The organism is Rhodococcus sp. MT28, assembly GCF_058792695.1.
In genome coordinates this window covers 12,961-70,631 of the sequence record NZ_JBXAFD010000014.1, presented here as the reverse complement: position 1 = coordinate 70,631, position 57,671 = coordinate 12,961, and the positions used below count along the sequence as shown (strand labels likewise).

Genomic DNA, 57,671 nt, shown 5'->3' with positions numbered 1-57,671 from the left:
GGCGCGGCCGACGAGGACCTTGTCCTCTTCCTGAAGCTCGTCCATACCGAGGATGGCGATGATGTCCTGCAGTTCCTTGTACTTCTGCAGGATGCGCTTGACCTCGTTGGCAACGCGGAAGTGCTCGGCACCGACGATGCCGGGCTCCAGGATGCGGGAGGTCGAGCTCAGCGGATCCACAGCGGGGTAGATACCCATCTGCGAAATCGGGCGCGAAAGCTCGGTGGTGGCATCGAGGTGCGCGAACGTCGTAGCCGGCGCGGGGTCGGTGTAGTCGTCGGCGGGCACGTAAATAGCCTGCAGCGAGGTGATCGAGCGACCGCGAGTCGAGGTGATGCGCTCCTGGAGCTCACCCATCTCGTCCGCCAGCGTGGGCTGGTAGCCCACTGCCGAAGGCATACGGCCGAGGAGGGTGGAAACCTCGGAGCCTGCCTGCGTGAAGCGGAAGATGTTGTCGATGAACAGCAGAACGTCCTGGCCCTGGACGTCGCGGAAGTACTCCGCCATCGTCAGTGCGGACAGGGCGACGCGCATACGCGTTCCGGGCGGCTCGTCCATCTGGCCGAAGACAAGGGCGGTGTCCTGGAGGACGCCCATCTCTTCCATTTCCAGGTGGAGGTCGGTGCCCTCACGGGTACGCTCACCGACGCCTGCGAACACCGAGGTGCCCGAGAACTCGCGAGCGATACGCGTGATCATTTCCTGGATCAGAACGGTCTTGCCGACGCCGGCGCCACCGAACAGGCCGATCTTTCCACCCTTGACGTACGGGGTGAGAAGGTCGATGACCTTGATGCCGGTCTCGAGGATCTCGGTCTTACCTTCGAGCTGATCGAAGGCTGGTGGCTTGCGGTGGATGCCCCACTGCTCGCCGTCGCGGCCGAGGCCGGGGGTGTCGAGGCAATCGCCCAGGGCGTTGAACACGTGGCCCTTGACGACGTCACCGACGGGAACCGAGATCGGCTTGCCCGAGTCGGTCACTGCAGTGCCGCGGACGAGGCCGTCGGTGGGCTGCATGGAGACGGTGCGGACCAGGTTGTCACCGAGGTGCTGTGCAACCTCGAGCGTCAGCGTCTTGGCGACCGAGGGAAGCGTGATCTCGGCGTTCAGGGCGTTGAACAGTTCAGGAACAGCGCCACGCGGGAATTCAACGTCCACGACGGGACCGATGACCCGCACGACGCGGCCGGCTACGGCCGAAGCCGAACCTGCCCCGTTGTTTTCGGTTACTGCTGCGGTCATGTGCTAGTCACTTCCTGCGCTCGAGGCGAGCGCGTTGGCGCCGCCGACGATCTCGCTGATTTCCTGGGTGATCTGGGCCTGGCGAGCCTGGTTGGCCTGACGGCTCAACGTGTTCACCAGTTCGTTTGCGTTGTCCGTCGCGGCCTTCATGGCAGTACGACGGGCTGCCGACTCCGATGCCGCAGCATCGAGAAGCGACGAGAAGATACGAGTGCTGACGTACTTCGGGAGAAGAGCGCCGAGAAGCTTCTCGGGCTCGGGCTCGAAGCTGAAGTCCGCGACGGGGCCATTGTCATGGTCGTCGTCGTGGCCGTTGGTCAGCATGTCGTCACCGAGTTCGATGCGCTCTTCCGACACGAAGACCTCGAGAGGAGCCATACGGCGAACCTCGGGAGTCTGCGTCAGCATCGACACGAAGCGGGTGTAGACGATATGGAGTTCGTCGACGCCCTCGATCGTGCCTTCACCGTTCGGAGCGGCAACCTGGTTACCCGAACCAGCCATGAACAGCTCCACCAGGTGGCGGCTGGCCTTCGCGGCATCCGAGTAACCCGGATCCTGCGAGAAGCCCGTCCACGCAGCACCGATGTCGCGGCCGCGGAACGTGTAGTAGCCGAGCCCCTTGGAACCGAGCACGTACACGACCGGCTCCTTGCCCTCGCTGCGGAGGAGAGCCATGAGCTCTTCTGCCTGCTTGAGGACGTTGGAGTTGTAGCCACCACACATGCCGCGGTCACTGGTGACAACGAGGACCGCTGCCCGCTTGGGCTCCGGACGCTCGTTGAGCAACGGGTGATCGAGCGAAGCAGACGCACTCGCCAATTCGGTGAGTACCTTCGTGATCTCCTCGGCATATGGCTTGGACGCGGCGACGCGAATCTGAGCCTTGGTGATACGCGAAGTCGCGATCAGTTCCTGTGCCTTGGTGATCTTCTTGGTCGAGTTGACCGACTTGATACGAGACCGCAATTCGAGAATGCTCGCCATCGATCAATCACTCTCCCTTCGGAATTCGCAGTGTCATGGGCGCGTACGTCACTTGCTGACGGTCTTGCGCTTGACGTTGATCTGCTCGTTCGCGACCTCGTCGGCGCCCAAAGCGTCAGCCTCGGCTTCGTTCACGACCCGGCTTCCGTCGGATGCGATGAAGCCTTCCTTGAACTTGTTCGTCGCGGCGATCAGCTCAGCAGCGTTGTCGGCATCGAGTGCCTTACCGCCGTTGATGCTGGAGTAGACGCCAGCAGCCGAGTGCTTGAGGTCTTCGAGCAGTTCCTTCTCGAAGCGACGGACGTCGCCGATCGGAACGCTGTCGAAGATGCCTTCGCCGGCCAGGTAGATCGAGACGATCTGGTCCTCGACGGGGATCGGGCTGTACTGATCCTGCTTGAGCAGCTCGACCAGACGGGCGCCGCGCTCGAGCTGAGCCTTGGAGGCAGCGTCGAGGTCGGAAGCGAAGGCGGAGAACGCTTCGAGCTCACGGAACTGAGCCAGTTCCAGACGCAGCGAACCGGAAACCTTCTTCATGCCCTTGGTCTGTGCAGCGCCACCGACGCGGGAGACCGAGATACCGACGTTGATCGCGGGGCGAACGCCCTTGTTGAACAGGTCGGACTCGAGGAACACCTGACCGTCGGTGATGGAGATGACGTTGGTCGGGATGTAAGCCGAGACGTCGTTCGCCTTGGTCTCGATGATCGGCAGAGCCGTCAGCGAGCCACCGCCGAGTGCGTCGGACAGCTTCGCCGAACGCTCCAGCAGACGGGAGTGCAAGTAGAAGACGTCACCGGGGTAAGCCTCGCGTCCCGGCGGGCGACGCAGCAGCAGCGAGATGGCGCGGTACGCCTCTGCCTGCTTGGTCAGGTCGTCGAACACGACCAGAACGTGCTTGCCCTGGTACATCCAGTGCTGGCCGATGGCCGAGCCGGTGTACGGTGCGAGCCACTTGAAGCCTGCGGAATCAGATGCCGGAGCAGCAACGATGGTGGTGTATTCCATCGCGCCCTTCTCCTCGAGGGCAGCCTTGACGCCCGCGATGGTGGAACCCTTCTGACCGATGGCAACGTAGATGCAGCGCACCTGCTTGTTGACATCGCCGGAATCCCAGTTGGCCTTCTGGTTCAGGATGGCGTCGATGCAGACCGCGGTCTTGCCGGTCTTGCGGTCGCCGATGATGAGCTGGCGCTGGCCGCGGCCGATCGGGGTCATGGCGTCGATAGCCTTGATACCGGTCTGGAGCGGCTCTTCGACCGGCTGGCGCTCGAGCACCGAAGCGGCCTGGAGCTCGAGTGCACGGTTCTCGGTGCTCTCGATCTCGCCGAGGCCGTCGATGGGCGCACCCAGCGGGTCGATGACGCGGCCGAGGAAAGCATCGCCGACGGGAACCGACAGAACGTCGCCCGTGCGCTTTACTTCCTGGCCTTCTTGAATGTTCTGGTAATCGCCAAGGATGACGGCACCGATTTCGGTGGCATCCAGGTTGAGCGCGACGCCGACGATTCCACCGGGGAACTCCAACAGCTCGTTGGACATAGCCGAAGGCAGGCCAGAGACGTGCGCAATGCCGTCACTGGTGTCGGTCACTGTGCCGACCTCCTCACGGGAGGCCTCCGGGGAGTAGCTCGCGGTGTAGTTGTCGATCGCGCTACGGATCTCGTCGGAGGAGATCGTCAGCTCCGCCATGTTTTTCCTGCTCTCGGTGTCTGGTCTTCGAAAAGATCTGGAGTATGTGTTCGGCTGAAGGACTACTTGAGGTTCTTCCGCAGTGCTGCGAGTCGACCCGCTGCGCTGCCGTCGATAACCTCGTCGCCCACCCGGACGACCAAGCCGCTGAGGAGTTCTGGATCGACCTCGACGTGCACTGCTACCGGCTTCCCGTAGGTGCGGGTAAGAGTGCTCGCCAAGCGATCCGACTGCTCCGAGCTCAACGCCGAGGCGCTGCGAACGTGAGCAACGGTGGTATCGCGCTGCGCTGCGGCAAGATTCGACAGCTGATCGAAAGTGTCTGCGGGTGCAGACTTCAACCGGCCGACAGCCTGTCCGGCGAGTGCCTCGGTGACCGCGGTGACCTTGCCGTAGAGCAAGCGGGAGAGGAACTCACGCTTGCGGGCTGCGGGAACCGACAGATCCGAGAGCGTCTGCTCCAGGCTGGGATCCCCTGCCACGATGCGACCGAGACGGAAGAGCTCGTCCTCAACGGTGTCCAACTGGCTCTGATCGGCTGCGGCGCGGAGCAGAGCTTCGCGTCCGAGCAGTTCGAGCGAGTTGACCAAGTCGCGGGCCGCAGACCAGTCCTGGCCTGCAGCTGCCTTCACGGTGGCGAGCGCCTCGGCGCCGACCTTTCCGGAGAACAACTGCTCTGCCAAAGCCTGGCGACCAGCGGCCGGTGCCGAAGCGTCAGCCAGCGCGCTGCGAAGAGCGCGCTGGCCGTCGAGTACCTCGACCACCGAGAAGAGCTCGGACCCAGCCTGAGCAGAAGCAGCAGTTGCGGCTCCTGCAGAGACGGCGCCCAGGGCACTGCTCAGCGCAGAACGAGTCTGCGCCAAGGCTTCACGGCTCGCTGCGTACATGTTGCTCACTTCCTGGCTGAATCAGCGCTGACGGTGTCGAGCTCGTTGAGGAAACGATCAACCGTTCCGGCGCGCTTCACGTCGTCGGCGAGGGACTCCCCGATGACCTTCTCGGCCAGGTCTACAGCGGTCTTGCCGAGATCCGAGCGGAGCTCAGCGACGATCTGCTGACGCTGGGCGACGAGCTGGCTGTGGCCTGCGGCCACGATGCGGTCGCTCTCGTCCTGCGCCTGAACCTTCATGTCAGCGATGATCTGCTGACCCTGGGTACGCGCTTCCTCACGGATCTGCGCTGCCTCGGTACGAGCTTCGGCGAGCTGCGCGCGGTACTGCTCGAGCGCGGCCGCTGCCTCTGCCTGTGCGTCTTCGGCCTTCTTGATGCCGCCCTCGATCTGCTCGGTGCGTTCGGCCAAGACCTTCTGGAACTTCGGAAGAACGAGCTTCCAGAAGACAAAACCGACTACGACGAGCGCAACCGCGGACCACACGATGTCGTATGTCTCGGGCAAGAGAGGATTGTGTGTCTCCTCTGTTGCCGCGAGCACTGCGAAGGTGGCTCCCATGTCTGTCTTAGAAAATGAAACCGGCGACAAGGCCGATCAATGCGAGGGCCTCGGTGAATGCAATACCGAGGAACATGGTGGTACGAACCTGGCCGGCCATCTCGGGCTGGCGGACCATGCCTTCGATTGCCTTGCCCACAACGATGCCCACGCCGATGCCGGGGCCGATTGCTGCGAGGCCGTAGCCGATGGCTCCGTAGCCGCGCGACTTGGTCTCGACAACTTCCTGAGCGAGGTAAGCGATGCTCATGGTGTTCCATTCCCTTTCTGTTGACCTCTGCCGGATTCGGCAAGAGGCTCAGTTCTTGGTGTAGCTGGTGAGGAGGTAAAAGGTCAGTGCTCGTCGGCGTGGAGCGCCAGTTCGATGTACACCGCGGTCAGCAACGCGAACACGTAAGCCTGCAGGAAGATGACCAGCAGCTCGAAGAACGTGAATGCGATACCGGCGATGATCGACGGAACGCCGAAGATCGCCTGGAATCCGCCGGACACGAAGAAGAAGTAGTTCGTCGCGCTGAAGAACAGCACCAGCAGGATGTGGCCGGCCAACATGTTGGCCATGAGACGAACCATCAGCGTGAACGGGCGCAGGATGAAGGTCGAGATGAACTCGATGGGCACCAACAAGAAGTGCAGGGGCAGCGGAACGCCGGGAACGACGATGCTGCTCTTGACGTACTTGAAGAAGCCGTACTTCTTGATTCCGACGTAGTTGAACACGATGTAGGCGAGCGCCGCGAGTACCAGGGGCATACCGATTCGTGCGTTCGGCGAGATGTTCAGGAAAGGAATGATGCTGGCCAGGTTGCTGGCGACCACGATGAAGAAGATTGTCGTGATGACCGGCAGGAAGCGCTTGCCCTGTTCCTTGCCCAGGATCTCCTCGGCGATGTTGATACGAACGAAGTCGAGCGCAAGCTCAGCGGCGTTCTGCATCCCACGGGGAACCAATCGAGGGCTGCGCATCGCGATCACGAAGAAGGCTGCGACCAGCACCGACATCAGCAGACGAATCAGCATCAGACGGTCGAGCTCGAAGGGGCCCGCGTGAATCAACACGGAGGGCGGGAAAAAATCGTCTAGTGACGGCGCATGGAATTCATCCGCGGCCAGGGTGGTGACGCTCAGCGTTCTCTCCCGTAGTCGGTCCGCAGCCATCATTGACTGCGGTTCGATCGGACATTGACGATCTACAAGTCGACAAGTTCGACTCGCGCATTCGTCAGCAGCTGGAGAACCCTAGAGGGGCCTGGCGTCTGTCGGTGTCGGCGACTCTCGTCGACTCAGTGGTCAGAATTTCGACCACCTGCGAGCACATGGCATCGTCGGCTGAGTGTTACTCGGCCCACCATTGCTCTCGCTTGAACCGAACCTTATCAAGTCATCTACGACATTGTGTAGATGGGGTACCTGGAAGTCCGATTAGTTACCTCTTGTAGTACTACTCGTCGTCGTCGACGTTGCTGCTGGGAGTGGGATCGACGTACGGAATTTTGGTTCCGAGAACGCCGTATGTCTCCGCGCCGAGCACCACGACCAGCGACATGATGATGACCAGGACGAGAGCGGTCTTGTTGTAGAAATCCATGTCCGAGAGGACAAAGAGAACAACCATCGCGAGAATCATCTTCAGCAGCCACGTGCCGAGAAGAACGGCACCGGCCGTGAGCGCAGGCAACTTCGCTGTGAGCAGCACGCCCAGCGCCGTGAACAGGATGAACCCGCCGCCGACGGCTGCGCCGATCAAAGCGCCGTAGACGCCTTCCTTACCGGCGAAGAGCCCGCCCAGGAGCGCGCCGACCACGGCCAGCGCGATCAGCCCCATCACACCCCACTTCACGGCCGACTTCATGGCGGCGGTCGAATCAGGGATGGGTTGCGAGGCAGGTACAGGCTGCGGCGTGTTCGTCACGATGCCCAAGGGTAATGGATCGGAAAACTTGGCTAGCGACGCTGCTGCTTGCGATCGATCAGCGAAGGCACCGCAGTGAAGAACAACGCAAGAACCAAACCGGCCGCGACGAGTACAACAACCAGCTGACGATTGAGCAGCGAGGATCCGACGGCACCGAACGCCAGGACGCTGACCCACAGGTAGATGACCAGCACAACTCGTCGGTGCGTGTGTCCGATCTGCAAGAGGCGATGATGCAGGTGCATCTTGTCCGGACTGAACGGACTGACGCCCGCTTTCGTCCGGCGGATCACGGCCAGGAGCATGTCCAGCATCGGGATGAACATCACAGCCCCGACCAGCAACAACGGCGCGAGGAGGCCGACGAGGTCGCGGGTTCCGTAGGCAGTGAGCGGAATACGACCGGATGCACTGGTGGAGATCGCGGCCAGCATGAGACCGATCAACATCGACCCGGAATCGCCCATGAAAATGCGCGCCGGATTGAAGTTGTGTGGAAGAAAACCGAGACAAGCGCCTGCCAAAGCCGCCGCGATCATCGCCGGCGGGTAGACACTCGCGTCGCCGCCCTGATCGTGGAGAAGACCGATCGAGAAGATGAGGATGGCGAGCGCCGCGATCAGACCCAACCCGGCGGCCAATCCGTCGAGACCGTCGACAAAATTCATGGCGTTGATGGTCGCGACGGCAACAGCAACGGTGAACAGTCCGGATTGAATCTGATCGAGGATGATGGTGGACCCACCGTCACCGCCGAACGGGTTGTAGATGATGAACCAGCTGACGCCCATCACCACGAGAACGCCGGCAGCAGTCACCTGACCGACAAATTTAGTGAGGGCGTCGAGGCCCCACCTGTCGTCGATCACACCCACGAGGACGATGACGGCGCCAGCTACGAGCGCAGCGTGTACGTCAGGACTGCCGAAGCCGAAACCTCTTGTGAGCGCGGGTAATTGCTGCGCGAACAGCAGACCGACAGCCATGCCGACATACATTCCGACGCCACCGAGGCGCGGAATCGGCTCGACGTGAACGTCCCGATCACGAGGAATCGCGACAGCGCCGAACCTCAGCGCCAACAACCGGACTGCGCCAGTCGCCAGGTAGGTCACCACCGCCGCCGTACACAGCACGAGCAAAAGTTCACGGATGGGAACACCCGCTCCCCCGCCACCCTGTGCCAGATACGTGGTCGCCTCGTAGGAAGTGATCACTGCTCGAGATCACCCGTCTGGCGGGCATAGGCAGGCTTTGCCCGGACCAGTTCGCGAACGCCGTCGGCAACTGCTGCCAACTCGGCCTCTCCTGACGTGGTGGCGGGGTCCGCGACAACTGCGCGCGCGATCAACTCCCCCACCACGCTCATGTCGGAGCGGTTGAAACCCTGGGTCGTGACGGCCGCGGATCCGACGCGGATTCCGGACGTGACGGCGGGCGACTGCGGATCGAACGGAATCGCGTTCTTGTTGAGCGTGATCGAAGCCAGTCCGCACCTACGCTCGGCGTCGACTCCGGTGACACCGCTTGCGCGCAGGTCGAGAAGCGCCAGATGTGTGTCGGTTCCACCGGACACGGTGCGCAGGCCGCGAGCTTCCAACGACTGCGCGAGTGCCGATGCGTTGGCAACCACTTCCTGTGCATACCAACGATATTCCGGCGTCGACGCTTCCTTGAAGGCAACCGCCTTCGCAGCGATCGCATGCATCATCGGGCCGCCTTGAATGAAGGGGAACACCGCGCGATCTACAGCCGAGGCATGCTCGCTGCGGCACAGGATCATTCCGCCGCGCGGGCCTCTGAGGACTTTGTGCGTCGTCGCGGAGACGACGTCGGCGTACGGAACGCACGAAGGTATCGCCCGGCCTGCCACCAGTCCGATGAAGTGGGCGGCGTCGACCCACAGGATCGCACCGACCTCGTCTGCGATCGAGCGGAAGGCTGCGAAGTCGATGGTGCGGGAGTACGCGGTCGCGCCGGCGACGATGATTTTCGGCTTGTGCGCCAGAGCCAGGGTGCGAACCTCGTCGTAGTCGATCAATTCGGTGGCCGAATCGACGTGATAGGGAACGGTGGTGAACCACTGCCCAGAAAAGCTGACGCGAGACCCGTGAGTCAGATGCCCACCGTGCGGCAGACTCATCGCCAATACGGTGTCGCCGGGCTTGGCGAATGCGGCGTACACCGCGAGATTCGCAGTGGCCCCCGAATGCGGTTGGACGTTGACGTGCTCGGCGCCGAACAGCGCCTTTGCCCGATCGATCGCCAGATTCTCGGCTACGTCGACGTACTCGCACCCGCCGTAGTAACGCCGACCCGGATAGCCCTCGGCGTACTTGTTGCTCAGGGTCGAACCCAAGGCAGCCAGTACGGCAGGGCTGGTGAAGTTCTCGCTCGCGATGAGTTGAAGTCCGTCGCGCTGACGCTCGAGTTCGGCCAGCGCAACAGCCGCGATCTCGGGGTCTGCCGTGGCAAGCTCACCGAAATCCGGTCCCCAATACGTGGATTCCCCCGCGCGCTCGCCGCCGGCGCCGACCATCGTTACGAAACTCCCTCTACGAGACTTTCCGGACTGGTGCCCAATACCTCGGCGATGGATTCTGCCGAGACGGCACCCACTCGCAAGATACGCGGTGAATTGCCGGTCAGGTCGACGATCGTGGAAGCAACGGCGTGTTCGGCCTTGCCCCCGTCGAGATACACGCTGGCAGATCCGCCGAGCTGATCTCGGGCTTCCTCGACGGTAGTTGCCGGCGGACGCCCCGAAATGTTGGCGCTCGAGACGGCAAGCGGTCCGACATCGCGCAACAGTTCGAGGGCAACTGGATGCAAGGGCATGCGGAGCATGACGGTTCCGCGGGTATCACCGAGGTCCCAGGCAAGTGAAGGCGCCTGCTCGACGACCAGGCTCAGTCCGCCGGGCCAGAATGCGCGGATCAGATCCCGTGCCTGCGGGCGCACGCTGTAGACGAGCCCGTCGATGGTGTTCCACGATCCGACCAGAACCGGGACGGGCATGTCTCGCCCGCGTCCCTTGGCGCGCAAAAGACTCGTGACAGCTTCGCTGTCGAACGCGTCGGCGGCGAGTCCGTAAAGGGTGTCGGTAGGGAGAACTACGAGTCGGCCGGCCTTGAGCGCGTTCTTCGCGGCGGCCAAGCCTGCGGTTCGGGAATCTGTCTGACTGCAGTCGTACACGGTGCTCACTCAGCCATCCTTTCACTCTGCGCTTCGGGCGTTCGATTCCGCTGTGCTTCGACGTCGGTGGCGACACGTCTGGCGACGACGAATCGCGGACGACCGGCAAGATCTGGATGCTGCGCGACCTCGCCGAATACCCGGCGCGCCGAGAACAGCGCAGCGACGCCGTCCCCGTTGGTGTCGTCGTGCTCGATGCCTGCCGCGCCGCCGATTCGAAGCCACCGTGCGATGTTGCTGATCATGGGTTTGATGACGGACAGACCGTCGACGCCACCGAACAACGCGGTGTGCGGGTCGTAATCCATGACCTCAGGCTGCAATTGCGCGCCTTCCGGGATGTACGGCGGATTGGACACGACCAGATCGACGCCGCCCTCGAGCCCTGGCAACAGGTTCCGATCGGTGACATCACCCTGATGCAGATGGATCGGTGTATCACCGGCGGCCTCGCGGTCGGCAGCATTACGACGCGCCCACGCCAGGGCGGCGGGCTCCTTCTCCACGGCGTGAACGACGGCGTCCGGACGGGCCTCGGCGATGGACAGCGCGAGTACACCCGATCCCGTACACAGGTCCAGAACTACCGGCGGCTTGCTTCCGCAACCTTCGAGGAACGAGAGTGCCCAACCCATGAGCAGTTCGGTTTCCGGCCGCGGAATGAAGACACCCGGCCCGACAGCGACGTCGATGTTGCCCATCGACGCGACTCCGATGATGTGCTGCAACGGAATCCGCTTCACCCGTTGGGCAACCAACTCGTCGAACGCCGCGATGACCTCGGGATCGACCAACGGAATCAGTCCGAGACGCGTGCGTTCGACCCCGAGCAGGTGGGATGCCAACAACTCGGCGTCGGTGCGTGGGCTGGGCACACCTGCGGCGTCGAGCTGTTTTGCAGCTTCGATCAGCGCCAAACGAAGTGGAAGTCGACTCACGGGTACAGCCTGCCACGCTCGACCGACACGCGGTTCACCGAGTTCCCGGCGGGATGGAGGTCAGTCATGGTCTGCATCTACTCGGCCGCGAGACGCGCCTCTCGGTCCGCCTTGCCCAATGCATCGAGAAGTGCGTCGAGCTCACCGTCGAGCACCGCGTCGAGGTTGTGCGACTTGAATCCGATGCGGTGATCGGTGATGCGGTTCTCGGGGAAGTTGTAGGTGCGGATGCGCTCCGAACGGTCCACCGTCCGAACCTGACTCTGGCGACCTGCCGACGCTTCAGCGTCCGCGGCTTCCTCGGCGACTACCTGCAAACGGGCTGCAAGGACCTGCATGGCGCGCGCCTTGTTCTGGAGCTGCGAACGCTCGTTCTGGCAGGTGACGACGATGCCGGTCGGAAGGTGCGTGATTCGGACAGCAGAGTCGGTCGTGTTGACGCCCTGACCGCCCTTGCCGGACGAACGGTAGACGTCGATACGCAGGTCACTTTCGTCGATCTGGACCTGCTCGACCTCTTCGGGCTCCGGGTAGACCAGAACGCCGGCAGCCGAAGTGTGAACGCGTCCCTGGGATTCGGTGACGGGCACTCGCTGGACGCGGTGAACGCCGCCCTCGAACTTCAGCCGCGCCCACACTCCGTCCGGGGTGTCCGACTTGCTCTTGATCGACAGCGTGGCTTCCTTGTATCCGCCGAGATCGGAGACCGTCGCGTCGAGAATCTCGACGCGCCAGCCATGCCGTTCCGCGTAGCGGACGTACATGCGGGCCAGGTCCGAGGCGAAGAGCGCGGATTCTTCGCCGCCCTCACCGGACTTCACTTCGAGGACGATGTCGTCGCCGTCATGCGGATCACGCGGCGCCAACTGATCGGTAAGCGTCTGCTCGAGCTGCGCGACCTCGGCTTCGAGATCGGGGATCTCGGCGGCGAAGCTGGAATCGTCGGCGGCTAGTTCGCGCGCGGCTTCCAGATCGTCCTGCGCAGCGGTGAGCTTGTTGTACGTCGACATGATCGGCGAGAGCTCGGAGAACCGCTTACCGACGCGCCTGGCAGCGGCAGGGTCGTTGTGCAGCGCCGGATCGGACATCTGTGCTTCGAGACCGGCGTGCTCCGCCAAGATGTCGTCGATGGCCGAGGGCTGGGTTGCGCCTGCCATGGTTCGCTCCGCTCTGAGTTTCGATTCCTACGGTGCGCGCTTGAAGGTATTTCGACGCCGGGACCCGGGAAACGCGCAAACCGAGTGCAGGCACAAAAAAGCCGACGCCCGATCTGCGCATGGCAGATCGGGCGTCGGCGGAACAGCTAGGACTCGGTGGCCGGGACCTTGCTGTCTGCGCGCTTGCCGTAGCGAGCCTCGAAGCGAGCGACGCGTCCACCGGTGTCGAGAATCTTCTGCTTGCCCGTGTAGAACGGGTGGCACTGCGAGCAAACCTCGACGTTGATGCGTCCGGACTCCTTGGTGCTGTGGGTCTCGAACGTGTTACCGCAACCGCAGACGACGGTGGTCGCTACGTAGGTTGGGTGGATTCCTGCCTTCATGGTGTCCCTTTCAATGGTCGCCGGGTCGACGTCGCCAATCGACATCGTGAACCGGAACCGGACTCGGCCGTTCAGTATGCCAGATGCGGTACCTCACCGGATAATCCGCGTCTCGCACGCCTCGGGGTGGCTGTACGAAGTTGTCAACGCACTGTCGCTCGGTTTTGTTCCGCCCACGCAAAAGGCCCACAACCAGCTGGTTGTGGGCCTTTTGACGTCGAATCGATCAGTCGTCGATCGCACCCGGTGCGGTCTTGGAGACCTGCATCAGGAACTCGAGGTTGTTCTTGCTCTTCTTCAGTCGATCGATCAGCAGATCGATGGCCTGATGCGAGTCCAGACCGGACAGGACGCGACGGAGCTTGTGCAGCACCGCAGCTTCGTCCGGGCTCAGGAGCAACTCGTCCTTACGCGTGCTGGACGGGTTGACGTCCACGGCCGGGAACACGCGGCGTTCGGCGATCTTGCGATCGAGCTTGAGCTCGGCGTTGCCGGTGCCCTTGAACTCTTCGAAGATCACGGTGTCGCCGGTGGATCCGGTCTCGACCATTGCGGTAGCGATGATGGTGAGCGATCCACCGTTCTCGATGTTGCGGGCAGCACCGAGGAAACGCTTCGGCGGGTAGAGCGCCGTCGAGTCGACACCACCGGAGAGGATGCGTCCCGACGCCGGCGAGGAGTTGTTGTACGCACGACCCAGACGCGTGATGGAGTCGAGCAGTACGACGACGTCCTTACCCATCTCGACCAGGCGCTTCGCACGCTCGATTGCCAGCTCGGCAACTGCGGTGTGATCTCCCGGCGGGCGGTCGAAGGTGGAGGAAATGACCTCACCCTTCACGCTGCGCTGCATGTCGGTTACTTCCTCGGGACGCTCGTCCACGAGGATGACCATCAGGTAGCACTCAGGATTGTTGGTGGCGACGGCATTCGCGATCGCCTGCAACACGCTGGTCTTACCGGCCTTGGGCGGGCTCACGATGAGGGCGCGCTGGCCCTTACCGATGGGCATCACCAGGTCGATGACACGCGTGGTGAGAATGTGCTGCTCGGTCTCGAGGCGCAGACGCTGGTTCGGGTACAGCGGCGTGAGCTTGTTGAACTCGGGGCGCTTCTTCGCGGCCTCGACGTCGCCGCCGTTGACCGTGTCGATACGGACCAGCGGGTTGAACTTCTGACGCTGGCTACCCTGCTCACCGTCACGCGAGACGCGGACGGCACCGGTGATGGCGTCGCCACGGCGAAGGCCGTTCTTGCGGATCAGGTTCATGGAGACGTAGACGTCGTTGGGGCCGGCGAGGTACCCGGACGTACGCACGAAGGCGTAATTGTCGAGGACGTCGAGGATGCCGGCGACCGGCTGCAGGACGTCGTCCTCACGAATCTCGGTCTCGCGTGAATCGTTGGGTGCGCCACCCTCACCGCGATCGCGACCACGGCCACGGCGCTCGCGGAAACGGCGTCCGCGGCGTCCGCGTCCACCCTCTTCGTCGTCGTCCGGCCCGTTGTTGCGGTTGTCCGTGCGAGGACCGGCGTTGTTCTGGCCGGCGTTGTTCTGATTGCCGCGATCCTGACGGTCCTGGCGATCCTGGTTACCCCGGTTGCCCTGGTTCTCGCGCTGGCCCTGGTTGTCCCGCTGGCCCTGGTTGTCCCGGTTTCGCTCGCGGCGGGGACGCTCGTTGCCCTGCTCGGCAGGAGCCTGATCAGCGTCGGACTTGCCCTCGGTGCGCGCAGGACGCTCGGCCGGAGCCTCGGCCTTGGCGGTCTCGGCGACCTTCGAAGAATCGGCGGCCTTCGCGGTGTCCGCGTCGGACTTCGCCGAAGGAGCTTCCTGCTCGATGCTCAGTTCACCCTGGTCGGGTGAACCTGCACGACGAGCGGCGCCACGACGCTGACGTCCGCGACGGGGTGCGCTCTGATCGGAATCCTCGGCGGATTCCGTACGCGCAGGCGCGGCCTCGGCAGGAGCCGACTCGGCTGCCGGAGCTGTTTCGGCTGCGGGGGTTTCGGTGCGTGCGGCGCGAGTGCTCTTGGCACGAGTGCGCGCAACGGGTGCGTCGTCGAGAGTGAGTTCACTCTGTGCGGGTGCAGCCTTCGCGCTGCCGCCCTGGCGCTCCTTGATGGCTGCGATCAGGTCACCCTTGCGCATGCCGGAAGTGCCTTTGATGCCCAGTTCACCCGCAAGAGTGCGGAGTTCGGTGAGCACCATGCCGGAGAGTCCGGCACCACGGCGCGTTTCGGCACGCTTCGTGGAGGTCGCCACCGCACCGTTCGATGCTGAAGATGACGCCTGAGAATTGTCGCCTGATTCCGACCCGGCGGGTGCAGAAGTGGCGATGAGGTCCGTATCGGTCACGGAGGTCCTTTCCTTCCCTCACTCGCACTGCGCAAAGTCGAGGGTTCGTCCCGCAGTTCGACTGAATACCGAACTCGGTGGTGCCGTACGTGGTTGCTGTCCAGAACTGCCGGCTTGTCCGCCGTCACATGATTGTCGGAAACTCTCGCCTCAAACTTTTCATGCGCTCGCAAACCTGCCCAACGCGCCTTCGTCGACGATTCACTCCCCCGTGTGTTGAACCCCAGAGTGATGGAACCTCTGAGTGTTCGATCCGCGGAGGATTCAAACCTTCGGAGAAGGTACAAGCGTGAGGATCATGCCTGCGAGAATCATGCCAAGGACTGTGGACCCCGATTGGGAAGGAGTTTTGCCCCCTGGTGATGCACCGGCGACTGACGCGCACGATGTACGGACATAGCCCAGGATAGCGCCCAAACCTGAGTCCGGCAAGAATTTGGACGACTGGGTGTGTCAGTTCACTACCGATCGGTAGTGGGCGATCACCAGGACCAAGGCAGGGATCAGACCGTCGTCGTGGATACTTCGACGCCGTCGGCGATGTCCAATTCGAGGACACGTAGTCCGTCTGCCCGCGCCGCTTCCGCGAGTTCGGCGGGGAAAGGTTCTGTGCTGAGCGCCAACACGGTGGGGCCGGCTCCCGAAACGGTCGCAGCAATACCCGCCTCGCGCAGGATCCCGATCCATCGCGTCGTGAGCGGAAGCGCGGGTGCGCGCTGTGCCTGATGCAGGCGATCCTCGGTGGCCGCCATCAACAGATCGGGCCGAGCAGTGAGCGCAACGACGGCGAGCGCGCTGCGGCTCGCGTTGAACGAGGCATCCTGGTGCGGAACCAATTCGGGCAGGAGCCCGCGAGTGTGTGCGGTGGACGACCGCTCCTCGGGAACCAGTGCCACAGCACGGATGTCGGGATGGACGTCGAGTTTGGCCGCGGAGTAGATCGGCTCGTCACCTTCGACAGCCGGTGGGCAACTCCACGAGACGACTGCGCCACCGAGAACACTGGCAGACGCGTTGTCCGGGTGACCTTCGAACTCGGACGAGAGTTGAACCAACTGCTCTTCCGTCAAGCCGATCTCGGCATCGAGAGCGCGCGCCAGACCGTTGGCTGCTGCCAATCCACCGACAGCCGCGGAAGCCGAGGATCCCAACCCGCGCGAATGTGGAATCGCGTTGCGGCACAACACGTCCAGGCCACTGGCCCACACTCCGGCCGCCTCGAGACCACGCTCGATGGCGCGGACCACGAGATGCGAAGGACCCCAGGGCACGTCGGCAGCGCCTTCACCTTCGACGCGAATCTGAAGGCCTGAATCCGTTGTGGTGACCACGATTTCGTCGTACAACCCCAACGCCAGACCGAGGGTGTCGAACCCCGGCCCCAAGTTTGCACTCGAGGCCGGGACGCGAGCAGTCACCGAAAGGCCGATAGGCAGGGTTATAGTCATGTCAGACACCGGATTCCGCGGAGTGGTCGATGAATCCACGGACACTATGCAAGCTCGAGGGCAGCCGCGACGGCAACGGGATCGACACCGATCGGCTCGACGTTCGGCATACCCTTCAAAGCCGTGTCAGGATCCTTGAGACCGTTACCGGTCACCGTGCACACGACGGTCAGGCCCGGCTCGAGCCAGCCCTCTGCACGTGCGGCGAGCAGGCCGGCGACGCTGGCTGCCGACGCCGGTTCGACGAAGACGCCCTCGGTGGCGGCGATCAGACGGTAAGCCTCGAGGATCTTCTCGTCGGTGGCGGCACGGAATGCACCGTTCGACTCTTCCTTCGCGGCGACAGCGCCGTTCCAGGAAGCGGGAGAACCGATTCGGATTGCGGTGGCGATGGTTTCGGGATCCTTGACGGGAGCACCGTTGACCAGCGGAGCCGCTCCGGCTGCCTGGACGCCGAGCATGCGGGGCTTCACCGTGGTCAGACCGTCCGCGTAGTACTCGGAGTATCCGCGCCAGTACGCGGTGATGTTACCGGCGTTTCCGACCGGGAGTGCGTGCACGTCGGGAGCCTTGCCGAGGACGTCCATGATCTCGAATGCCGCGGTCTTCTGGCCTTCGATGCGCACCGGGTTGACCGAGTTGACGAGACCGATGGTGGGGAATTCGGCCGTGGTCTTGCGCGCCAGCTCGAGGCAGTCGTCGAAGTTGCCCTGGACCTGAATGATCTTGGCGCCGTGCATGACTGCCTGCGCAAGCTTGCCCATGGCGATCTTGCCCTGCGGGATGAGCACGGCGCAGGTCATGCCGGCCTTGGCTGCATACGCAGCGGCCGAGGCGGAGGTGTTGCCGGTGGACGCGCACAGAACTGCGCGCTGGCCACGGGCCAAGGCGTCGGTGACGGCCATCGTCATGCCGCGGTCCTTGAAGGAACCGGTGGGGTTGAGGCCCTCGACCTTGAGGTAGACGTCGCAGCCGGTGATCTCGGAGAGGTGGCCGGCCGGCAGGAGCGGGGTGCCGCCTTCGCGCAGGGTGACGGTCTTCCAGTTGTCACCGATCGCGAGACGGTCCCGGTATGCCTCGATGAGACCCGGCCATGCCTTGTGGACGGGGTTGACGATGCCGGTCATTGTTCAGTGCCTTCCAGTCGCAGCACGCTGGTCACAGCGGTGACGAATTCGAGTTCGTTGAGGGCCGCCACGGTCTCGGAGAGAGCCGCGTCGGTTGCTACATGAGTGACGACCACCAGACGCGCGCCGGCGCCGGCGCCCTCCTGGCGGACTACGGAGATGCTCACGCCGTGCTTGGCGAACTCGGCGGCGACTGCGGACAGCACACCTTCCTTGTCCGCGACCTCCATGTTCACGTAGTAGCGCGTGAGGATGTCGCCCATCGGGGCGACCTTGAGCTTGGCGTACTTGGACTCGCGGGGGCCGCGGCCGCCGTGAACCTTGTTGCGCGCAGCCATCACCAGGTCACCCATCACCGCGGAAGCGGTCGGGGCGCCGCCTGCGCCCTGGCCGTAGAACATGAGCCGGCCGGCGTTCTCTGCTTCCACGACAACGGCGTTGAACGCGCCGTTGACCGAGGCCAGCGGATGGCTGAGCGGAACCAGCGCCGGGTACACGCGAGCGGAAATCCGCTCCTTGCCCTTGGGCGTGACGATGCGCTCGCAGATCGAGAGCAACTTGATCGTGCAGTCGAGTGCCTTCGCCGACGCCAGGTCGGCGGAGGTGATCGTGGAGATTCCTTCGCGGTACACGTCCGCGGCAGTGACGCGGGTGTGGAACGCGATCGACGCGAGGATCGCTGCCTTCGCCGCGGCGTCGTAGCCTTCGACGTCCGCGGTCGGGTCGGCTTCCGCGTATCCGAGGCGTCCGGCTTCGGCGAGGGTCTCTTCGTAGTCGGCGCCGGTCTCGTCCATCGCGGAGAGGATGAAGTTGGTGGTGCCGTTCACGATTCCGGCGACCTTGTTGACACGGTCTCCGGCTAACGACTGTGTGAGCGGGCGGATCACGGGGATCGCGCCGGCAACAGCGGCCTCGAAGTACAGGTCGACAGAGTTGGCCTCTGCAGCCTCCGCCAATTCACCGGTGTGGTCCGCGAGCAGCGCCTTGTTGGCGGTCACGACCGACTTGCCGGAGTTGAGCGAAGAGAGAATCAGCTTGCGAGGGAGCTCGATTCCGCCGATCACCTCGACCACGATGTCGACGTCGTCACGACCGACCAGGGACTCGGCGTCCGTCGTCTGCAGTTCCTCGGGAATTCCGCGGTCCGAGCCGATACGGCGGACGGCAACCCCCCGCAGTTCCAACGGGGCGCCGACGCGAGCTTCGAGTTCCTCGGCCTGCTCACGAATGATCCGGACGACCTCGCTCCCGACGTTGCCGAGGCCGAGAACGGCCACACCGATAGCGCGATGCGCCGATTCGCTCGTCACTGCGATACCTCCAAGCTGAGCAGATCTTCCACTGTTTCCCTCCGCAGAATCACGCGTGAGACTCCGTCACGCACCGCCACCACGGCTGGGCGGGTGAGCAGGTTGTACCTGCTCGACATCGAATAGCAGTATGCACCGGTCGCTGCTACCGCTAGTAAATCACCGGGCCCGACGTCCTCGGGCATCCAGGTGTCCCGAATGACCACGTCACCGGACTCGCAGTGCTTACCGACGATACGTGCAACGACGGGATCAGCCTCGGAAGTTCGCGAAACCAACTTGGCTTCGTACTCCGCACCGTAGAGGGACGTGCGGATGTTGTCGCTCATCCCGCCGTCGACGCTGATGTAGCGGCGTGTCAGCGAGCTACCCACCGTGACGTCCTTGATGGTGCCGACCTCGTAGAGCGTCACCGTGCCAGGTCCGGCGATGGCGCGGCCGGGTTCGACGGCAAGCGTCGGCTCCGGCAATCCGGCCAGTGCGGACTCGTTGCGCACGATGTGGCCGAGCTTTGCTGCCAGTTCGTCGACGGGCGGCGGGTCGTCGGAGGGGATGTACGAGATCCCCATTCCGCCGCCGAGGTCGATGATCGAAATCTGCTTGGTCTTCTCGACGCCGAACTCGGTGACGACGTCGCGGAGCAAACCGATCACGCGGTGCGCTGCCACCTCGAAACCGTCGACGTCGAAGATCTGCGAACCGATGTGGCTGTGCAGGCCGACCAGGCGCAAGTTGTCGGCAGCGAAGACGCGACGGACTGCGTCGATCGCCGCTCCCCCGGCCAGCGAGAAACCGAACTTCTGGTCCTCGTGTGCGGTGGAGATGAATTCGTGGGTATGCGCTTCGACGCCGACGGTCAGTCGGATCAACACGTCCTGAACGACACCGGCCTCACCGGCGACACGATCGAGTCGGTCGATCTCGATCGACGAGTCGAGCACGACGTGTCCGACGCCCGCGGCGACACCAGCGGCCAGTTCGGCGACTGACTTGTTGTTGCCGTGCATGGCAATTCGCTCGGCCGGGAAGTCCGCGTGCAACGCGATCGCCAGTTCGCCGCCGGAGCAGACGTCGAGCGAGAGGCCTTCGTCGGCGACCCAGCGTGCGATCTCGCCACAGAGAAATGCCTTGGATGCGTAGTGCACCTTGGCATCCGGGCCGAAGGCGCGGGCCATGTCACGGCAGCGCGAGCGGAAGTCGTCCTCGTCGATGACGAACAGCGGGGTGCCGTACTTCTCGGCAAGTTCACCGACCTTGACACCCGCGAGGGTCACTTCACCGTCGTCGCCACGAGAAGCGTTGCGCGGCCACACCTGCGGTGAGAGTTCGCCGAAGGCTTCGGGGCTGGTCGGACGGTCGGGCAAGCCGGGGGCCTGCAACTGCTCGGCGTGCTTGGGGCCGGCGGGGTGCGCGTTCACATTTGCTCCGGTGCGGTGACGCCGAGCAGTTCGAGACCGTTGGCCAGGACCTGTCGGGTGGCGGCGCAGAGAGCCAGACGCGCGCGGTGCACGTCGGTGGCGTCTTCGTCGCCTTGCGGAAGGATGCGGCACGCGCCGTAGAAGCGGTGGTACGCACCCGCGAGTTCTTCGAGGTAGCGGGCAATACGGTGCGGCTCACGCAGATTCGCAGCGCTCGACACGACGCGTGGATACTCGCCGATCGTGCGGATGAGGTCACCCTCCTGCTCGACGGTGAGCAGGGCGAGGTTGCTCGCGTCGGCGGACAGACCGAGGTCTGCGGCGTTGCGAGCGATCGCCGAGAGGCGTGCGTGCGCGTACTGCACGTAGTAGACGGGGTTCTCGCTGCTGGTCTTGGTCCACAGGTCGAGGTCGATGTCGATGCTCGAGTCGACCGACGAGCGGATCATGACGTAACGCGAGGCGTCGACGCCGATTGCCTCGACCAGGTCGTCGAGGGTGATGACGGTGCCTGCACGCTTGCTCATCTTGACGGCAGTGCCGTCCTTGACGAGGTTGACCATCTGGCCGATCAGCACCTCGACGGTGTCCGGATCGTCGCCGAATGCGGCAGCGGCAGCCTTGAGACGGCCGATGTAACCGTGATGGTCGGCGCCGAGCATGTAGATACAGAGGTCGAACCCACGGGCGCGCTTGTTCTGGAAGTAGGCGATGTCACCGGCGATGTAGGCGGCGTTGCCATCGCTCTTGATGACGACGCGGTCCTTGTCGTCGCCGTAGTCGGTGCTCTTGAGCCACCACGCACCGTCTTCGTGGAAGAGGTTGCCCGAATCCTTGAGGGATTCGACGGCCTTCTCGACCGCACCGGATTCGAAGAGCGAGTTCTCGTGGAAGTAGACGTCGAAGTCGACGCCGAAGTCGTGCAGGGTCTGCTTGATGTGCGTGAACATCAATTCGACGCCGATGGCGCGGAAGGTTTCCTGCTGCTCGTCGGCAGGCAGATCCATGACGTCGGGACGCTGCTTCAGAACCGAGGCGGCGATGTCGGCGATGTATGCACCGGCGTAACCGTCTTCGGGAGCAGGTTCACCCTTCGCTGCAGCGATCAGCGAACGCGAGAAGCGGTCGATCTGGGCACCGTGATCGTTGAAGTAGTACTCACGTGTTACCAAACCACCCTGCGCGGACAGAATGCGTCCGAGCGCGTCTCCGACTGCGGCCCAACGGGTTCCACCGAGGTGAATCGGTCCGGTGGGGTTGGCGGAGACGAATTCGAGGTTGATCTTCTTGCCGGCGAGGGAGTCACCCGAGCCGTACGACGCACCGGCTTCGAGAACCGACACGACGATCGCGCCCTGGGCGTCCTTGTCCAACCGAATGTTGAGGAAGCCGGGCCCGGCGATCTCGGCGGATTCGATTCCGTCGGCAGCGGTGAGGGCTTCGGCGATCCAGCCCGCCAGCTCGCGGGGATTCGTGCCGACCTTCTTGGCTACCTGCATGGCAATGTTGGTGGCGTAATCGCCGTGCTCGGGGTTGCGTGGTCGCTCGACGGTGAGGGTTTCGGGTAGCACGGATACGTCGAGGCCACGATCGGCAAGGACGCTCGCTGCGGTTCCGCGGAGCAGTTCGGCAAGGTCAGCTGGAGTCACAGGTATTCATCCTATTGCCTGCACACCGGAAGTGGAGACTCGCCTCACGCCTCGCTCTCCGTGAACGTGCGCGGGGCCGCTGTGGCGTGTCGCACGCCACTCTCAAAGTTTGCCCTCAGACTCGGAAAGTACAGTGGTAATGCCCGAGCTACCACCGCGTACCTTCATGCGCGGGCGCGCCACACCTCAAGCCCACACACCGAAAGAGCCCAATCGATGCCAAGCGGTTCCGATAGTCGCGGTCCCAACAAGAACTCCGGGGCCAAATCAGCCAAGGCCATCAAGGCCGCCAACAAGAACAGTCGGCCGGCCAAGAAGGGCAAGGGCGGCGTCCCCGCTCCCCGCCAGATCCCCTGGCTGTCGATCGGCGCCGGTGTGGCTGTGCTCGCACTCATCGCCGTGCTCGGTATCAATCTGTGGCCCAAGGTCGAGGAGCGGCAGGCCCTCGAGCCGTACAAGTACAGCTCGGAGAACAAGGATCCGTCGGACAAGATCGACGGCGTCCTCAAGATCGAGTACCCGGCCGGCCAGCACGTCGATTCCACTCAGCGCGTGGCGTACGACCAGACCCCGCCGTTCGGTGGCCCGCACGACGCCACCTGGGCTAACTGCACCGGAACCGTGTACGCCGACCCGATTCGCACCGAGAACGCCGTCCACTCGCTCGAGCACGGCGCCATCTGGATCACGTACAACCCCGATCTCGTCGACCAGGACCAGATCGACAGTCTCGCCGGACGCGTGAACGGCAAGTCCTACATGCTGATGTCGCCGTACCCCGGTCAGAGCAGCCCCATTTCTCTGCAGTCGTGGGGCCATCGCCTCGAGATCGACAAGGCCGACGACGATCGCATCGATCAGTTCATCACTGCGCTGAACCAGAACCCGAACGTCTACCCCGAGGTCGGCGCGAGCTGCACCAACCCGCTGTTCACTCCGTCGACGTCGCCGTTCGATCCGACACCTCCGGGCGCCGACGCCATCCAGATGGACGGCACGGGCGCTACCCCGGCCACCGACGAACAGATTCCCGCCGGTGGATAGTTCGACGAACACCGATCAGTCTTCGAAGCCGAGTCAGCGCACCGCACTGCTGATCATCGGTCTGATCGGCGCGATCGCCGTCGGTTTTGCGCTCGGCGCACTGACCAACCTCCTCGGACCCGATGCGAAGTCGTCACTGACCGTTCCGGCTTCGGATTCGGTGGACGTGGGCTTCGCGCAGGACATGAGCGTGCATCACAGCCAGGCCGTCGACATGGCGTCCATCGCCCTGACGAAGTCCACCGACAACGACGTACGCACGCTGGCGTTCGACATCTTGACCACGCAGCAGAACCAGCTCGGTCAGATGCAGGCGTGGCTGACTATGTGGGATCAGCCGCTGTCCAAGGTGGGCCCGTACATGGAGTGGATGTCGTCCGATTCGGGCTCCGGCCATGGATCGCACGGGACTTCGGCCACGATGGACATGAGTCATTCCGGGCCGGTCGACACGATGCCCGGCATGGCGTCCCCCGAGGACCTTGCGGCTCTCCGCGCAGCGGAAGGTCTGCAACTCGACACTTTGTTCCTGCAGCTGATGCTTCGTCACCACGAAGGTGGGCTTCCGATGATGGAGTACGCAGCAGCCGACGCCACCGAGGGGCCGGTGCGCAGCCTGGCGCAGACGATGGTCAACACGCAGCAGAGCGAGTCCAAGCTGATGACCGATATGTTGGCAGCTCGCGGCGCAGTGCCACTGCCCATGAACTGAGCTGCACTGCACTGAGCCGAAATTGTTCAGACCCAACTGGGCCTGGTCCTGAATTTCAGGACCAGGTCCAGTTTTCTACTTCCGGCATGTCTTCGAGGTGCTCGACGATGTAACGCGAGTGCTTTTCGAGCTGTGTGCGGCAGAACTCCGCCAACTCGGACGCCCCGGCCGGCCGACGCTTGGAGCGTCGTAGCGCCTCGATCACCAGGTGGTAGCGGCTCATCTTGTTGAGGACAACCATGTCGAACGGAGTTGTGGTTGTTCCCTGTTCACTGAATCCGCGAACGTGGAAGCGCTCGGGACTCGGACGCCCGTGAATCAGTTCGTGCACGGCACGCGAGTATCCGTGGAATGCGAACACGACGTCGGTCTGCGCGGTGAACAGATCGAGGAAAACCCGCTCCCCGAATCCGTGGGGATGCTCGGTGGGGGTCAGCAACGCCATCAGATCGACGACGTTGACGACGCGGGTGATCAGTTCGGGTGTGTGATCGCGCAGCAACTGTGCAGCAGCCAGGATCTCCTGCGTCGGCACATCTCCCGCGGCGGCCAGGACCACGTCCGGTTCCTGTCCGCGAGCCTCAGTTCCGGCCCATTCCCAGACCGAAGCGCCCGCCGCGCAGTGCTCGTGCGCTTGCTCGAGCGTGAGGTACTGCAGGTGCGGTTGCTTGTCCACGACTATCAGGTTGACGTGGTCGGTACTACGCAGGCAGTGGTCCGAGATCGAGAGCAAGGTGTTGGAATCCGGTGGCAGCCACACGCGGATCACACTGGGTGCCAAGGGAATAACGGCGTCGATCATGCCGGGGCCCTGATGACTGAATCCGTTGTGATCGTTGCGCCAGCACGTACTGGTCAACAGCACGTTGAGCGAAGCGACGGACGCCCGCCACGGCAGGTCGACGGCATGTTGGAGCCACTTGGCGTGCTGGATGAGCATCGACACGCTCACCATCGCAAATGCTTCGTAGCTCGCGAACATCCCGTGTCGGCCCGACAGCAGATAGCCCTCGAGCCATCCCTCGCAGAGGTGCTCGCTGAGGACCTCCATGACACGACCGTCCGCGGACAGCCCGTCGTCGTAGTCGGTGATCGGCAGTTGCCAGCAGCGATCGGTTGTCTCGAATACGGCGCCGAGGCGATTGCTCGACGTCTCGTCCGGACAGAAGAGTCGGAAGATCCCGCCGCTGTCCTCGGTTTCCGTGGCGGCGTAGATGTCGCGCAGAAGCTCGCCGAGCACTCGCGTCGTCTCGTGGAAGGTCGAACCCGGGGATTGGATGGGAAGCGCGTACTTTTCGAGCGGCGGCATCGGGAGATCGACGCGAAGTCGTCCACCGTTCGCGTAGGGAGTGCTCCCCATGCGCTTGTCCCCCGTCGGCGACAGCGCCGCCAGTTCCGCGACGAGTGATCCGTTGGCGTCGAACAACTCGTCCGGACGGTACGACCGCATCCACTCTTCGAGTTGCCGCAGATGTGATTCGTTGCTTCGCACGCCGGACAACGGCACCTGGTGCGCACGATGTGTGCCCTCGACCAAGATTCCGTCGACGGTGTGTGGACCGGTCCATCCTTTCGGCGTCCGCAACACGATTGCCGGCCACGAACCCGTCCACTCCTCTCCGCGGCGTGCGGCACCCTGCATCTCGCGGATCTTCTCGTGCGCCTGCGAGATCGCTTGATACAGCTGAGGAAACACCGCGTCGGGGTCGTCACCGGAGACGACGATCGGCGCCCACCCCTGTCCACCAAGATAGGCCTGGATGTCTTCGTCGCTGCTGCGTCCGTAGACCGTCGGCCCGGCGATCTTGGCACCGTTCACGTGCAGGATCGGCAGCACCGCGCCGTCGCGTCGTGGATTCAGGAACGCCGGGAGCTTCCACGAACCGGACAACGGCCCGGTCTCCGCTTCGCCGTCGCCGATCACACAGGCCACCACGAGGTTCGGATGATCGAAGGCAGCGCCGGCCGCATGGGCAAGGGCGTAGCCGAGCTCGCCGCCTTCGTGGATGCTTCCGGGTGTCTGCACACTCACATGGCTGGGCACTCCGCCGGGAGCGGAGAATCGCCGACACATCCGGTGGATGCCCTCGGCGTCGTCCGAGACTTCCGGATAGATCTCCGAGTACGTTCCCTCGAGATACGTCGACGCGACCAGCGCCGGACCGCCGTGCCCGGGACCGGTCACGTAAAGCCAGTCTGCGCCGGTGGCGACGATGTGCCGATTGAGGAGCGTGTAGATCATCGACAAGCCGGGGCTGGTCCCCCAGTGCCCGAGCAGTCGGGGCTTGATGTGCTCGGCACGCAACGGTTCCCGCAGAAGCGTGTTGTCCTTCAGATAGATCTGCGCGACGGTCAGGTAGTTGGCCGCTGCCCACCACTTCAGGTCGAGCGCGAGCTGGTCTTCGGAATAGTGGTGATCGGTCATCAACGACTCCCGTACCTCACGAGGGTGCCCGAGCAGTCCGCCCGAGCCTGTGCTCAGAGCCGAGCCTAGGCGTAAAAAGCATCCGAGTCAGTCGGTACAGATGATTCGACGACCATGGTCCCCGGCCGCATCCTCGACTACCTCCCGCGACGACGCCATGCCGAGACGGGTGCCGGTTTGGTCTTGTCCCCCCGTGATGCGCTACGCTAACGCAGCCCAATCGGCACACCGAGTATTCGGTGCGCCCCCGTAGCTCAGGGGATAGAGCGTTCGCCTCCGGAGCGAAAGGTCGCAGGTTCGAATCCTGCCGGGGGCACCACGAAGACGCAGGTCAGCGATTGATCGTCGACCTCTTCACGGTGCCACACCAAAATATTCAGGGCAATCTACCCGACTACTGTCGATCTCATGCCTCGCATCGATCCTGCTCCCACGTACACGATGCGTCAGCTTGCTGCGTTTGTCGCGGTAGCCGAGACCGGAACGATCAGTGCCGCGGCCGAGCGCCTGCACCTCTCTCCTTCCGCCCTGTCCGCGGCGCTCACCGAACTCGAACGCGCGCTCAAAGTTCAACTGTGCGTTCGCCGTCGCTCATTCGGCATTCAACTGACCCGCACCGGCGAATCCGTTCTGGTGCGCGCCCGTGCGCTACTTCAGCAAGCCGGGGAACTCGAATCCGATGCGCTCGGAACCGGCGGAAGCGTGTCGGGGCCCATCGCGATCGGCTGTTATCCCGCTCTGGGGCCGACGGTATTGCCGTCGATGATCGCCGGGTTCACCCGTGAGAATCCTGACGCGCAGGTGGAGTTCCGCGAGGACACTCAGAATCGGCTCCAGACACATCTCGAGAACGGCGAGTTGGACCTCGCAATCGCTTACGACCTGGACCTGTCTCCACAATTGCGCACAGTTCCGTTGGCCATCCGCGAACCCTTGATCGTCCTGGGTGCAGAACACCCACTCGCGCGGTCCGAGCGACCGATCCATCTTCCGGACCTCGCGGAACACCCGATGGTTCTCCTCGACGCGCCGCCGAGCACCAAACACGCGCTCGACGTCTGTCGCGCAGGCGGATTCGCCCCGAAGGTTGCCTACAGAACTGCGAACTTCGAGACGGCGAGGGCATTTGTCGGCCGTGGCCTCGGCTGGACGCTGCTACTCCAGCGGCCCAAGATCGACGTCACGTACGAGGGGCTCGAGGTGGTCGTCAAGACCATCGCTTCCCCCGCCGTGCCGTCGGTGCACGTAGTTCTCGCTTGGCACCAGAACACTCGCCTCAGCCGCGTCGCACGCGCTTTCATAGAATTCGTTTCACCCTCAAAACCTGCCCAATAGTCCCGCTACCAGGCAGCGGAGCTGGTTCCACGCATTTTCCGTGCAAGAACCTCCAATTCTTTCGCTTTTCAATTGTTGTGGCGCACGTCATTGTTTCTTCAAGCCACATTCATCTCGAAAGGCACTTCATGACCTCCATCGCCTCACCGACCGCAACGCGCGCCGCCGCGACGGTCAAGGCGCGTAAGGCCGCCCTCGGCAGCTTTGTCGGCACCGCCATCGAGTGGTACGACTTCTTCATCTACGGCACCGCCGCCGCGCTCGTACTCGGCAAGCAGTTCTTCCCCGGCACGTCCGATCTGGCCGGCACCCTCGCCGCCTTCGCCACCCTCGCCGTCGGATTCGTCGCGCGTCCCATCGGCGGAATCGTGATGGGCCACTTCGGCGACCGCATCGGACGCAAATCCATGTTGGTCACCTCGTTGATGCTGATGGGCTGCGCCACCGTTGCCATCGGGCTGCTACCCAACTACGCCGCTATCGGCGTCTTTGCCCCCATACTCCTGGTGACCTTGCGATTCGTTCAGGGACTCGGTGTCGGCGGCGAGTGGGGCGGCGCAGTTCTGGTCGCCACCGAAAACGCACCGGAGGGCAGGAAGGGGCTGTACGGCAGCGCACCACAAATCGGTGTTCCCGCAGGCGTACTGGTGGCCAATCTCGTCTATCTCCCCCTCGCCGCCTTCATGGACGACGATGCATTCAACTCCTGGGGATGGCGAATCCCGTTCCTGCTCAGCGCAGTTCTGGTGGGCGTCGCGATGTGGATCCGACTCGGCCTCGAGGAAAGTGACGAGTTCACCGCGTCGAAGTCCGAAGCACCGGCGGAGTCCATGCCGATTCTCGAGGTTCTCACCAGACACTGGAAGACAGTGCTCCTCGCCGGTGGAACCTTCATCGCCACCAACGGAATCGCGTACGCGTACATGGTCTACGTCCTCAAGTACGGCGAGACCGAACTCGGCTTCAGCAAGACCACGATGCTCTTCCTTCTCATCGCATCCTGCCCGTTCTGGATGGCGGGAATGGCTTTCAGCGCTCACAAGTCGGACACTCTCGGACGCCGGACCGTCTACATCCGCAGTTCGATCACCCTGGTAGTGGCGGCAGCGGTGTTCTTTCCGCTGATCGACACAGCGATCGTTCCGGTGATGCTCGTATCGATGATCGCCCTCGGCTTCACGCTCGGCTGCTGCGCCGGCCCACAAGCGGCACTGTTCGCCGAATTGTTTCCCGCACACATCCGCTACAGCGGAGCGTCACTCGGCTACCAGATCGGCGCAATCCTCGGCGGCGGTCTGGCCCCGATGATCGCCACCGCGCTCTACGCCGCCTTCGACACCTCGTTCGCCATCACCGTGTACTTCGTGATCATTGCCGTGATCAGCCTGGTTTCCATCCTGCTGCTCCCGGAACCTCAATTGATCCCGAAAAACACTGCCGCACAGAAAGCCTCGTGACCATGTCGACCTACTTTCATCCGAAGAAGTACGCACCCGAGGACTTCGCTTCCCTGGCGCCTTCGGCCGACGCACTTCCCGTCGTGATCGTCGGAGCCGGCCCCGTCGGCATGGGCGTAGCCATGGGCTTGGCGCAGCGCGGCATTGCCGTCACGATTCTCGAAGCAGCCGATCAGGTCTCGTTCGGCAGTCGCGCGATCTGCGTGTCACGCCACAGCCTCGAAGTTGCCGAACGCCTCGGCTTCGGTGCCGAGCTCGAAGACATCGTTCTGCCGTGGGTGGGTGGTCGGAGTTACTACCGCGATCAGGAAGTACTGCAGTTCCGCATGGCATCCGCCGAGCACGACGCGCGTGGACCCATGGTCAACGTCTCGCAATCCGAGTTCGAGCAGATCATGACCGACAAGCTGCTCGCTCACCCACTGGTGAACTTCCACTGGTCGTCGTCGATCGCCGGCATCTCCGTCGGTGACGACGAGGTGACTCTGACCGTCGACACCGCGTTCGGAACCCGCGAACTGCGCGCGGCGTGGGTCGTTGCCGCCGATGGTGGACGCAGCAAGATGCGCGAACTCAGCGGAATCCGCTTGCAGGGCAACAGCTACGAGGGCAACTACGTCATTGCCGACATTCATTGGGAATCGGAACTCCCGGCCGAGCGTCTGGTGTGGTTCGACGCACCCAGCAACCCGGGGTCCACGATCATCATGCATCGCCAACCACGGGACATCTGGCGCATCGACTACCAGCTCGACGCCTCGGACGATCCGGAAGCGGAGACGCAAGAAGATCGCATCCGTGACCGCATCACGCGTCACCTCGAATGGCTCCAGAGCGACATCCCCTGGACCCTGGAATGGTTCGGCTTCTACCGCGCCCACGCACTCGCTCTGGAAGATTTCACTCACGGCCGTGTGCTTTTTGCCGGCGACGCCGCGCATCTCGTTCCGATCTTCGGTGTGCGCGGCCTGAACTCGGGCATGGAAGACGCCGAGACCCTGGTGTGGCAACTAGCCGCCGTCATCAACGGAGCTGCCGATTCCACCATCCTCGACGCGTATTCGAAGGAACGTCGCAGCGCGTGGCAGCAGAACGTCGACAACGCAGGCAAGTCGACGCTCATCATGTCGCCGGGAAGTCACGGCTACCGGACCACCCGCGATGCCGTACTCGAACTCGCCACCAAGCGAAGCGAATTCGCGCACCTCATCAACCCGCGCCAGTCGAGTGCGACGCACGCCCGGCTCTCGCCGCTGACGTGGCCCACAGCTGCGGGCGCCGAGGGCGTACTACCCGGCGATCCGTTGGAAGACAGAGTCGTCCAGGTCTCGGCGGACGGTTCATCTACCTCCTTGAACAGTCTGCGCGGTACTGGATTCGGCCTACTGGCTTTCGGACTGTCAGCTGAGCTGGTATCCGAACTCAACACGCAAGCCGAAATCCTTGCTCAGGCCCTTGCACCGGAAACCGTGCGCGTGATCACCGTGGGAACTACCGACTCCACGGTTCCCGATGCCGAAGGCAATCTCGCATCTGCCCTCGGCGCACGTGTCGGCGAGATCTTCGTGATTCGGCCCGACGGACTGGCGCTGTGCCGCATCAGCGATCCCACACAATTGAACGACGTGGCCAAGCACCTCACCGCCGGCACTGCGCCGACGCACTTCGATACGGCACAGTCGGCGACAACTGCGGTGGTCGACGACGAGGGCCATCGCGAGCACGTCTGGTTGGCACTGTCGAACGCACTCGATCAGGCTGATCCGTCCGACCGCGAAGCCATGTTGGTGCGCCTTGCCTTGATTCTCGGTTCGCAAGCTACGTCGACGAGCTTCGACGTAGCACTGAAAGACGCTGCTCTGAAAGACGCAGCCCTGAAATCTGCCACCCGATAGTTCAGACACAGCAACTCGGCCGCGCAGGATTGTCTCCTACGCGGCCGAGCGCATTCGCGGATGAAGCGAGTATTCAGTTGACCTCGGCCAATTCCTTTTCTTCCTCAGCGCGCCCTTCACGTGCGGAGCTTCCCCGCAGCGACCTTCCACGTACCAGCGGCGAGACGGTGATCGCCAAGCCCACCAGCGCGACCCCGGTGACCAGGATCAGTCCGGGATGGAACTGCTCGAATCCGGCGGTACCGGCGCCGGACGCGGTGTGCGATCCAGCGGTTACGAGGGCAGTGGTCAGAGCGAGCACGAGCGCCGCACCGACCTGAGCGGAGGTGTTCACCAGCCCGGACGCCAAACCCTGCTCCGAGTCGTCGACACCCGAGGTGGCCTGGGCCATGATCGAGGTGTACCCCAGCGCGAATCCGAGTCCGAGCAGGATGACGCTCGGCAGAATCGCCACGACGTACGACGGTGAATCGCTGCCCGCGAAGAGGAACCAGAGGTACCCGACGCTGAGCGAGGTCAGTGCCGCGATGATGAGCTTGGCACTGCCGTACAGGTCGACCAGCCGTCCGACGAACGGCGATCCGAATGCGACGATGATGCCCGCGGGCAGCAGTGCCATCGCCATCTTCAGGGGCGACCAGCCGAGGGCCGATTGCAGGAAGATCGTCATCATGAACTGGAAGCTCAGGTAGGAACCGAAGAGCGCGATGATGGCCAGATTCGCACGAACGATAGTGCCGACGCGCAGAAGCCCAAGTCGCACAAGCGGATGCGCCACCTTCTTCTCCACGAAGAAGAACGTCGCCAGAAGCACGGCTGCGACGGCGAACGAACCCAGCGTCATCGGGTGTGCCCATCCACGGGTCGGAGCCGAAACCATCGTGTACACCGTGAGAAGCATTCCCGTCACCAGGGTGACGGCGCCGACGAGATCGTGTCCCCCGGTATCTGCGGGACGGTCCCGCGGAATGAGGAAGTACCCACCGATCAGCGCGATGACGGCAAACGGAACCGGCATCAGGAACGTGAATCGCCAACCGGCACTGGTCAACAGCCCACCGAGGATCAGACCGGACGAGTAACCACTGGCGCCGAACACGGAGAACACCGACAGGGCACGGTTACGGGCCGGACCTTCCTTGAACGTCGTGGTGAGAATGGACATTGCGGTCGGAGCGGTGAAGGCCGCAGCCAATCCCTTCACGAATCGTGATGCGATCAGCAGTGTTCCGTTGTCGACAAGGCCACCGACCAGCGAGGCGATTGCGAACACGGTCAGTGCGATCAGGAAGACCTTCCTGCGCCCGAGAAGATCGGCGGTACGTCCACCGAGTAGCAACAGGCCGCCGAATCCGAGGACGTAGCCGTTGATGATCCACTGCAGCGAGGTAGTGGACAGGCCCAGTTCATTGCCGATGGACGGAAGCGCGACGCCCACCATCGACACATCGAGACCGTCGAGGAACAACACGAGGCAGAGCACCGCGAGGATGCCCCACAGCTTGAGGGACCAGCCCTCCCCTGTGGCCGGATCCGAGGATTCCGTAGAAACCGGGGCTTCCGGCGAATCGAATGGTTTGAGTGTCGAGTCTGTGCAAGTCACGTCAGCGAGAATAGATGCACATGCACATAATGCACAAGCATTTAATGCAATTGCACGTAATCGAGTCTTCAACTAGAATGCGGTCGTGACGTCGGAATCCGAATTGCGCAACACCTGGCGCTCGCTGTCGACCAGCTACAACGACATCGCGTGCGAACTCGATCGCCAGATGCAGTCGGCGCATGGGCTGAGCATGAGCGACTTCGAGGCTCTCGACCGACTCATGGACGCCACGTGCGAACGTCCACGCATGCAGGAGCTTGCCTCGGAGATGTACCTGAGTCCCAGCGCGCTCTCCCGTAGCGTGGCCCGTCTCGAGAAGGCCGGACTGGTTCAGCGAGCACTGTGCGAGGCCGACCGGCGCGGAGTCTTCGTCGACGTCACCGACAAAGGACGTCAGGTGCACGCGGACGCCAGCAAAATCCAACTGGCCGTACTGGATTCACGCCTGCGCGAGCAGTAGCCACACGTCAGCGGAGCACGACACAGCGCCCGGCCACCGGGCGAGGGCCGTTCCGGACTAGACTGAGCACATACCGACGCGCCTTTCTGTTGCCGTCGGCGATCGACAGCAGCGCAGCCAGCACGCTTTCACGCGGTCCTGGCCGAGGCAATCTGCCAGCGTTCCTGCGGCTTCTGCTAGTCCCTCAGGCTCCTGCCTGACATCTCTACCTGCTCCTATCGAGAGATACACAATTGAACAACGCACGCACCCTTGGAGTCATCGGACAGTCGAGCAAACCGGCAGAACGCCGGTTGCCGATCCATCCTGCGCATTTCGATCGCATCGATGCCGAACTACGTTCTCGGATCTACCTCGAAGAAGGCTACGGCCACCCCTTCGGCTACTCCGACGACTACCTCTCGCGCCTCGTTGCCGGAATCCGCACGCGCAAGCAGATTTTGGCGGAAACCGATGTGGTTCTGCTACCGAAGCCGTTGGTGCGTGACCTCGCCGAACTACGGTCAGGTCAGGTTCTCTGGGGCTGGCCGCACTGTGTCCAGGACACCGAACTGACACAGATCGCGATCGACAAGAAACTGACTCTCATCGCCTTCGAGGCCATGAACTTCTGGCACAGCGACGGATCGTTCAATCTGCATGTGTTCCACAAGAACAACGAGCTCGCCGGTTATTGCTCGGTACTGCACGCCCTGCAGTTGATCGGTTCCACCGGTGATTACGGCCGGCGTCTCACCGCTGCCGTGATCGGTTTCGGAGCCACTGCACGCGGCGCGGTCACAGCACTCAAGGCGCACGGTATCCACGAAGTGGACGTCCTCACCCAGCGTGGAGTCACCGCGGTCAGCTCCCCCATCCACTCGGCGCGCATGGTCTCGTTCGACAACAACAACGGTGACGTCCGTGGCAGCCACGTCATGCTCGACAACCACAGCGTGCCGGTGCCCGGCTTCTTGGCCGAGCACGACATCGTCGTCAACTGCGTACTGCAGAACACGGACGCCCCACTGACGTTCCTGACCGAGGAAGATCTCATGGACTTCCAACCGGGAAGCCTCATCGTCGACGTCTCGTGCGACGAAGGCATGGGGTTCAGCTGGGCTCGTCCCACCTCGTTCGCGGATCCGACCTTCATCGTCGGCGACAACATCACTTACTACGGCGTCGATCACAGCCCGTCGTACCTGTGGAACTCCGCGTCGTGGGAGATCAGCGAATCACTTCTTCCCTACCTGCCCACTGTGATGGCAGGAGAGACGGCCTGGAAGGCAGACGAGACCGTCGATCGGGCCATCGAAATCCGGGACGGCGTCATCGTGAATCCCGCCATCACACGTTTCCAGCACCGCTCGTCGGACTACCCGCACGCTGTCATCGCGGAGTAGGCGCCCCGATCAGGCCTGGCCGGCTGCCGCATTGATCGGCGCCATGTCGAAATAGTCGCGCCAGGCTTTGATCTTTCCGTCCTCGACTTCGAACACCCCCATGACCGGGAGCGCTACCTCGGCGCCGTTGATGGTGAAAACGTCGACGCGCTCGTTCATGACGGTGTTGCCGTCCGCGACCTGACGCTTGATCTGAAAGTCGATGTTGCCGAAGGCACCGACAAACTGCTCGATGAACGCCCGGACGGCCTCGCGACCGACCACGGGCTCCATCGGGATGTTGTGATAAACGACGTCATCGGTGAAGTAGTCGACGATCTTTGCAACATCGGCGGCTGCCCACAGCGCACAGAAATCGGTGATCAGTTTGTCCGATGTCATTGTGTTCCAGCCTCTTTCGAATCGTCTTCGTGGGGTTCGATGATTGCCAGGATGCTTTCGATCTCGCCTGCCGGTATCCCGAAGTACTCGGTGACGAAAACTGTGACGGCCGGTGCCTGGCCAGGTGTTCCGAGGTCGAGCAGATACCGGGCTACGACGCTCTCGCCCCACTCACGCAGCGCGAGTTCACGTATCGCCACGATTCCGCGATATTGCTGGCCTTGTTCGAGCTCGTTGCTGATGAAGGCTCCGCTGTCACCGGTTCGCTGACCGTTCTCGACCCGCCAGGCGTCGGCGGCGAAGCGGACCTTCGTTGCGTCATGAGTGAGCAATGCGTTCACGTATTCACGCGCCATGGCGACGCGTCCGCTTACCGCAGACTCCGTGGAGTGCTTGGCAATTGCGCCCAGGATCGACTCCGACAACTCCGGTCGGCAGATCACGAGATCCGGCAGGTACGGATGCGATTCGTTGTAGAGCAGCGGCGAACCGTCGATGCGGCTGCAATGCAGTCCCGCCGCCTGTGCGACGCCGACGGGTGCAGCCGAATCCCATTCCCACTGCCCACCGGCGTGCAGGTACGCGTCGACCTCGCCGCGCACCACCGCCATCGCCTTGGCGCCGGCCGATCCCATGTGCACCACGTCGGCGCCGAGTTCGGCTGCCACCGCTTCGGTGAATGCGGGTGGTCGCGATCCGCTGACTACTACGCGGAGCGGCGAGTTGGCGGCAACCGAAGCTGCCTCGTCGCCACTGGAGTACACCGCTCCGAGCGCCGGCTGAGCAACCGCGGCTGCGGTAATTCCGCTACCGCGCTCCCAAAGCGCCACGTGCACTGCCCAATCCGCATGATTCGGCAAGCCGTATTCCTTGGAGCCGTCCAGCGGATCGATGATCCAGACCCGAGCTGCATCCAGACGACTGCGATCGTCGGCAGATTCCTCAGAGAGCACGGCATCGCCCGGCCGCTCGGCAGCCAACCGGTCGAGGATGTAGGAATCGGCGGCCTTGTCGCCCCGGCGGCCCAGTTCACGACCGTCGTCGACACCCAGACCCTCGGCTCGGATCCCCAGGAGGATCGCACCGGCTGCCTGCGCCAATTCCGCCGCGAGTGCCTCGTCGGCGATTCTGCTGTGTGTGGATTCGCTCACCGGTCCAACACTTCCATAATTCGCAGCGCAAGTTCGGTAGGCGTTCCGTCTTCGGGTCTGATCACCAGCTCGGGACTTGTCGGAGCTTCGTAGGGATCGTCGACTCCGGTGAATCCCGTGATTTCCCCGGCCCTGGCCTTGGCGTACATGCCCTTGGGGTCTCGGGCTTCACATTGCTCGATCGGGGTGTCGACGTAGACCTCGACGAACTTCAGCCCGGCGGCCTCGTGCGCCGCCCGCACTCGATCACGATCTTCGCGGTACGGGCTGATCAGGCAGGCCACTGCCACTGCACCTGAATCAGCGAACAACTGCGCCACCGAGCCGACTCGGCGGACGTTCTCGGCGCGGTCATCGGCACTGAATCCCAGATCCGCGTTCAATCCGTGCCGGAGGTTGTCGCCGTCGAGGCGGTACGCCGGGATACCCGCGGCCACCAACCGCCGCTCGAGTTCCACCGCGATCGTCGACTTACCCGAGGCCGAGAGACCGGTGAGCCAGACGGTGGCGCCGGCAGTCGCACGTTCCTCGCGAGAAACCTCCGAACTGTGCCAGACGACGCGCGATTCCTTGAGTGTCGGACCATTGATCATTCCGGCGGCGACGGTATTGCCCGTGGTCTCGTCCACGAGAATGAAGCTGCCCGTCACGCGGTTGCGGCGGTAGGGATCGAACATCAACGGCTGCTGCGTCTTGATCGAGATGCGGCCGATCTCGTTGAGGGACAGAGATTCTGCCTTCTCGTCGCGGTGCAGAGAATTGACGTCCAGCCGGTAGTCGAGCTTGACGATCTGCGCTTTCGTGGAGCGCGTGGTGTGCAGCAACGAGTAGCGATTGTTCTCCGACAGAGTTGTCTGTTCGGTCAACCAACAGACCATCGCATCGATTTCCTGCCCGACCTGCGGCCGGTTGTTGAGCCGACACATTTGGTCCCCGCGGCTGACGTCGAGGTCGTCGGTCAGCTCGATGCATACGGCCGAGGGCGCAAACGCTTCGTCGATCACGTCACCGCCCGGCCCGTGGACTGCCTTCACCGTCGAGGTGAATCCTGAAGGCAAAGCCACGATTTCGTCGCCGGGCTTGAAGACGCCACTGGCCACCGTTCCGGCGTATCCACGGAAATCGTGGAGGTCGGCGTCGGTCTGCTTCTGCGGACGGATCACGTACTGCACCGGGAAACGCGCGTCGATCAAATTGCGATCCGACGCGATGTGCACCTGCTCGAGATGGTGCAGCAGAGAAGGCCCGTCGTACCAGGACATGTTCTCGGTCCGGGCAACGATGTTGTCCCCCAACAGCGCCGAGACCGGAATGAACGTCAGGTCGTGGACGTCCAGTTTGATCGCGAACTGTCGGAATTCTTCCTTGATCTCCTCGAACCGTTCCTGAGACCAGCCCACGAGGTCCATTTTGTTCACACACAGCACGAGGTGCGGTATCCCCAGGAGAGTGGACAAGAAGGCGTGCCGCCGCGTCTGTTCGAGCACCCCTTTGCGAGCATCCACCAGGATCAGGGCAAGATCGGCCGTCGACGCGCCGGTCACCATGTTGCGGGTGTACTGCTCGTGCCCGGGAGTGTCCGCAATGATGAACTTCCGATGAGGGGTCGCGAAATACCGGTGGGCCACGTCGATCGTGATGCCCTGTTCACGCTCGGCGCGCAATCCGTCGGTCAGTAGCGCGAGGTTGGCGTACTCGTCGCCGCGTTCTCGACTGCTCCGTTCCACGGCCTCGAGTTGGTCCTCGAAGATCGACTTGGAGTCGTAGAGCAACCGGCCGATGAGTGTCGATTTTCCGTCGTCGACACTGCCCGCTGTAGCGACTCTCAGCAGTTGCGGCATCAGAAGTACCCCTCTTTCTTACGATCTTCCATGCCAGCTTCGGAAATCCGGTCATCAGCCCTGGTTGCGCCACGCTCCGTGATACGGCTCGCCGCAACTTCTTCCACGACAGCGCCCGGTGTTTCGGCCGACGATTCGACACATCCGGTACACGTTGCGTCGCCGACCGTACGGAAGCGCACCAACGCCTCGCAGGACTCTTCGCCGGCGCGAAGCTCGAGGAAACGGGTGCGTGCCAACAACATTCCGTCGCGTGGAACCACCTCGCGACGATGGGCGTAGTAGATGCCGGGGAGGTCGATCTGCTCGCTCTCGATGTACTGCCAGATGTCGAGCTCTGTCCAGTTCGAGAGCGGGAAGATCCGAATATGTTCGCCCTTACGGTGTTTGCCGTTGTACAGGTTCCACAGTTCAGGTCGCTGCACCTTGGGATCCCATTGCCCGAACTCGTCCCGGAAGCTGAACACCCTCTCTTTGGCGCGCGCCTTCTCCTCGTCTCGGCGAGCACCACCGAACACGGCGTCGAACTTGTTGTCGCGAATTCCGCGCAGCAACGCGTGCGTCTGCAGGCGATTGCGACTGGAACCGACTCCGGTGTCCTCGATGACGCGACCGGCGTCGATGTCGTCCTGCACGCTGGAGACGACAAGACGCAGGTTGAAGCGATCGACCGTCTGGTCGCGGAATTCGATCACCTCGTCGAAATTGTGACCGGTGTCGACGTGCATCACAGCGAACGGCAGTGGGGCAGGCCAGAATGCCTTGGCCGCTACGTGCAGCATCACGACGGAATCCTTACCTCCGGAGAACAGGAGGACCGGCTTTTCGAAAGTCGCTGCGACTTCGCGGAAAATATGGACCGCCTCCGCTTCGAGTGCTCGCAGATGCGACAACTCGTAGGCGGGCGGGGTCTGGAGTGTTGCCATGTCTTTCGCTCCTGAGCATCACGTACTCCGTGCGGAACACCATTTCCGCATCGGTACATTTATGTACCGGACTGGTTCTAAATTGAACGCAATCACAGAATAGAACTCGTTCTACCCAAAGGTCAATGACCGGCAATAAGACGTCACAGACCGCGAACCGGACTCCTGCCACCAACTTCCGCCGTCACCGCATCCGCCGCCGCAACCAGCACCGCGGCGCGGCGCTCGATCTCGGCGCCCGTGATCGCCCCACCCACATAAAGTGTCAGCACAAGGGCCTGATGCCCCTCGGCGTCGTAGGTCGGGGCCGCGATGAGACTGACGGGATGCTCGTCGTCAGAGCTGATGTCGCGTCCGAGATACACCCTCTCGCCCAGGCTCGAGACCATCTCACCGAGCAGTTCACGCACCTCCGGCGGAAGATCGTGCGTCGCAACGCCCGCCATCAGCGTGTGCAGTCGCTGCCCGACGGGATCCAGACTCTCGACCAGATACCCCGCAGCCCGACACTCGCGGACCACGTTCCACAGACGCTCGCGATCCAAGCGCACCGGCAGGCTCGGCTCTTTGCTCAGCCAACTGTCCATGTCGTGATCCGAACCCCAGAGGACGTACATCAGCCCGACCGGCGGAGCGAACGGGTACACCTGACCGACCTTGGCAGCGCGACGCGCGCCGATCGGTCCGGTCACTTCGAGAACGCTGATCTGATCACCGATCACACCGGACGCCGTGCACGTCGTCCCGAACTCCGTGCTCACTTTCTCCAGATGGGTGCGGGCAATGGGTCCGACGGCAAATCCTCGCTGAGCTGCACGTCCGGCCGCGATCAAGGCCGGACCGAGCCCATAGGTCTTCGACACCTCGTCCCGAGTCAGGTATCCACGATCAGCCAGCGCCGTGAGGATTCCCAAGCAGGTGGGTTTGCTGATCTCGAGCGCGCGGGCCAGTTCCGACAGCCCGAACCGCTGATCAGGGCGGCCGACGAGGTAGTCGAGCACCTGAACCACCCGTTCGGTGGGAGGCGATTGTCTCCCCCTCGGGCGTCCCTCTTCAGGCGTCTTCTCCGGTCCACCCATTGACCACTCCCTAGAACGCGTTCTATTGTCGAAATACCCAACATCTACCAAATAGGTACATATTTGTACCACGACGCTCTGGACCGGCGACATAGTCGGAACTGTGAGGAGCCAGCGTGCTGACGGACCCGTTTGCCGAGGCGATCGCCGAAGCCGAGAAATTGATCGAGACTGCGCCGCACATCAGATCCGAACAGGATCTACTGGAGGGATACCAATATCTGGCCGGCGGAATCATCGCGACGACGCATGCCGCCTGGGCCGGCGAAAAGACCCATCCGAGTTTCATCCAGGGCACCGGACCATTCACCAAGATGGGCCTCGACAACCCCGACACTCTGTACTTCGGCGCCCGAATCAACGACGACAAGGAATACAAGGTCACCGGAAAGCGCGGCACCACAGCCGATCTCAGCTTCCAAGTGTTGAGTGGGAACTACACCAACTCGAACGTTCCCGGAAGCGAAATTGCCTTCGACGACCGCGAGCTGGAGATAGACGACGACGGCAACTTCGTCGCTTGGTTCGGCCCCGGCCCCGCCGACGGACGAGCCAACTACTACACCCTGGCGCCCGGATCCTCGCAGCTGGTCGTTCGCGAGGTCTACAGCGACTGGAGTCAGCAGCGCGGCGTGATCCGCATCGAGCGCACCGATTCGATCGGGATCGCGCCGCCACCTCTCACCGCCGAAGAGACCGAGAAGCGTTACGCCCGGGCTGGGAAGGCACTGGTCACGCGGGTCAAGACGTGGCTCCAGTTCCCGGAGTGGTTCTACCTCAAGCTCGCGGTCAACACCATGACCGAACCACGCCTGACACCGGGCGGGCTGGCAACGCAGTACTCGTCGGTGGGACATTACGAACTCACCGACGAGCAGGCGATGATCATCACCGTTCCCGCCTCCGACGCACCGTATCTCGGCTTCCAACTGGGGAGCCTCTGGTACATCTCACTGGACTACGTCAATCATCAGACCTCCCTCAACAACGGCCAGGCACAGGTCGATCCGGACGGGATGGTTCGAATGGTGGTCAGCGAGAAGAACCCCGGTGTCACCAACTGGATCGAAACCGTCGGACATCCGCGCGGCATTCTGCAGTTCCGTTGGCAGCGCGTGTCCCGCGAGCTGACGCCGCAGGACGGTCCCACCGTCGAAATCGTCGCCGTCGCAGATATTGCGAAGCACCTGCCGCATTTCGACACCAACGCCATCACCGCCGAGGACTGGGCAGCGCGCATTGCCCAGCGCCAGGCCGCCATCGACAACCGAATGCTGGGGTAATCATGACCGCCTTGCTCGAAGACCGTGTAGTAGTCATCTCCGGAGTCGGCCCGGCACTCGGCCGCGCTCTGGCCCTTCGATGTGCGTCGGCCGGCGCGAGTCTTGTTCTCGCAGCACGTACGCAATCGCGACTCGACGACGTTGCGAAGGAAATAGTCGATGCCGGTGGGCGCGCCGTCACCGTTGCCACCGACATCACCGACCAGGCTTCCGCCGAGAATCTGGTGGCCGAGTCCATTGCCGCCTACGGCAAAGTGGACACTCTGATCAACAATGCATTCTCGATTCCGTCGATGAAACCGTTGGCTCGCACCGATTACCAGCACATCCGCGACAGCATCGAACTGACCGTGCTGGGTGCGTTGCGCCTGACTCAGCTGTTCACGCCAGCACTTGCCGAGTCGGACGGCTCCGTGGTGAACATCAATTCGATGGTGTTGCGGCATTCGCAAGAGCGTTACGGCAGCTACAAGATGGCGAAGTCGGCCCTGCTCGCCATGTCGCAGTCCCTGGCCACCGAACTCGGCCCGCAGGGAATTCGTGTCAATTCGATTGCACCCGGCTATATCTGGGGAGACACCCTCAAGGGATACTTCGCGCACCAGGCGGAGAAGTTCGGCATGACCGTCGAGCAGATCTACGAGCACACTGCGTCGAACACCGACCTCAAGCGCCTGCCGACGACGGATGAAGTATCCGACGCGGCGATCTTCCTGGCGTCTCCGATGGCCAGCGCGATCACCGGCCAATGCATCGACGTCAACTGCGGCGAATTCCATCACTAGGAGCACCATGACTGAACGCACTCACGTCGGCACCGTCGAGGATCTCCACGCCTCGGCGACACGGATGACCGGACTGACGGACTTCGGCGTCGACGATTACACCGAAGCTCTGTCGGTCCTGCTCGAGTCCTACGACCGCGACGAGGATCTGACGCCCTTCGGCAGCAAGATCTCTCGGGTATTCCTTCGCGGCGCCCTGGTGGCCCGTCTGCTCAGCGAATCGGCGTGGAAGGAGCATCCGGAACACGCCGACGTCAAGATCGAGCGGCCGATCTTCGTCACCGGATTGCCACGGACGGGCACCACTGCCTTGCACCGCCTCCTCACGGTCGACCCGGCTCACCAGGGCCTCGAGATGTGGCTGACCGAGTTCCCTCAGCCTCGCCCGCCTCGCGATACGTGGGAATCGAACCCGGTCTTCGCCAAGATCGAGGAGACATTCGGTCAACACCACGTCGAGCATCCCGAATTCATGGGCGTGCACTACATGTCGGCCAGCGAAGTCGAAGAATGTTGGCAACTCTTGCGTCAGACGTTCAAGTCCGTGTCGTACGAGTGCCTGGCGAATCTACCCACGTACTCCGCATGGCTGAAGGACCAGGAGTGGTCGAACGCCTATGCACGACACAAGAAGAACCTGCAGCTGATCGGTCTGCCCGATCAGGATCGACGGTGGGTCCTCAAGAACCCGAGCCACCTGTTCGCGCTCGACGAATTGATGGAGGCGTACCCCGACGCTCTCGTCATTCAGACTCACCGCTCCCCTACGACGATCATTCCGTCGGTGTGCAGCCTGGCCGCCCAGGCGACAGAGGGTTGGTCGAACACGTTCACCGACAAGGTGATCGGCGAAAGTCAGCTCGAATTGTGGGCCAGGGGGCTCGAGCAGTTCGACAGTGCACGCGCACACCACAATCCCGCACAGTTCATCGACGTCGACTATCAGGACTTCGTCACCGATCCGCTGGGAACCGTCGAGAACATCTACACGCACTTCGACATCCCGTTGACATCTACTGCGCAGCAGTCGATGGAGGCCATGCACGAGGAAAGCCGTTCGGGTGCTCGCAAACCGTCGCACAAGTACACGCTCGAGGAATTCGGCCTGACGAAGGAGCAGGTGGAAGAGCGATTCGGAACTCGCTGACCACCGCTGGCCGACGACCTTGCTGACAACTGAAGCCCCGCCGATCGGCGGGGCTTCAGTGATCAAAACGCGGTCAGCTGCTGAGATGCTCACCCAGCAGTCGGTCCAACTCGACCGGCGCCTCGTCCGGAATCCAGTGGCTCACGCCGCTGAGAACTTCGAACCGGTACGGACCGTCGACAAACGCGGGGGTGAGCGCAGAACCCTTGGGCCCGATGGCGGCGTCGCCGTCACTCCAGACGTGCAGGGTCGGCACGGTGACCCTGGCAGTTGCGGGGTTCGGCTTGGTCATCCACATCGCGCGATACCAGTTCAGACCACCGCGCAGGCGGCCGGGAGCCAGCATGGCATTCAGATCGCGCCGTGCGTTCTCCGGCGTCTGTCCGCTCGAGATCAGGAACTTCTCACCCGCCGACGTGGAGGACAGAACTTTCTCGGGAACGAACGGCAATTGGAACGCCCCCATGTACCACGATTTCAGTCCCTGCGTGCTGGTCACCATCGCCTTGACGAACGCCAGTGGATGCGGAACCGACACCGCGGTAACGGTGTTGAGCAAATCGGGCCGCTCGGCAGCGACCTGCCATGCGACTGCGGCACCCCAGTCGTGGCCGACCAGGTGCACTTTGCCCACTGCGAGCGCGTCGATCAGTGCGACAGTGTCAGCGGCGAGTTCGGACCCGCGGTACGCCCAGCGCGCTTTCGGCCTGGCGCCGGGTGAGTACCCTCGCTGATCCGGCGCCACCGTGCGGAAGCCGCGGGTGTGCAGCAGCGGTGCGAGCTGATCCCACGAGCTCGAATCCTGCGGAAATCCGTGCAGGAGAACCACGACCGGACCGTCGGCGGGTCCTTCGTCGCGCACGTCGAAGGTCAGCCCGGACCGGGAGTACGAGGTGAGGCGATCCGCCGGTGTAATCATAGCGCCACGCTAGTCTTCGCGGCCCTGGTAACCGGAGCCTTTTCACCGGCACGCAGGAACTGACCTGTCTTTTCGATTCCGAATCCGGGGGCGAATTCACCTTCGCGGTAGACGAGTCGGCCGTTGATCACCGTAGCGACCGCTGCGTCGTCGCTGCGGTTGACCATCCGGCTGATCCCGCCGTACTCGGGAACCTTTGCCTCGAACAACCCGTCCACCGACTCGTCGAGCCCGGCCGGGTCGATGACAACGAAGTCCGCGCGGTCACCCTGGCGTAGATGCCCGGCGTCGATGCCGTACCAGTCCGCCAGTTCGCCTGTCAGGCGGTGGATTGCGCGTTCGATGGTGAGGAACGGCTTGCGGTCACTCTGAGCGTCCTTGACGCGCTTGAGGAGTCGCACCGGGTAGTTGTAGAACGCCATGTTGCGCAGATGCGCGCCGGCATCGCCGAAGCCCATCTGCACACCGGAACTCGCGGCGAGTTTCTTCGCGAACTTGGGCCGGTGATTGGCAATGGTGGTGCGCCAGCGAAGATCTCGCCCGTACTTCACCACCAGGTCGAGGTACGCGTCCACCGGGTGCACTCCGCGGATGTCACCGACCTGACCGAAGTTCTTGCCGATCAACGTCTCGTCCGGGCATCCCACGATGACCGCATCGTAGAAATTGCGATGCCAGATGCGGGGTGAGAACTTGTTGTCGTAGTCCTTACGGAATGCGCGACGGTACGACTCGTCCTGGAGCAGTTCGTTGCGCTCCACCTGGTCCTTGAGGTGCAAAGCGGCGGCGCCGGCACCGAACTCCTCGAACACGACCAGGTCGATTCCATCCGCGTAGACGGTGAAGGGAACCGGAAGGTGCTGCCACTTGAAATCGGTCTTCGCGAAGCGATTGAGCAGTGGGGCCGCAGCGAGCATGAAGTACACGATCACCGGGTAGGCCTTCGAATCCGCACCGGAGAGCAGCGACGTCTTGAGCGGTTTCTTGCGTCCGATCGCCGAGCTTTCGGCGAAGAACGCCGCGACGTTCGGATGCAGGTTGATGGTCGGAGCGCTCTGCAAGATCTTTCCGCGATCACGAAGGATGCGATTGAGGAATCGGAACTCTTTCCACCGTGCATACGTCGACGGCAAAGAGCGAGAACGATATTCGTCGCCGTCGATCTTGTCGAGGGCATTGGTCATCGACGACAGGCCCAGCATCCCAGCGTCGATGGCGTCCTCGAGCATCGAGCCCATCCGGCCGAGTTCCGAGCGAGTCGGCTTGACCTTCTTGTCGGTGCCGCGCCCCAGTCCGAGTACGTGCGTGCGGATGTCGGAATGACCGATGAAGGCCGCGACATTGGGTCCGAGGGGAAGGGCTTCGAGGGCGGCGGTGTACGCCGCGGGACCGGTCCAGGTCTTGTTCGCTTCGAGGATGCGCAGCACCGCGTCGTGGGGAACTGCTTCGACCCGGCTGAACAGATCCGCAATCTCGCGCGGGGTCGAATACACCGCCGACAGCGAGCAATTGCCGAGCACGACCGTCGTGACGCCGTGGCGAACCGATTCCGGAAGCCCTGGACTGACCAAGGCTTCGGCGTCGTAGTGCGTGTGGACGTCGACATAGCCGGGGAGAACCCATTTGCCGGCCGCGTCGATCACTTCTGTGTCCGGCCCGATCTCGAGGCGCGTCGTGGACACCTCCGCGACCACGCCGTCTCGAATTCCGAGATTACGACGCAGACCTGGAGCCCCCGTCCCGTCGAACCACAACCCGTCGTTGACCACGATGTCGAAAGCAGACACTGTCGGACTCCTCGCCTCACGTATGTGTTACCTCACGTTATAGACAGCGTTGAGTAAAAGTCAATGAACCTTCCGAACCAATACATAAGATGACGGAATGGCTGCAGTCCCCCGCTCCCCCGAAGACCGTCAGAGGCAAATCCTCGAGGTGGCAGTACAGATGCTGCGGACCGAGCCTTTCGACCAACTGTCGATGGATCGCGTCGCAGCCGAGGCCGGTGTCTCGCCGCCACTGCTGTTCCACTACTTCAAGAACAAGAAGGGTTTCCAGAACGCCATCCTCGAGGCCGCCTCGGCCGATCTCGAAGATCGAATGCGACCGGATCCCGAGCTACCCATCACGTCCCAGCTGCGCTCAGGTATCGAGACATTCGTCGACGCCGTTATCGAGCACCCCACCATTTACCTCGCCGTGATGCGTATGGCCGGCAGTGGCGACGTTCGAATGCGCACGATCTACCGAGGCATGCGCCGCACTTTCACCACGTGGATCGTCGCTGCGCTGACGAATCTAGGCATCGAATCGAATGCGACCGTGGAGGCGACAATCGCCGGGTGGCAGGCATTCATGGAGGAAATCGTCGTCAACTGGATCGACGAGCCGACGCTCGAGCGAGGCGAAATGGTCGACCTTTGCGAACGAATCTTCTACCACTGCCTACCGGCAGCGGGCATCAGCGTGGAGCAAATAGTGGCAGCCACCGTTGTCGCGACGGCCAGTGAGTCCGGCGCAACACAACTGTGATCTTCGTGCCGGGGTTTCACAGGTGGTCACGATTGGGTATCTTGCTTGCAGTGGCACTGGACCACGACCCCAACACATGAAGGATCCAACATGGAGTCTGTCGAAAACGTATTGCCCGAGGGTGTCAAGCTCGAAGACGTCTTGAGTGTCCTCAAGGTCGCAGTTGCGGGCATCGGCCTCATCAGCGCACTTTCGGCATTCAGCTGATCGCAAAGCGTCATCGACAGGCCGGACTTCGGGGAGTCCGGCCTGTTTTTTGTTTACGTTCCTGAACAATCCGTGAACTTTTCAGCAACTTCAGCGCAAAGCGGTCATTTCGACCCAAACAAGCGTCCAGTTTGCTAATTTGTGTCTGCGACACAAGGTCGTACAGAAACACCACGCAGACACAACCTTGTACATACAAACCTGTACATACGACACGGAGGACCGAAACATGGGTTCCATCAACACCCTCAGCGCCGTCATCGACATCATCAAGGTCGTCCAGCCGTTGATCGCCAAGCTCAACCTCAGCTGATTCGCTTGCACCACACCCCTGCCAGGGCGTAACTCGAAATGGGGCCGACATCGTCGGCCCCATTTTCCGTAGGTGCTCTATCTCAGCCGAGTGCCTTCTTGATCTCTCCTGCCAGTACCGACGCCAGCTGCGGCGGCACCGCATTGCCGATCATCGTGCGCACCGCTCCCCACTTGCCCTCGAAGACGTAGTCGTCGGGAAAGGTCTGGAGGCGAGCAGCTTCTCGAACGGTCAACGATCGCGTGTGTTTCGGATGCACGTTGCGTGAAGCCGAGATCATCCCGAAAGTGGTTCCGACCGTGGACGCCGGCTCGTCCCACCGGAGGCGCTTGTACGTCGTGTTGTATCCGGACGACGGTCGCATGGCCGGATCTTCGTTGTCGTGAGCCGACATTCCTTCCGGTACATCACGCAGCCACCGCAAGACGTGCTCGGGATGTTCGACGGCCCAGTGCAGCGGGTCCGTCTCGCAGGCCTGCCCGGATTCCAGCGGGGCCAGATCGACGGTGGCATCGCGGAAAGTCCTCAGCGGCGCAACATCATTCACGCCGTGAGTCTTCGGCGGGAAACGCAGCGGCCCGATACCACTGTCGCGGCGGGTCGCCACGATGAACACTCGTTCCCGGAACTGCGGGACGCCGTAATCCTGCGCATTGACCGTGTTGACCGACGCGTCGTAACCGCATGCAGCCATCTCGCCGAGAATCCGGTCGACGACCATCCCACCGTCCGGGTCTTTCATGCTCAGCAGCAGCCGAACATTTTCCATCACCACGACCTTCGGCCTCACCAGATCGGCGAGCTCGAGTAGGTTCCGGAAGAGATGGTTACGCGGATCGTCGCGGTCTCGCCGGCCGGCGAGACTGAAACCCTGACACGGCGGCCCCCCGGCCAACACATCGATATTCACCTGTGCCAGAAGATCTTTCACACGGGCTTCGTCGATCGCCCGGATGTCCTCACCGAGGCACTTCGCGCCGGGGAAGTTCCGATCGAAGGTCGCGCGCGCCTCCGGCACGACTTCGATGTATCCCTCCACCGAAAACCCCGCCATCCGAAAGCCTTCGGCCATACCGCCACAACCGGAGAACGCCGTCAATACGGTGGGGCCACCGTTTCCTGCCCCCGCGACCGCACGCCTGGCCACCGAGGCGGGGTCGTTGACCGGTGTCGCTCGACGCGCACGGGTACTACCGCTCGATCGCTTCCGGGGGGCCGCGTACGTGCCCTCACGCTTGGCTGCTTCCAACGCGGAGAGGGCCGTGAGGACTGCTCGCTCAACCGGTGGCTTCGGATATGCCTTGTCGAGTTCCCACGCGGAGACGACTGCTGACGAGACTCCCGCCTGGCGGGCGAACTGGAACTGACTGATCCCCACGTGCAAGCGCCGCGATCGCAGGTCCTGTCCCGAAATCAATTCAGTGCCTCACTCATGTGGTCCGCTCGCTCCGGCAGCCCAGACTATCGCAGCCGACCCCGCGAACCGGGACCACACAAGAGAGACCGGCAGGCGATATGCCTGCCGGTCTCCGACACGAGCGGATGACGGGACTCGAACCCGTGTGAACGGCTTTGCAGGCCGGTGCCTAGCCACTCAGCCACACCCGCGTCAGTGAGTAACTCTGCCCTGAGTGACGATCTCGAACCACAGTTCCGCTCAGCATGATTCGAGTGCATTCTCGCCAAGCGTTCCAGTCTCTGGGAAAAGTGCGGGCCTTTCGGGAACAAATCGGTCAGTCTCGATGCTGACTCCCTCGGTGGGCGCAGGTCATTCGATTGCGGCCCGACTTTCGACCGAACGACCGAGCAGTTCGCCAGACCCAGACAACCCAGAAGGTTTCATGAGTGCCGAGAACACCGCCATCGCCCCGCCTGTGAAGGCAGCTCCGCTCTTGGAGGCGGCCCCGCTGGATACGAGCAGTGTCGACCGTAAGCCGAGCGTCGGGAAGATTCTTGCCCTCGGTTCCATGACCGCGCTCGGGCCCTTCACCATCGACATGTACCTGCCCGCGCTGCCGGATATCGGTGCCGATCTCGGGGTCTCGTCGTCAACGGTTCAGCTGACGATCACCGGAACTCTCATCGGCCTCGCACTCGGCCAGCTGTTGGTCGGGCCGCTCTCGGACACTCTCGGCCGCAAGAAGCCGCTGCTCGCCGGGATCGGTGTGCACATCCTGGCTTCGCTGCTGGCGGTCTTCGCACCGAGCATCGCGGTCCTCGGCATCCTGCGGGTTTTCCAGGGCATGGGCGCGGCGGCCGCGGCAGTGGTGACCATGGCGATCGTCCGCGACCTCTACAGCGGTAACACCGTTGCCGTTGTGATGAGCCGGCTGATGCTCGTGCTCGGCGTTGCGCCGATCCTGGCGCCCAGCATCGGTGGCGCCCTCCTCGTCGCCCTCGACTGGCGCGGGATCTTCGTCGTACTGGCACTGATCGGCGTCGGCACAGCGATGATCGGTGCGTTCGGACTGTCCGAAACATTGCCGAAGGAAAAGCGTCGCCCGAGCGGATTGACGTCGGTTCTCCGTACCTACGGTTCGCTGCTCGGCGACCGCACGTTCATGGTCCTGACGCTCGTCTCCAGCGTCGGCATGGCGTCGTTGTTCGCGTATGTCTCGGGCGCGTCGTTTGTCTATCAGGATCAGTACGGCCTCAACGAGCAGGAGTTCGCGCTGCTCTTCAGTGCGGGCGCGATTGCGTTGATCGGCGCTTCGCAGGTCAACGTCCGACTGCTCGATCGGTGGACTCCCCAGCAGATCACCAAGTGGGCCCTCGTGGCTGCCGTTGTCTCCGGGGCCGTCGTCATTGCTGTCGCGGTCCTGGAACTGGGCGGGCTCGCTGGATTCGTGATCGCACTGTGGGTCATGGCCGGTGCCATCGGGTTCGTTCTGCCCAACGCCCCGGCACTGGCGCTCGCTCGTCACGGCGAAGCGGCCGGTACTGCCGCCGCAATGCTCGGTGCATTCCAGTTCGGCGTCGGTGCGGCCATCGCGCCGGCCGTCGGCCTACTGGGAAACACGAGCACAGCCCTGGCCGTCACGATGACGGCGTGTGTGTCGCTCGGTCTGATCGCTCTTCTGGCTACGACCCGAAAGAGTGAATCGGTCTAACCGGCAGCGGAGAACCACTCGCTGTAGAAGGTGGCAAGTCCCAGGACGCACGAGATCGCGACGAAGATCCAGAATCTTGCGATCACGACGGTTTCCGGCCAACCGAGTAACTCGAAGTGATGATGGATCGGGGCCATCTTGAATACGCGTCGGCCGGACGATCGGAAGACCAGAACCTGGATGATCACCGACAGGATCTCAGCGACGAACAGGGCGCCGATGATGACCATCAGCAGCTCGGTGTGCGTCGTGACGGACAGGCCGACAACCAGGCCGCCGAGCGCCAAGGAGCCGGTGTCGCCCATGAAGATCTGAGCCGGGGCGGCATTCCACCAGAGGAAGCCGAGGCACGCCCCGCCTGCGGCGGCAGCGACGATCGCGAGATCCAGGGGGTCACGAACGTCGTAGCAACCGGCGGCAGGCTCGAGGACACACGAGTTCCGGTACTGCCAACCGGCGATGACGACGTAGGTCCCCAGGATCATGCCCATCGACCCGGCCGCGAGACCGTCGAGGCCGTCGGTGAAATTGACGGCGTTGGACCAGGCGAACACCAGAATGCAGAAGAAGACCACAAAGCCGATGGCACCCATGGAGAACACCGAGATGTCACGAACATGGGACAGGTACTGGCTTCCGGGAGTGACTCCGTTGTTGTTGGAGAACTGCAGGAACAATATGCCGAAGATGATGGCACTCGCCAGCTGACCGACGGTCTTCGCTGTCTTGTTGAGCCCGAGATTGCGCTTCTTACGGATCTTGATGAAGTCGTCGAGAAAGCCGACGATTCCCAGTGACGTGGCGAGCGCGAGAACCAGCCAACCGGATGCAGACAGCCGCGGTAGCCGCGAGCCGAATCCGATGATGTGTGCCGCCAGGTAGCCCGCCCACATGCCGGCGATGATCGCGATGCCGCCCATTGACGGGGTGCCACGCTTGCCCTGATGACTCTGCGGACCCTCGATCCGAATCTCGTGCCCGAGCCCCTGCCGCGAAAGCACACGAATGAGAAACGGAGTCAGGAAGAGCGCGACGAACAACGAGACGCCACCCGCTACGAGGATTGAAATCACCCGTGGGACTCTACAGACGTAAGCGGCTGCGACACACAATCAGACAAGGCACCCGACCGCTTGCCAGCATGGGATGATCGAACCTATGTCTCCCCCCGCGCCGCTCCCCCTCGACCCCATCGAAGAGGCGCATCGTCAGTGGACGGAGCACGGGTGGAGCGATGTCGCCGACGGTATGGCTGCGGTCACGTCGGTGATGCGTGCGCAGCAGATCATGATGGCGCGGGTCGAAGAGGTACTCAAGCCGCTCGGGTTGACCTTCGCTCGCTACGAACTGCTGACGCTTCTCACCTTCACCAGGTCGGGCGCACTCCCGATGGCCAAGGCGAGCGCCCGACTCCAGGTTCACCCCACCAGCGTCACCAATGCCGTCGACCGTTTGGAGAAAGCGGAGTTGGTCAGGCGGGTCCCGCATCCCAGCGATCGCCGTGCAACGCTCATCGAGATCTCGGACGCCGGTCGCGCACTGGCCCTCGAAGCGACCGAAATGCTCAACAGCAAGGTGTTCGCTCACCCCGGACTCCAGCAGGACAAGCTCGAGCAATTGGTGACGATCCTCACTGAACTTCGCAAGACTGCGGGTGACTTCGACACCGGCGGCGCACCGACCAAGTGGTGAACCGACCACCCGTACACACAAAGAAACTGCCCTCACACTCTCGACGAGTGTGAGGGCAGTTTCAGCGCTGTTGAAATTCAGCGGTGCTTGAATTCTGCCGACCGCTTCTCCACGAACGCGGTCATGCCTTCCTTCTGATCCTCCGTCGCGAAGGTCGAGTGGAACACCCGACGCTCGAAGCGGACGCCCTCGGCGAGGGTGGTCTCGAAGGAGCGGTTGACTGCTTCCTTGGCCATCATCGCAATCGGCAGCGACATCTCGGCGATGGTGGTTGCGGTCTTCAAGGCATCGTCGAGCAGATCGGCGGCCGGAACGATCCGGGCAACCAGGCCTGCACGTTCGGCTTCTTCTGCGTCCATGTTGCGGCCGGTGAGGCACAGCTCCATGGCCTTGGCCTTGCCCACGGCGCGCGTAAGGCGCTGCGAGCCACCGATACCCGGAATGACACCGAGCTTGATCTCGGGCTGGCCGAACTTCGCGGTATCCGAAGCGATGATGAAATCGCAGAGCATCGCAAGCTCGCAGCCACCACCGAGCGCGTATCCGGAGACGGCGGCGATCAGCGGCTTACGAGCTGCTGCGACGCGGTCCCACGGGGTGAAGAAATCCTCGACGTATGCGTCCATGTACGTCTTGGACTGCATTTCCTTGATGTCGGCACCGGCGGCGAAGGCGCGCTCGGAACCGGTGATCAGGATGGCTCCGATGCCGTTGTCCGCTTCGAGGTCGGCAACCGCGGCGACGACCTCGTTCATCAGCTCGGAGTTCAGCGCGTTGAGAGCCTTCGGGCGGTTGAGCGTGATGACGCCGACGCGACCCTTACGCTCGAGGATGATGGTGTTGAAGTCGGTCACTACTGTCCTTCGGTCGAACGGTCACGGATGTCGTTGATGATGGCAGAGAAGTCCTGACCGCCACCGCCCGCGGCATGGAAGCGACTGTAGAGTTCGGCGGCCTTGAGTCCGATCTCCGCATCGACGCCGTTGTTGCGCAGCGCATTTGCTGCCAGACCCAGGTCCTTGTCCATCAGTGCAACAGCAAAGCCGGGCTGGTAGTCGTTGTTGGCCGGGCTGGTGGGCACAGGTCCCGGAACCGGGCAGTTGGTGGTCAGTGCCCAGCACTGTCCCGAGGCGTTGGACGCCACGTCGAAGAGCGCCTGGTTGCTCAGGCCGAGCTTTTCGCCCAACACGAACGCCTCGCTGATCGCGATCATCGAAATGCCGAGGATCATGTTGTTGCAGATCTTGGCTGCCTGGCCGACACCGGCGTCGCCGCAGTGAACGACCTTGCGGCCCATCACGTCCAGCAACGGTGACGCGGCTTGGAAGTCAGCTTCGGAACCGCCGACCATGAATGCCAGCGTGCCTGCGGTAGCCCCGACGACTCCACCGGAGACCGGTGCGTCGACGCTGCGGTGACCGGCTGCTTCGGCCTTGTCGTGTGCCTCGCGGGCGTCTGCGACGTCGATGGTGGAACAGTCGATGAACAGCGTGCCCGGTGTTGCCACCGGCAGCAGCTCTTCGTACAGACCCAGAACGTGCTTACCGCTCGGCAGCATCGTGATCACGACGTCGGCACCGCGAACGGCGTCGACCGCCGAATCCGCTACCGATGCACCGTCTTTGACTGCCTGCTCCAGCGCCGCAGGTGCCAGGTCGAAACCGACGACCTTGTGTCCGGCCTTGACGAGATTGGCCGCCATCGGGCCACCCATGTGACCGAGTCCGATAAATCCAATGGTGCTCATTAGTGATGCTCCTTCGGCGGTGATCAGTTGCCTTGCGGTTGAGGGGTGAGTCCGAGCTCGTTGTCGCCCAGCGGGGCGAAGTAGGCGTCGACGGATTCTGCCGTGACGTCGTCGAGGGTTGCCGGCAACCACTTCGGGTTTCGGTCCTTCTCGACTACCTGGGCGCGAATACCCTCGACCAGGTCGTGTGAGGCGAGCGCTGCCGTCGAGACCCGGAACTCCTCGTTGAGGACTTCTTCCAAGCTTGCTGCTTCCTTGGCATGTCGCAGGGATCGCAGGGTCACCGACAGTGCAATCGGGGACTTGCCGAGAATCTGCTCCGCTGCCTTCTCCGCTTCGGGGATTCCACTTGCGCGAAGACGCTCGACGATGGTGGATACGTCGTCGGCGGAGTACGCGGCGTCGATCCAGCTCTGCTGGGCCAACAGTTCCGACACCGGAGCCGGCTCCGCGTACTGCGCCACGGCGTCGGCAACCGAAGACGACGCGAGTGCGGCGATGAACGTCTCGATGTTCTCCGACGGGATGAAGTGGTCAGCGAAGCCTGCTGCGATGGCATCGCCGGCGCTCAGTCGCGCCGTGGTGAGCGCGATGTGCGTTCCGAGTTCACCGGGAGCACGCGAGAGCAGGTAAGTTCCGCCCACGTCAGGGATGAAACCGATTCCGGTCTCGGGCATTCCGATCATCGAGCGCTCGGTCACGATGCGAATGTCGCCGTGTGCGGACACTCCGACGCCGCCGCCCATGACGATCCCGTCCATGATCGCGACGTACGGCTTCGGGTAGTTCGCGATCTCGGAGTTGAGGATGTACTCCTCACGCCAGAAGTCGAGCGAACCGGTCTTGCCGTCCTTGGCGTCGTGGTAGATCGAGACGATGTCGCCGCCGGCGCACAGACCACGCTCGCCGGCGCCCGTGAGTACGACTGCCTTGACGTCGTCGTCGGACTTCCATTCCTCGAGGGCCTTGGCCATCGCCTTGACCATCGAGTGGTTGAGGGCATTGATCGCCTTGGGACGGTTGAGAGTGATGAGCCCCAGCCCGTCACGCTTTTCGATCAATACCTCGAGCTCGTCGCTCATGCTGCTCCCTGCTTTCCCTGACCTGATGCGACCACGCTGCGGGCGATGACCACCCTCATGATCTCGTTGCTGCCTTCGAGGATCTGATGAACCCGAAGATCGCGGACGATCTTCTCGATCCCGTACTCAGCAAGATAGCCGTACCCGCCGTGAAGCTGGAGGGCCTTGTTGGCTACGTCGAATCCGGTGTCGGTGGCAAAGCGCTTGGCCATCGCACACAACTCCACGACGTCGGACGCTCCGTCTTCGAGTGCGGCAGCGGCGCGCCACAGCAACGTCCTGGCCGCTTCGAGTTCGGTACGCATGTCGGCGAGCTGGAACTGCAGGGCCTGCGACTCGATCAGTGCCGAACCGAAAGCTTTGCGGTCCACCAGATATGCGACTGCCTTCTCCAGCGCTGCCTGGGCCCCACCGACCGAACAGGCGGCGATGTTCAGCCGGCCGCCGTTGAGACCTTTCATGGCGATGCGGAATCCGCTGCCCTCTTCACCGAGCATGTTGGCGGCAGGAACTCGCACGTCTTCGAAGATCACCTGACGGGTGGGCTGCGCGTTCCAGCCCATCTTGATCTCGTTGGCACCGAACGACAGTCCGGGCGAATCCTTGGGCACGATGAACGCCGAGATCCCCTTGGCACCGGCAGATCCGGTGCGTGCCATCACGACGTACACGTCGGAAGTGCCTGCGCCGGAAATGAACTGCTTGACGCCGTTGAGGATGTAGTCGTCGCCGTCACGAACGGCCTTGGTGCTCAGGCCCGCAGCATCGGAGCCAGCGCCGGGTTCGGTGAGGCAGTAGCTGCCCAGTTGATCCATCGAGCAGAGTCCGGGAACCCACTTGTGGCGCTGTTCGTCGTTGCCGAACTGGTCGATCATCCACGTGACCATGTTGTGGATGGAGATGTACGCGGCGATCGACGGATCGCCCTTGGCCAGCTCTTCGAAGATCCGGGCAGCGTCGACGCGACTCAGCTCACTGCCACCCACGTCTTCACGAATGTAGATACCGCCCATTCCCAGGGACGCCGCCTTACGGAGGACGTCCACCGGGAAATGCTTGGTCTGATCCCACTCCACTGCGTTGGGCGCCAGATGCTCGGCCGCGAAGTCGCGGGCAGTGTCACGAATCGCCCGCTCGTCATCGGTCAGAGTAAACATGGAAAGTGTTCCGATCAGTTCATCGTGGGGATGACGAAGTGGTTGTCAGGAGCGGAGTCTACGGAGCGACCCTCCTGACCTGCTTCCTTCTTGCCGGAAGGCCAGCGCTGCGTCACGGTCTTGGTCTTGGTGTAGAAGCGGAAGGAGTCGGGACCGTGCTGGTTCAGGTCACCGAATCCGGAGCGCTTCCAGCCACCGAAGGTGTGGTACGCGATCGGGACCGGGATCGGCACGTTCACGCCGACCATGCCGACGTTGACGCGAGCGGTGAAGTCACGCGCGGTGTCGCCGTCGCGGGTGAAGATGGAGACGCCGTTGCCGTACTCGTGTTCGGTCGGAAGACGCAGTGCCTCTTCGTAATCGGCAGCGCGGACCACCTGAAGGACGGGTCCGAAGATCTCTTCCTTGTAGATGCGCATGTCCGAGGTGACGTTGTCGAACAGGGTTGCGCCGGCGAAGAATCCACCTTCGTGGCCTTCGAGGGTGAAGCCGCGGCCGTCGACGACTGCCGTTGCGCCCTCGTCGATGCCGATCTGCACGTAGTTGTTGACGCGGTCGAGGGCATCCTGGCAAACGAGCGGTCCGAAATCGACGCCTTCGTCGTCACTGCGACCGATCTTGAGCTTCGCGACGCGCTCCTTCAGCTTCGCGACAAGAGCGTCCGCGGTCTCCTCGCCGACGGGAACGGCAACCGAGATGGCCATGCAACGCTCGCCGGCGCTGCCGTAGCCCGCACCGATCAGGGCGTCGGCAACCTCGTCGAGGTCCGCGTCCGGCATGACGATCGCGTGGTTCTTGGCGCCACCGAAGCACTGTGCGCGCTTGCCGTGAGCTGCAGCCGTCTCGTAGATGTACTGAGCGATCGGCGTGGAGCCGACGAAGCCGACGGCCTTGATGCGATCGTCGGTGAGCAGAACGTCGACAACTTCCTTGTCACCGTTGACCACGTTGAACACACCTGCGGGCAGTCCTGCTTCGAGGAACAGCTCGGCCAGGCGCAGCGGGACGGAGGGGTCACGCTCGGAGGGCTTGAGGATGAAGGCGTTACCGGCGGCGAGGGCGGGGCCGGCCTTCCACAGCGGGATCATCGCGGGGAAGTTGAAGGGCGTGATGCCGGCGACGACGCCGAGCGGCTGACGCATGGAGTACACGTCGATGCCGGTGCCGGCACTCTCGGTGAATTCACCCTTGAGCAGGTGCGGAGCGCCGACGGCGAACTCGATGACCTCGAGGCCACGCTGGATGTCACCCTTGGCGTCGGCGACGGTCTTGCCGTGCTCGGACGAGAGGAGGCGGGCCAGAGAATCCATCTCGGCCTGGCCGAGCTGCAGGAACTTCATCAGCACGCGGGCACGCTTCTGCGGGTTGAACGCTGCCCACACCTGCTGCGCCTCTTCGGCATTGGCGATGATGGCTTCGGTCTCGGCCTTGCTCGCGAGGGGAACGCGGGCCTGCACCTTGCCGGTGTTGGGATCGAACACGTCCGCAAATCGATCAGATGTCCCGGGAACACGCTTGCCACCGACGAAGTGCGTCAACTCGTGAACCGTCGCATTTTCAACCATTGTGCTAACCCGTTCCTTGCTCGTATGGACCGCCCAGGAGGCAGCAGTGAATATGTCTACCATCCTATAGTTGGATGTCCATGTATGTCTAGAGCCCAAGGGCTGTGGGGCTTTTTTGCAAGAGGGGGGGTAATGGAGGGACACCGCGCGGAGTATGGGTTTCGCTTC

The 57,671-nt window shown here is 63.0% G+C and carries 50 protein-coding genes and 2 tRNA genes (1 of these 52 running past the window's edge); 15 read left to right on the top strand and 37 right to left on the bottom strand.

Annotated elements, in window-relative coordinates:
* From atpD to argS, 20 genes are all read right to left on the bottom strand, one after another.
* Positions 1 to 1,242, bottom strand: partial view of a F0F1 ATP synthase subunit beta gene (gene atpD, locus AC1Q6C_RS29750; protein WP_003941349.1) — the 5' portion only. The gene continues 210 nt to the left of window position 1, outside the view; the window shows 1,242 of its 1,452 coding nt (coding positions 1-1,242); it begins with the start codon at positions 1,240 to 1,242; its stop codon lies off the left edge, out of view.
* A gap of 3 nt (positions 1,243 to 1,245) precedes the next feature.
* Complete coding sequence (locus AC1Q6C_RS29745; RefSeq protein ID WP_003941320.1) at positions 1,246 to 2,229, bottom strand: F0F1 ATP synthase subunit gamma; 984 nt, start codon at positions 2,227 to 2,229, stop codon at positions 1,246 to 1,248.
* A gap of 48 nt (positions 2,230 to 2,277) precedes the next feature.
* Entirely contained in the window at positions 2,278 to 3,921 is a 1,644-nt protein-coding gene (gene atpA / locus AC1Q6C_RS29740; protein WP_007726218.1) for a F0F1 ATP synthase subunit alpha, read from the bottom strand.
* Positions 3,922 to 3,983: 62 nt separating this feature from the next.
* Entirely contained in the window at positions 3,984 to 4,808 is an 825-nt protein-coding gene (locus tag AC1Q6C_RS29735; RefSeq protein WP_003941304.1) for a F0F1 ATP synthase subunit delta, read from the bottom strand.
* Positions 4,809 to 4,813: 5 nt separating this feature from the next.
* Positions 4,814 to 5,371: a F0F1 ATP synthase subunit B gene (locus AC1Q6C_RS29730; RefSeq protein WP_019749173.1), complete on the bottom strand. Its 558-nt coding sequence runs from the start codon at positions 5,369 to 5,371 to the stop codon at positions 4,814 to 4,816.
* A gap of 7 nt (positions 5,372 to 5,378) precedes the next feature.
* The gene (locus AC1Q6C_RS29725; protein ID WP_003941327.1) at positions 5,379 to 5,621 is read right to left on the bottom strand and encodes an ATP synthase F0 subunit C; all 243 of its coding nucleotides are present in this window, start codon (positions 5,619 to 5,621) and stop codon (positions 5,379 to 5,381) included.
* Between the two features lie 83 nt (positions 5,622 to 5,704).
* Positions 5,705 to 6,532 carry a F0F1 ATP synthase subunit A gene (atpB, locus tag AC1Q6C_RS29720; protein WP_030537337.1) on the bottom strand — a complete coding sequence of 276 codons (828 nt, stop codon included), beginning with the start codon at positions 6,530 to 6,532 and terminating at the stop codon, positions 5,705 to 5,707.
* Positions 6,533 to 6,812: 280 nt separating this feature from the next.
* Positions 6,813 to 7,283 carry a Cg1360 family ATP-synthase-associated protein gene (locus tag AC1Q6C_RS29715; RefSeq protein WP_492666951.1) on the bottom strand — a complete coding sequence of 157 codons (471 nt, stop codon included), beginning with the start codon at positions 7,281 to 7,283 and terminating at the stop codon, positions 6,813 to 6,815.
* 32 nt (positions 7,284 to 7,315) lie between these two features.
* Positions 7,316 to 8,503: a glycosyltransferase family 4 protein gene (locus tag AC1Q6C_RS29710; RefSeq protein ID WP_003941359.1), complete on the bottom strand. Its 1,188-nt coding sequence runs from the start codon at positions 8,501 to 8,503 to the stop codon at positions 7,316 to 7,318.
* A complete protein-coding gene (gene glyA, locus AC1Q6C_RS29705) occupies positions 8,500 to 9,825 on the bottom strand; it encodes a serine hydroxymethyltransferase (protein WP_030537334.1) in 1,326 nt (441 codons plus the stop codon). The genes AC1Q6C_RS29710 and glyA overlap by 4 nt, the downstream gene beginning before the upstream one ends.
* Before the next feature lie 2 nt (positions 9,826 to 9,827).
* Positions 9,828 to 10,490 carry an L-threonylcarbamoyladenylate synthase gene (locus tag AC1Q6C_RS29700; RefSeq protein WP_003941345.1) on the bottom strand — a complete coding sequence of 221 codons (663 nt, stop codon included), beginning with the start codon at positions 10,488 to 10,490 and terminating at the stop codon, positions 9,828 to 9,830.
* On the bottom strand, positions 10,487 to 11,419 hold the full coding sequence (prmC, locus tag AC1Q6C_RS29695; RefSeq protein ID WP_054186744.1) for a peptide chain release factor N(5)-glutamine methyltransferase: 933 nt from the start codon (positions 11,417 to 11,419) through the stop codon (positions 10,487 to 10,489). The genes AC1Q6C_RS29700 and prmC overlap by 4 nt, the downstream gene beginning before the upstream one ends.
* 77 nt (positions 11,420 to 11,496) lie before the next feature.
* Positions 11,497 to 12,576 (bottom strand): peptide chain release factor 1, encoded by a 1,080-nt coding sequence (prfA, locus tag AC1Q6C_RS29690; RefSeq protein ID WP_003941341.1) that lies wholly within the window; start codon positions 12,574 to 12,576, stop codon positions 11,497 to 11,499.
* 146 nt (positions 12,577 to 12,722) lie between these two features.
* Positions 12,723 to 12,959: a 50S ribosomal protein L31 gene (gene rpmE / locus AC1Q6C_RS29685; protein ID WP_003941310.1), complete on the bottom strand. Its 237-nt coding sequence runs from the start codon at positions 12,957 to 12,959 to the stop codon at positions 12,723 to 12,725.
* Between the two features lie 226 nt (positions 12,960 to 13,185).
* Positions 13,186 to 15,315: a transcription termination factor Rho gene (gene rho, locus AC1Q6C_RS29680; protein ID WP_058227676.1), complete on the bottom strand. Its 2,130-nt coding sequence runs from the start codon at positions 15,313 to 15,315 to the stop codon at positions 13,186 to 13,188.
* Between the two features lie 503 nt (positions 15,316 to 15,818).
* On the bottom strand, positions 15,819 to 16,763 hold the full coding sequence (gene thrB / locus AC1Q6C_RS29675; RefSeq protein ID WP_054827473.1) for a homoserine kinase: 945 nt from the start codon (positions 16,761 to 16,763) through the stop codon (positions 15,819 to 15,821).
* Between the two features lie 44 nt (positions 16,764 to 16,807).
* A complete protein-coding gene (gene thrC / locus AC1Q6C_RS29670; protein ID WP_003941280.1) occupies positions 16,808 to 17,890 on the bottom strand; it encodes a threonine synthase in 1,083 nt (360 codons plus the stop codon).
* Positions 17,887 to 19,200, bottom strand: coding sequence for a homoserine dehydrogenase (locus AC1Q6C_RS29665; protein WP_007726192.1), 1,314 nt, complete (start codon positions 19,198 to 19,200; stop codon positions 17,887 to 17,889). The genes thrC and AC1Q6C_RS29665 overlap by 4 nt, the downstream gene beginning before the upstream one ends.
* Entirely contained in the window at positions 19,197 to 20,618 is a 1,422-nt protein-coding gene (gene lysA / locus AC1Q6C_RS29660) for a diaminopimelate decarboxylase (protein WP_003941384.1), read from the bottom strand. The genes AC1Q6C_RS29665 and lysA overlap by 4 nt, the downstream gene beginning before the upstream one ends.
* Complete coding sequence (argS, locus tag AC1Q6C_RS29655; protein WP_208690473.1) at positions 20,615 to 22,267, bottom strand: arginine--tRNA ligase; 1,653 nt, start codon at positions 22,265 to 22,267, stop codon at positions 20,615 to 20,617. The genes lysA and argS overlap by 4 nt, the downstream gene beginning before the upstream one ends.
* 216 nt (positions 22,268 to 22,483) lie before the next feature.
* On the opposite strand from argS, the gene AC1Q6C_RS29650 reads away from it, so the two are divergent.
* On the top strand, positions 22,484 to 23,311 hold the full coding sequence (locus AC1Q6C_RS29650; RefSeq protein ID WP_003941378.1) for a thioredoxin-like domain-containing protein: 828 nt from the start codon (positions 22,484 to 22,486) through the stop codon (positions 23,309 to 23,311).
* Complete coding sequence (locus AC1Q6C_RS29645; RefSeq protein WP_030537330.1) at positions 23,304 to 24,023, top strand: DUF305 domain-containing protein; 720 nt, start codon at positions 23,304 to 23,306, stop codon at positions 24,021 to 24,023. The genes AC1Q6C_RS29650 and AC1Q6C_RS29645 overlap by 8 nt, the downstream gene beginning before the upstream one ends.
* Before the next feature lie 55 nt (positions 24,024 to 24,078).
* Here AC1Q6C_RS29645 and AC1Q6C_RS29640 read toward each other — a convergent pair whose 3' ends face one another.
* Entirely contained in the window at positions 24,079 to 26,448 is a 2,370-nt protein-coding gene (locus AC1Q6C_RS29640) for a phosphoketolase family protein (protein ID WP_030537329.1), read from the bottom strand.
* A gap of 243 nt (positions 26,449 to 26,691) precedes the next feature.
* Here AC1Q6C_RS29640 and AC1Q6C_RS29635 point away from each other — a divergent pair.
* The 4 genes from AC1Q6C_RS29635 to AC1Q6C_RS29620 all read left to right on the top strand — a co-directional run bounded on the left by AC1Q6C_RS29635 (position 26,692) and on the right by AC1Q6C_RS29620 (position 31,135).
* Positions 26,692 to 26,767, top strand: a tRNA-Arg gene (locus AC1Q6C_RS29635).
* Between the two features lie 89 nt (positions 26,768 to 26,856).
* Positions 26,857 to 27,783 (top strand): LysR substrate-binding domain-containing protein, encoded by a 927-nt coding sequence (locus AC1Q6C_RS29630; protein ID WP_230358834.1) that lies wholly within the window; start codon positions 26,857 to 26,859, stop codon positions 27,781 to 27,783.
* Positions 27,784 to 27,911: 128 nt separating this feature from the next.
* The gene (locus AC1Q6C_RS29625; RefSeq protein WP_075833726.1) at positions 27,912 to 29,240 is read left to right on the top strand and encodes an MFS transporter; all 1,329 of its coding nucleotides are present in this window, start codon (positions 27,912 to 27,914) and stop codon (positions 29,238 to 29,240) included.
* A gap of 2 nt (positions 29,241 to 29,242) precedes the next feature.
* Positions 29,243 to 31,135 (top strand): FAD-dependent monooxygenase, encoded by a 1,893-nt coding sequence (locus AC1Q6C_RS29620; RefSeq protein WP_492666952.1) that lies wholly within the window; start codon positions 29,243 to 29,245, stop codon positions 31,133 to 31,135.
* 73 nt (positions 31,136 to 31,208) lie between these two features.
* Here AC1Q6C_RS29620 and AC1Q6C_RS29615 read toward each other — a convergent pair whose 3' ends face one another.
* A complete protein-coding gene (locus AC1Q6C_RS29615) occupies positions 31,209 to 32,738 on the bottom strand; it encodes an MFS transporter (RefSeq protein WP_042445539.1) in 1,530 nt (509 codons plus the stop codon).
* A gap of 85 nt (positions 32,739 to 32,823) precedes the next feature.
* Between AC1Q6C_RS29615 and AC1Q6C_RS29610 the strand changes: the two genes are divergently transcribed.
* Together AC1Q6C_RS29610 and AC1Q6C_RS29605 are read left to right on the top strand one after the other, a co-directional pair.
* Positions 32,824 to 33,201: a MarR family winged helix-turn-helix transcriptional regulator gene (locus tag AC1Q6C_RS29610; RefSeq protein ID WP_003941367.1), complete on the top strand. Its 378-nt coding sequence runs from the start codon at positions 32,824 to 32,826 to the stop codon at positions 33,199 to 33,201.
* Positions 33,202 to 33,434: 233 nt separating this feature from the next.
* Entirely contained in the window at positions 33,435 to 34,586 is a 1,152-nt protein-coding gene (locus AC1Q6C_RS29605; RefSeq protein WP_007726175.1) for a N(5)-(carboxyethyl)ornithine synthase, read from the top strand.
* A 9-nt stretch (positions 34,587 to 34,595) separates the two neighbouring features.
* Here AC1Q6C_RS29605 and AC1Q6C_RS29600 read toward each other — a convergent pair whose 3' ends face one another.
* The 5 genes from AC1Q6C_RS29600 to AC1Q6C_RS29580 all read right to left on the bottom strand — a co-directional run bounded on the left by AC1Q6C_RS29600 (position 34,596) and on the right by AC1Q6C_RS29580 (position 39,964).
* Positions 34,596 to 34,967: a nuclear transport factor 2 family protein gene (locus tag AC1Q6C_RS29600; RefSeq protein WP_042952314.1), complete on the bottom strand. Its 372-nt coding sequence runs from the start codon at positions 34,965 to 34,967 to the stop codon at positions 34,596 to 34,598.
* A complete protein-coding gene (locus AC1Q6C_RS29595; protein ID WP_047270166.1) occupies positions 34,964 to 36,118 on the bottom strand; it encodes a 3'(2'),5'-bisphosphate nucleotidase CysQ in 1,155 nt (384 codons plus the stop codon). The genes AC1Q6C_RS29600 and AC1Q6C_RS29595 overlap by 4 nt, the downstream gene beginning before the upstream one ends.
* Positions 36,115 to 37,959 carry an adenylyl-sulfate kinase gene (gene cysC / locus AC1Q6C_RS29590; protein WP_230358835.1) on the bottom strand — a complete coding sequence of 615 codons (1,845 nt, stop codon included), beginning with the start codon at positions 37,957 to 37,959 and terminating at the stop codon, positions 36,115 to 36,117. Before cysC ends, AC1Q6C_RS29595 begins: the two co-directional genes overlap by 4 nt.
* Positions 37,959 to 38,885, bottom strand: a complete 927-nt coding sequence (gene cysD / locus AC1Q6C_RS29585; RefSeq protein ID WP_492666950.1) for a sulfate adenylyltransferase subunit CysD — start codon at positions 38,883 to 38,885, stop codon at positions 37,959 to 37,961. Before cysD ends, cysC begins: the two co-directional genes overlap by 1 nt.
* A 143-nt stretch (positions 38,886 to 39,028) precedes the next feature.
* Positions 39,029 to 39,964, bottom strand: a complete 936-nt coding sequence (locus AC1Q6C_RS29580; RefSeq protein ID WP_047270168.1) for a helix-turn-helix domain-containing protein — start codon at positions 39,962 to 39,964, stop codon at positions 39,029 to 39,031.
* Between the two features lie 116 nt (positions 39,965 to 40,080).
* On the opposite strand from AC1Q6C_RS29580, the gene AC1Q6C_RS29575 reads away from it, so the two are divergent.
* The 3 genes from AC1Q6C_RS29575 to AC1Q6C_RS29565 are packed head-to-tail and all read left to right on the top strand — an operon-like array spanning position 40,081 to position 43,179.
* On the top strand, positions 40,081 to 41,247 hold the full coding sequence (locus AC1Q6C_RS29575) for a hypothetical protein (protein ID WP_030537322.1): 1,167 nt from the start codon (positions 40,081 to 40,083) through the stop codon (positions 41,245 to 41,247).
* A gap of 2 nt (positions 41,248 to 41,249) precedes the next feature.
* Positions 41,250 to 42,032 (top strand): SDR family oxidoreductase, encoded by a 783-nt coding sequence (locus AC1Q6C_RS29570; protein ID WP_007726165.1) that lies wholly within the window; start codon positions 41,250 to 41,252, stop codon positions 42,030 to 42,032.
* Positions 42,033 to 42,039: 7 nt separating this feature from the next.
* A complete protein-coding gene (locus tag AC1Q6C_RS29565) occupies positions 42,040 to 43,179 on the top strand; it encodes a sulfotransferase family protein (protein WP_020908307.1) in 1,140 nt (379 codons plus the stop codon).
* 73 nt (positions 43,180 to 43,252) lie between these two features.
* Here AC1Q6C_RS29565 and AC1Q6C_RS29560 read toward each other — a convergent pair whose 3' ends face one another.
* Both AC1Q6C_RS29560 and AC1Q6C_RS29555 read right to left on the bottom strand, forming a co-directional pair.
* Positions 43,253 to 44,098: an alpha/beta fold hydrolase gene (locus AC1Q6C_RS29560; protein WP_047270171.1), complete on the bottom strand. Its 846-nt coding sequence runs from the start codon at positions 44,096 to 44,098 to the stop codon at positions 43,253 to 43,255.
* On the bottom strand, positions 44,095 to 45,885 hold the full coding sequence (locus AC1Q6C_RS29555) for an N-acyl-D-amino-acid deacylase family protein (protein ID WP_230358836.1): 1,791 nt from the start codon (positions 45,883 to 45,885) through the stop codon (positions 44,095 to 44,097). Before AC1Q6C_RS29555 ends, AC1Q6C_RS29560 begins: the two co-directional genes overlap by 4 nt.
* Before the next feature lie 97 nt (positions 45,886 to 45,982).
* Between AC1Q6C_RS29555 and AC1Q6C_RS29550 the strand changes: the two genes are divergently transcribed.
* Together AC1Q6C_RS29550 and AC1Q6C_RS29545 are read left to right on the top strand one after the other, a co-directional pair.
* Complete coding sequence (locus AC1Q6C_RS29550; RefSeq protein ID WP_003941289.1) at positions 45,983 to 46,630, top strand: TetR/AcrR family transcriptional regulator; 648 nt, start codon at positions 45,983 to 45,985, stop codon at positions 46,628 to 46,630.
* A gap of 394 nt (positions 46,631 to 47,024) precedes the next feature.
* Positions 47,025 to 47,150, top strand: coding sequence for a hypothetical protein (locus tag AC1Q6C_RS29545; RefSeq protein ID WP_255246884.1), 126 nt, complete (start codon positions 47,025 to 47,027; stop codon positions 47,148 to 47,150).
* A gap of 82 nt (positions 47,151 to 47,232) precedes the next feature.
* On the opposite strand, the gene dcm is transcribed toward AC1Q6C_RS29545, so the two are convergent.
* Together dcm and AC1Q6C_RS29535 are read right to left on the bottom strand one after the other, a co-directional pair.
* The gene (gene dcm, locus AC1Q6C_RS29540) at positions 47,233 to 48,528 is read right to left on the bottom strand and encodes a DNA (cytosine-5-)-methyltransferase (RefSeq protein WP_063316884.1); all 1,296 of its coding nucleotides are present in this window, start codon (positions 48,526 to 48,528) and stop codon (positions 47,233 to 47,235) included.
* A 159-nt stretch (positions 48,529 to 48,687) separates the two neighbouring features.
* Positions 48,688 to 48,758: transfer RNA gene (locus tag AC1Q6C_RS29535), tRNA-Cys, on the bottom strand.
* A gap of 233 nt (positions 48,759 to 48,991) precedes the next feature.
* Here AC1Q6C_RS29535 and AC1Q6C_RS29530 point away from each other — a divergent pair.
* The gene (locus AC1Q6C_RS29530) at positions 48,992 to 50,260 is read left to right on the top strand and encodes a multidrug effflux MFS transporter (RefSeq protein WP_230358837.1); all 1,269 of its coding nucleotides are present in this window, start codon (positions 48,992 to 48,994) and stop codon (positions 50,258 to 50,260) included.
* On the opposite strand, the gene mraY is transcribed toward AC1Q6C_RS29530, so the two are convergent.
* The gene (gene mraY / locus AC1Q6C_RS29525; protein ID WP_003941316.1) at positions 50,257 to 51,333 is read right to left on the bottom strand and encodes a phospho-N-acetylmuramoyl-pentapeptide-transferase; all 1,077 of its coding nucleotides are present in this window, start codon (positions 51,331 to 51,333) and stop codon (positions 50,257 to 50,259) included. The two genes, AC1Q6C_RS29530 and mraY, sit on opposite strands and share 4 nt — an antisense overlap.
* An 85-nt stretch (positions 51,334 to 51,418) precedes the next feature.
* On the opposite strand from mraY, the gene AC1Q6C_RS29520 reads away from it, so the two are divergent.
* The gene (locus AC1Q6C_RS29520; RefSeq protein ID WP_054825961.1) at positions 51,419 to 51,952 is read left to right on the top strand and encodes a MarR family winged helix-turn-helix transcriptional regulator; all 534 of its coding nucleotides are present in this window, start codon (positions 51,419 to 51,421) and stop codon (positions 51,950 to 51,952) included.
* A gap of 77 nt (positions 51,953 to 52,029) precedes the next feature.
* Here the strand turns inward: AC1Q6C_RS29520 and AC1Q6C_RS29515 are convergent, their stop codons facing one another.
* Genes AC1Q6C_RS29515 through AC1Q6C_RS29495 form a run of 5 tightly spaced genes read right to left on the bottom strand, consistent with a single transcriptional unit; the run spans position 52,030 to position 57,503 of the window.
* Entirely contained in the window at positions 52,030 to 52,806 is a 777-nt protein-coding gene (locus AC1Q6C_RS29515) for an enoyl-CoA hydratase (protein ID WP_003941374.1), read from the bottom strand.
* Complete coding sequence (mmsB, locus tag AC1Q6C_RS29510; protein WP_003941308.1) at positions 52,806 to 53,699, bottom strand: 3-hydroxyisobutyrate dehydrogenase; 894 nt, start codon at positions 53,697 to 53,699, stop codon at positions 52,806 to 52,808. The genes AC1Q6C_RS29515 and mmsB overlap by 1 nt, the downstream gene beginning before the upstream one ends.
* A 23-nt stretch (positions 53,700 to 53,722) precedes the next feature.
* Entirely contained in the window at positions 53,723 to 54,781 is a 1,059-nt protein-coding gene (locus AC1Q6C_RS29505; RefSeq protein ID WP_230358839.1) for an enoyl-CoA hydratase/isomerase family protein, read from the bottom strand.
* Positions 54,778 to 55,938 (bottom strand): isobutyryl-CoA dehydrogenase, encoded by a 1,161-nt coding sequence (locus tag AC1Q6C_RS29500; RefSeq protein WP_064075262.1) that lies wholly within the window; start codon positions 55,936 to 55,938, stop codon positions 54,778 to 54,780. The genes AC1Q6C_RS29505 and AC1Q6C_RS29500 overlap by 4 nt, the downstream gene beginning before the upstream one ends.
* Positions 55,939 to 55,952: 14 nt before the next feature.
* Entirely contained in the window at positions 55,953 to 57,503 is a 1,551-nt protein-coding gene (locus AC1Q6C_RS29495) for a CoA-acylating methylmalonate-semialdehyde dehydrogenase (RefSeq protein WP_492666949.1), read from the bottom strand.
* Positions 57,504 to 57,671 lie beyond the last annotated feature (168 nt).

Coding starts and splice junctions, on each gene's coding strand:
- AC1Q6C_RS29745 (WP_003941320.1), bottom strand. CDS start 2,229: ATGGCGAGCATTCTCGAATTGCGGTCTCGTATCAAGTCGGTCAACTCG.
- atpA (WP_007726218.1), bottom strand. CDS start 3,921: ATGGCGGAGCTGACGATCTCCTCCGACGAGATCCGTAGCGCGATCGAC.
- AC1Q6C_RS29735 (WP_003941304.1), bottom strand. CDS start 4,808: ATGTACGCAGCGAGCCGTGAAGCCTTGGCGCAGACTCGTTCTGCGCTG.
- AC1Q6C_RS29730 (WP_019749173.1), bottom strand. CDS start 5,371: ATGGGAGCCACCTTCGCAGTGCTCGCGGCAACAGAGGAGACACACAAT.
- AC1Q6C_RS29725 (WP_003941327.1), bottom strand. CDS start 5,621: ATGAGCATCGCTTACCTCGCTCAGGAAGTTGTCGAGACCAAGTCGCGC.
- atpB (WP_030537337.1), bottom strand. CDS start 6,532: ATGATGGCTGCGGACCGACTACGGGAGAGAACGCTGAGCGTCACCACC.
- glyA (WP_030537334.1), bottom strand. CDS start 9,825: ATGGTCGGCGCCGGCGGCGAGCGCGCGGGGGAATCCACGTATTGGGGA.
- prfA (WP_003941341.1), bottom strand. CDS start 12,576: ATGGCAGGCGCAACCCAGCCCTCGGCCATCGACGACATCTTGGCGGAG.
- rpmE (WP_003941310.1), bottom strand. CDS start 12,959: ATGAAGGCAGGAATCCACCCAACCTACGTAGCGACCACCGTCGTCTGC.
- thrB (WP_054827473.1), bottom strand. CDS start 16,763: ATGACTATAACCCTGCCTATCGGCCTTTCGGTGACTGCTCGCGTCCCG.
- thrC (WP_003941280.1), bottom strand. CDS start 17,890: ATGACCGGCATCGTCAACCCCGTCCACAAGGCATGGCCGGGTCTCATC.
- AC1Q6C_RS29650 (WP_003941378.1), top strand. CDS start 22,484: ATGCCAAGCGGTTCCGATAGTCGCGGTCCCAACAAGAACTCCGGGGCC.
- AC1Q6C_RS29640 (WP_030537329.1), bottom strand. CDS start 26,448: ATGACCGATCACCACTATTCCGAAGACCAGCTCGCGCTCGACCTGAAG.
- AC1Q6C_RS29630 (WP_230358834.1), top strand. CDS start 26,857: ATGCCTCGCATCGATCCTGCTCCCACGTACACGATGCGTCAGCTTGCT.
- AC1Q6C_RS29625 (WP_075833726.1), top strand. CDS start 27,912: ATGACCTCCATCGCCTCACCGACCGCAACGCGCGCCGCCGCGACGGTC.
- AC1Q6C_RS29620 (WP_492666952.1), top strand. CDS start 29,243: ATGTCGACCTACTTTCATCCGAAGAAGTACGCACCCGAGGACTTCGCT.
- AC1Q6C_RS29600 (WP_042952314.1), bottom strand. CDS start 34,967: ATGACATCGGACAAACTGATCACCGATTTCTGTGCGCTGTGGGCAGCC.
- cysC (WP_230358835.1), bottom strand. CDS start 37,959: ATGCCGCAACTGCTGAGAGTCGCTACAGCGGGCAGTGTCGACGACGGA.
- cysD (WP_492666950.1), bottom strand. CDS start 38,885: ATGGCAACACTCCAGACCCCGCCCGCCTACGAGTTGTCGCATCTGCGA.
- AC1Q6C_RS29580 (WP_047270168.1), bottom strand. CDS start 39,964: ATGGGTGGACCGGAGAAGACGCCTGAAGAGGGACGCCCGAGGGGGAGA.
- AC1Q6C_RS29570 (WP_007726165.1), top strand. CDS start 41,250: ATGACCGCCTTGCTCGAAGACCGTGTAGTAGTCATCTCCGGAGTCGGC.
- AC1Q6C_RS29565 (WP_020908307.1), top strand. CDS start 42,040: ATGACTGAACGCACTCACGTCGGCACCGTCGAGGATCTCCACGCCTCG.
- AC1Q6C_RS29560 (WP_047270171.1), bottom strand. CDS start 44,098: ATGATTACACCGGCGGATCGCCTCACCTCGTACTCCCGGTCCGGGCTG.
- AC1Q6C_RS29550 (WP_003941289.1), top strand. CDS start 45,983: ATGGCTGCAGTCCCCCGCTCCCCCGAAGACCGTCAGAGGCAAATCCTC.
- AC1Q6C_RS29530 (WP_230358837.1), top strand. CDS start 48,992: ATGAGTGCCGAGAACACCGCCATCGCCCCGCCTGTGAAGGCAGCTCCG.
- AC1Q6C_RS29520 (WP_054825961.1), top strand. CDS start 51,419: ATGTCTCCCCCCGCGCCGCTCCCCCTCGACCCCATCGAAGAGGCGCAT.
- mmsB (WP_003941308.1), bottom strand. CDS start 53,699: ATGAGCACCATTGGATTTATCGGACTCGGTCACATGGGTGGCCCGATG.
- AC1Q6C_RS29505 (WP_230358839.1), bottom strand. CDS start 54,781: ATGAGCGACGAGCTCGAGGTATTGATCGAAAAGCGTGACGGGCTGGGG.
- AC1Q6C_RS29500 (WP_064075262.1), bottom strand. CDS start 55,938: ATGTTTACTCTGACCGATGACGAGCGGGCGATTCGTGACACTGCCCGC.
- AC1Q6C_RS29495 (WP_492666949.1), bottom strand. CDS start 57,503: ATGGTTGAAAATGCGACGGTTCACGAGTTGACGCACTTCGTCGGTGGC.